A 55,228-nucleotide genomic window follows, 5' to 3' on the forward strand; every position below is an offset into this window, starting at 1 on the left:
CGTGTCCACGGGACTCGGTCCGATGATGGCGCTGGCCACCGACATGATCGTTGGTACGGCACCGCCCGAGCAGGCCGGCGCCGCCTCGGCGATCTCCTCGACCGCGCCCCAACTCGGCGGTGCACTCGGCATCGCGCTCCTCGGTAGCGCCATCACCGCGGTGTACAGAAGCGAGATGAGCTCCGCTGACGTGGCGGGCCTCCCCTCGGAGGCCGTGTCCGCCGCGAGGGAGAGCCTGGGCGGCGCTGTGACGGCGAGTCACACGCTTCCCGACCTGCCCGGGGCCATGCTGCTCAGCGCCGCTCGTGAAGCGTTCACCACAGGGTTTCAGGTGAGCGCCGTGGTCAGCGCCGTGAGCGTGGCAGGCATGGCCGTCACGGTCGCGGTCATGCTGAGGCGCGGGTAGATTCGCGCCCGGCGTGACCAGGTGGTTCGTCGTGCAAGCTGAGAGGTCGCGCGGACTCTTCGATGCCCTGCGCGGTGGGTGTCGCGGAAGACTCGGGTGGTGTCAGGCCGGTGGAGGAGTACGAGAATCGCGCCACCGGACATGGCGACGAGTCCCTGGAACGATGCGTCAAGAGACCCGAAGGGAAGACCGTCTTAGCCTCATCCGAAGGATCATCAAAGTGGTCACGACGCCGACAACAACCCCAGCCGCCACTCCGGCGAGGAAAGGCAGCCATGCCAGGAACTGTTCGGTGACGGTGGGCTCGTCCAGCGATTCGGCGTACGACTTGATGGGGAAGAACTCATCCGGGACGGGCGCCTTGAACAAATCGCCATTCTGTAACGCGCCAGGGGTCGGAGTCACGGTCCCCATGATGGCGTTGATCACATCTGCACGCCAGGAAACCTGAGTGGCTTGACCTCGGCTGTACGACGGGGATTTCACGCGCGTGGTGGCCGACGCTTCAAGCTGGTGATGCACGATCGGCCGACGCCACGTTCGTACAGGCATCTGAGTGGCTGACAGGGCGACCGCACATCAGAGGCCGGGCCGGCCATCGGCCAGGGCTCTCACCTGTCGGGCGATTTCCTCCACTGACTGCTCGTCCGTGTCGACGCAGAAGTCACCGATCCCGGAGTCGTCCAGGTCTCCGGCGTCGCGTGCGGCTTGTTCGGCGATCTGATGCAGGACCGTGGGTGGTTGTCCTCTCAGCTTGTCTCCCGGGAGCGTAGGGCCGCGTCCTTGTCCGCGTAGCAGGATGCGTGTGGTCAGGGTGTCGGAAGCGGCATGCAGCCGGCATACGGTCAGTGCCGTCCCTGGGAGCAGGTCGACGTACGTGCGGATGATGTCCGGGCGGCTGACGTGTCCTGAGATGACCAAGCATCGCGTACCGGCATCGCGGAATACCGTCCACAGGGCGGCGAGGTTCGCTGCTTTGATGTGGTGGTCGTCTTCAGTCGTGGGGTGGAGGAAGCCGATCTGTTGCAGGTCGACGTACGCGGCTCTGATACCGGAACGGACAATCTGTAGATAGATTTCGAAGCCGACCGTCGACTTGCCGACGCCGGTGGCGCCGCAGATCCAGAGAGCCGGAATCGGAGCGGAAGAAGGGGACGGAGGGTCTCCGGGCGGCGAGGGCTGTGCCGGAGAATCTCTCGGAGTTTCGCTGATGTGAGGAAGTGCTCCTGCCTGATCGAGTACGCGGCCGGCCACCTGTGAGGCTGTCAGCCCGCTTGTGTCGATGGACCTGCCGGTGAAGTCGGCGTGGTCCAGGGAGTCGGCTTCGGCTAGGGCGTCGTCCACCAGGTCCGGACGCCAGCCGCGGTTGATGAACCGTTGTCGGAGTTCGTCGCTCTCGACGCGTAGTCGATGCACGGTGATGTCGGCTTCCGGGACTGCGTCGGTATACAGCCGCACCTCTTCGAGGGTGTCCACGAACCCGGAAAGGACCAGGCACTCCATCCCCGCCGCCCTGAGGTTGGGCCAGATCGCACCCAGGCTCCGCGATCTGAGCTCATGAGTGTTCTCGGTGGGCGGGGGATGGCACAGGCTGATCTGATCGGTGTCGATGAAGGCGGCTCTGGTACCGGCTCGACTGAGTCGGGAGAAGATTTCGAAACCGACGGTGGATTTGCCGACGCCCGACGGACCGCAGAGCCAGAGAAGCGGAATGCCGCTGCTGTTCATCGGCGTGACGGTAGCCGGACGCGGCCTGAAATGGCGAGGGAATTATCTGATGCCAGATCACAAGGGCGATCGGTGCGTTTGTGGGGGAGAGCTGGAAGGCGAAGGGGACGGCCGCCGGCCGTCCCCGGCCTTTTGCTAGATCGCGGCCTTGTCCAGAATGGCGGCCACCTCATCGGCCCTGAACAGGAACCCCGCATGGGACGTGTCCAGGGTGTGCACGTCGTACGGGTTACCGGGTGTCAGGGCGTCCGCCTCGGCGATCAGCCTGTCCTGCATGGCCACCGGCAGGGATCGGTCGCCGGTCAGGCGGAGGTAGGTGCGGGCGATCGTGCCCCAGGTCGCGGCGTCGACGCGGGCGTCGGCCGTCATCACCGCGATCGATTCGTCCGGCTGCAGGATGTTGAGGAAGGCCCGAAACTGCTCGTCGCTGACGTCCGCCATGGTGGCGGCCTTGAGCGCGTCGAGCAGCGCCGCGTCCGCGGTGCGGTAGTTGGCCCGGCCGACGCCGAGTTGAGCGGGGTCGCCGACGTTGAACGCGGCCAGCGGGCCCATCAGGTTGTCGGCGAACTCGGGCTCCCGCATGTACTCGATCGGGTTGGCGCGCCGCACGCACGACCAGGCGGAGATGTAGACGAGCCGGCTCACCAGTTCGGGGACCGCGTTGCCCACCCCGCTGATGGTGAGGCCGCCGAGGCTGGCCGCCACCAGCACCACGGGCCCGTGCTCGGCCACGCGGCGCACGACGTCGACGACCGTGTCGATGTTGTGCTGCAGGGTGACCCCGGCCAGCGTCGACGGCTCGACCGCCCACGCGTCGAGGTCCTGGGGGGCCTGGTAGGCAAGCGGGTACTGCGCGTCGAGGCCGTGGCCCGGCAGATCGACGGCGTAGCTGCGGTGGCCGAGCAACGCCAGCTCGCGCTGGACGGGAGCCCACATGAAAGAGCTGCTGCCGGAGCCGTGGACCAGGACGAACGTGGGCGGCGACGAGTGGTTGGAGTTGGATCGCATGAAGAACAGTCCGTTTCGTTGGATGGCATGGCGAACATGCCTGCGTTGCCGGGTGAGAACGCGGCAGAACGAGCCGTGCGACGAAGCCGGCGGGCTGGCCGCTTCAGCTGTTACGAAGACGGATGAACTTCCGGTCACGTTGGTCTTGCGTTCGAGCGCGCTCGAAGGCATAGCGTCCTCGCCATGACGACACAGACCTGGATCATCACGGGCGCGTCCCGCGGGTTCGGACGCGCACTGGCGGAGTCGGCGCTCGCGGTGGGCGACCAGGTGGTGGCGGCGGTGCGCCGGCCCGAGAGTGTGGCCGATCTGGAGGCCGCGTACCCGGACACCTGCCTGATCGCGACGTTCGATGCCCGGGACATCGCCGCGGCCGCGGACCTCGTACGTGACACCCTCGACCGTTTCGGTCAGCTCGATGTGCTGGTCAACAACGCGGGCCGGGCCGTGGTCGGAGCGGTCGAGGAGGTCAGCGACGCGCAGTTGCGCGATTTGATGGATCTGCACCTGTTCGGCCCCGCCGCGCTCGTTCGGGCGGTGCTGCCCGCGATGCGTGAGCGGGGCACCGGGACGATCGTGCAGATGAGCAGCCAGGGTGGGCGGACGTCGTTCCCCGGCGTGTCGGCGTACTCCGCGTCGAAGTTCGCCCTCGAAGGCTGGTCCGAGGCCCTGGCGGGGGAGGTCGCGCCGTTCGGGATCCGGGTGATGCTCGTCGAGCCCAGCCGGTTCAGGACCGGCTTCAACGGGGGCGACGTGCTCGAGGTCGTCGAGCCGTCCGCGACCTACCGCGACGTGCTCGCCGACGTCCGTGCGGACATGGCCGGGGTCGACGGCCGCCAGGATGGTGACCCGGCGCGGGCGGCCGAGATCATCGTGTCCCTGGCGCACGGCGACGAGGTGCCGCTGCGGCTGCCGCTCGGGAGCGAGGCGGTCGGGCGTATCTCGCGTGCCTACCGGCGCGGCCTGGACGAGGTGGAGCGGTGCGCCGAGACCGCCCGCAGCGCCGACTTCGAGGGTGTGTCTCCATCGGTACGGCCCGTCTAGGCTCGTGGTCATGGCCACCGACGAGCTGATGACCAGGGCGCTCGAAGCGCTCGGGGACGACGGTCCGCTGTCGGTCGAGGCGATTCACCGTCTCGCCGACCTGGCCGATCTGCCCGAGACGATGACGATCGCCGAGGTCGCCGACCTCCTCGACATCTCGCCTCACACGCTGCGTTATTACGAACGGGCAGGGCTGGTCGAGGTGGCCCGCGACGGTCATGGTCATCGCGTCTACGACGCCCCAGCGGTTCGGCGCCTGGTGTTCCTCACCCGGATGCGGCTGTCCGGTATGCCGATGCGTGACCTGCAGCACTACATCACGCTCGTCGATGCCGGCGGGCACACGGTGCCGGAGCGGCTCGATGTGCTGGTCGAACATCGCGACACCATCCGCCGCCGGATCCGCGAGCTGACGCTGTCCCTCGCGGCGGTCGAATACAAGATCGCCACGTACGGGGGCTCGACCGGGCCGGACGTGCAGGACCTCGCCACCAAGGACGAGTTCCGCCAGACTCGCACCACCTGACTCCGACGTCCGGTATTTCCCGTCGAGTCCCGCTCCGTCAGGGGTGCTTGCTCGCATGGACGCCCTCGGTTCCCAGGACATTCAGAAGCGCCAGGGCCTCGGCGGCGGGGGAGCCCGGCGGTGCGCTGTAGAGCACGAGGTGCTGGTCGCGGTCCGTGAGCGTGAGCGAGTCGCAGTTGACGGTGATCTCCCCGACGACCGGATGACGGAACGTCTTGGTGAGGGTCGGCGCGGCCTGCACGTCGTGCCGCTCCCAGAGCCGGGCGAAGTCGGGGCTGGCGTCGAGCAGTTCGGCGACGAGGCCGGTCACCGCGGGGTCGGTCGGGTACCGGGCGAGGGTGGACCGGAGTTTCGTGACGACGTTCAGCCGGAACTCCGCGGTGCCGGACGTCCGGTACAGGGTCGCGTCGACGCCTGCCGGCCCGAGGAATGCCCGGCGCGCGAGATTGCGGTCCTGCGGGGCGAGCGCGGCGAAGTCCTCCATGAGCGCGGCCGCGAGGTCGTTCCACGCGAGCACCTCGAACACGGCGGACGTCACGAATGCGGCCGTCTGCGGCAGCCTCTCCAGGAGCGCGAGGATGCTCGGGCGGACGTCGCGCCGGTGGAGTCCGGTACGGCTCGGCGCCGTGCCCGCCAGGAGGTGGAGATGATCGGACTCGGCGTCCGTGAGCCGCAGCGCGCCGGCGATCCCGGCGAGGACCTCGCCCGACGGTCGCGGCGCCCTGCCCTGTTCGAGCCGGACGTAGTACTCCGTCGAGATGTGCGCGAGGACCGCCACCTCCTCGCGGCGAAGACCTGGTGTCCGGCGTCGCGGACCCGCGGGCAGGCCCACGTCCTCCGGTCGCAGCCGCTGGCGACGGCTGCGGAGGAACGCCCCGAGTTCGGCTTTGTCCATATCCCCAGTGTGCACGTCGTGCGACGACGGATCCTGGTACTGCCTGTGCCTGCATCCGCTGCGGAGGCCGGCCTGACACTGTCGCCATGACGCACAACACCGGCATCGCACCCATCGGTCTGCTCACCGGCAAGGTGGTGTTCATCACCGGCGCCAGCCGCGGCATCGGGGCGGCCGCGGCCCGGCTCTTCGCCTCCGAGGGGGCCGCCGTCGTGCTGGCCGCCCGCGGCGCCGACGCCCTGCGGCGGATCGTCGCGGAGATCCGTGCCGACGGCGGCACCGCCGACGCCGTCACCCTGGACCTCGCCGACCGTGCGAACGTCCGCGCGGCGGTCGACCGCGTCGAGGAACTGCACGGACGGCTCGACGGCGCCTTCAACAACGGCGCGGCGCTTCAGCAGCCCGGCATGCTCGACACCACGAGCGACGAAGACATCGACCAGCAGTTCACCGTGAACTTCCGCTCACAGTGGACCGCCATGACCGCCGAGGCCGCACTCATGCGACGGAACGGTGGCGGGGCGATCGTCAACACGTCGAGCATCGGCAGCCGCCGCGCGAACCCGGCCCTCCCCGCGTACGGGGCGATGAAGCGCGCGCTCAACAGCATCACCGAGACCGCCGCGGTGAGCTGGGCCCGTGACGGCATCCGGGTGAACGGCATCACCCCCGGCGGCACCGCCACGAAGATGATCGACGCATGGGAGGCGACGAGCCCCGGCATCATCGAGCGGCTCACGGCGGCCACCCCGCTCGGGCGGATGGCCGAGCCGCACGAAGTCGCCGAGGTGGCAGCGTGGCTGCTCAGCGACCGTGCGTCGATGGTGACCGGCGCGATCGTGCCGGTGGACGGCGGCGCGGGCGCCTAGAAGGCGCTGATGTCGCTGGTGTCGTCCCGCTCCGTGGCTGTGGAAGGAGACCCTGATCGATCTCCGCCTCGCTGCACCCGGATGAGGGCTTCAGCCGTGGCTGTTCGGTAATACAGCACCGACCGTCCGGCTCGCCGCCGTTCCGCCAGCCCCGCGTCGAGGAGGACCTTGAGATGGCGGCCCACGGAACCGAGTCCCTGCCCGGTCAGCGCGACGAGTTGCGTCGTGCTCTTCGGCGTGTCCAGCAACGTCAGCACCAGGGCCCGTCCGGTGCCGACCAGCCTGTCGAGCGACTGCGGCACGGGCGTCCGTCCGGTCTCGGCCAGCGTTCCCGAGCACGGGTAGATCACCGCGTACCGGTGCGGCTCGTCCGCGGTGACCCACCCCCGATAGGGAGTGACCGGCACGAACATCAGGCCCGTCCCCGAGATCCGCTTCGGCGGATAGTCGAAGGTGTTGATCTGCAACCGGCTCTCACCGAGCCAGCGCATCCCGGGCCGTAACTCTCCCAGGGCCGCTGCCCAGCCGCCCTGGGAGAGCCGGCGGGTGCGCGAGACCACATCCGATTCGAGGATCGTCCTGCGCCGCGGCCAGGTGGGCAGCACCGTCTCCCGCCACACCCATTCCAGTACGTCGGCCAGACGCTCGGGCAGGTCGGTGCGGTCCAGCACAGCGGGCAACGGGCCGCGCAGCGACACCCGCAGGTCGGCGCGAGCGGCCTCAGAGGGTACGCGTCTGATGGCGGCGACTTCCTGCCCGAAAGTGACTCCGTCCTCCCCGGACGGCGTCGGCGTCAGGAAGTCGGCGTGCCAGTTGTGCCTGCCGATGGCAGCCGGGACGAGCGTCGCCGTGACCTCGTCGCCGGCGAGGCGCCGCCGGTAGCCGGGCAGGTGAGCATCCAGCCACGTCTGCTCGCCCGGGTGGGCTCCCGTCCCCTTGTCGAGCAGCATCAGTGCGGCGATCGTCTCAGCCAGCGGGGATATGACGAAGCGGCCACTCGCGAGCGTGTCCACATCGATCTGCCACAGTCCCACTGTTTCGCCCCCTTGCGAAAGATTACCGACCGCCCGGCCGGGCGACACAGACTCCGATCATGCGCACCTACCGCGAACTTCTGCGCACGCCGGAGTTCACCCCGTTGTTCTTGACCGTCTCGCTTCAGGTAGCGGCCACGACCGTGAGCGGCCTCGCGCTCAGCACGCAGGTGTACGCGGCGACGGGGTCACCGCTGCTGTCGGCGCTCAGCATGTTCGGCCCGTCGCTGGCCCAGGTGGTCGGGGCGACCATGCTGATGTCCGCGGCCGATCGGCTGCCGCCGCGCGCCGCCATGACGGCGATGGCGCTCTTCTTCTGCGCGGGCACGGCAGCCCTGGCCATCCCGGGCCTCTCCCTGGCGGCCGTCTTTGCGATCATCTTCGGGCTCGGCCTGGCCGGCTCGGTAGGCGGTGGAGTGCGCCACGGGCTGCTCAACGAGATCCTTCCCCGCGAGGGCTTCGTGCTCGGTCGGTCATTGATGAACATGTCGGTCGGGGTGACGCAGATCTGCGGGTTCGCGGCCGGCGGTGTCCTGGTCTCCGTGCTGTCCCCCGCGGGCACCCTGCTCATAGCCGCGGCCCTGAATCTGACCGCCGCCGCCGTGGCCCGGCTGGGTCTGGGCGAGCGGGCGCCGCGCGCCGCCGGGAGGCCGTCCGTGGCGGCGACGTGGCGCTCGAACGCGCGCCTTCTGTCGTCGGCACCGCACCGGCGCCTGTACGTGGCGTTGTGGGTGCCCAACGGCCTGATCGTCGGCTGCGAGTCGTTGTTCGTGCCGTTCGCGCCGGCGCACGCGGGCACGTTGTTCGCCCTGGCGGCGGCCGGCATGCTGGCCGGTGACGTCGTCGTCGGCAGGTTCGTGCCCGAACGGCGGCGGCGGCGGCTCGGCTTTCCCTTGCTGCTCCTGCTGGCCGTACCGTACTTGATGTTCGTCCTGGAGCCACCGCTGCCGGTAGCGCTCGCGGCTGTGACGGTGTCGGCCATCGGGTACGCGGCCACCCTGGTGTTGCAACAGCGGCTGGTGGAGCTGACCCCGGCCGAGCTGAGCGGGCACGCGCTGGGACTGCACTCCTCCGGCATGCTCACCATGCAAGGCGTCGCCGCCGCCCTGGCCGGCACGCTCGCCCAGGCCACCTCGCCGGAGCTCGCGATCAGCGTCATGGCGGCCGCGTCCGTGACCGTCACGCTGGCGCTGGCGAAGGCCGGGGCGAACGCCGAACGCGGACCTGGACGGGGGCGTCCAGGTCTCCGTCCTGGCTGGGATCGCCTGCGGTCGCGGCTCCGGCCCTCGCGTGGATCTCGACGGGTCCCCGTACGTGAAATCTCATGACTTGCCCCCTGTTGTCGTGGCGGAGATCTAAGGTCTAAGGCGGCCCAGGGATGTCCGAAACAGCCCTCCGGGGGTTCAGGACAACGCGGCAGAGACTCCGGACAACGCGAGGTGAGAGCACATTGGGACGGCCCGAACAGCCGGTGGATCCGCTGGCCGGTCCCGTCGAGAGGCTCGCCTGGGAGTTGCGCCGGCTCAGGGACGAGGCCGGGCGGCCGAGCTACCGCGTACTCGCGGAGCGCGCGCATTTCTCGCGGAGCACCCTCGCCGAGGCGGCCACCGGGACGCGGCTGCCCACGCTTGAGGCGACCCTGGCGTACGCCGTCGCCTGCGGTGGCGACCCGGCCGCATGGGAGCGGAAGTGGCGGCTGGCCGAGGCCGAGCTCGAACGGTCGCAGCGCCGTTGCCCTTATCCCGGCCTGCTTCCGCTGGACGTGGACGCCGCCGACCTGTTCTTCGGCCGGGACGACCTTCTCGAGGTCCTGCTGAAGGGCGTGCGGCAGGGGCCGCTGACGGTGGTCCGCGGGGCCAGCGGCAGCGGCAAGTCCTCGTTGCTGCGGGCCGGGCTGGCCGCGCGGCTGACCGCCGACGGCACCGCTGTCACGCTGCTCACTCCGGGCGCGCACCCGATGGCCCGGTTGAGCGCCGCCGGCGCCGACGGCTCCGGCGTGCTGATCGTCGACCAGTTCGAGGAGACGTTCACGCTCTGCGCCGACGGGCGGGAACGCGCCGGCTTCCTCGACGCGCTGAGCGAGCTCGTCGGCGGTCAGGACGGCCCGGCGGTGGTGATCGGGATCCGCACCGACTTCTACGAGCGCTGCATGGCGCATCCCGGTCTGTCCGCGGCCCTCCTCGACAGTGTTCACCTGCCGGTCGGACCGATGTCCGAGCAGGAGCTGCGCGCCATCATCACCGAACCCGCCGCCCGGGCGGGGCTGAGCGTGGACCCGGATCTGGTGGTCACCGTGGTGGCCGAGGCCGCCGAGCAGACCGGGGCGCTTCCGATGGTCGCGCACGCGCTGCGCGAGACGTGGGGCAGGCAGCGGGGGGACACGCTGACGCTGGCGGACTACCGGGCCGTGGGCGGCGTGTCCGGCGCTATCGCGCGAACCGCCGAGCACCTGTACGGCGACCTGGACGTCGGCCAGCGGCAGTTGCTCCGCGCCGTGCTGCTGCGGCTCGTCGCCCTGGGCTCGGGCAGCTCCGACACCCGTCGCGGCCTCGACCGGGACGAGCTCGCCGGAATCGGACCCGCCGGCGAGCTGGACGCGGTCCTCGACCGGCTCGCCGCCGCCAGGCTCGTCGTCGTGGACCAGGATCTGGTCGACATCGCGCACGAAGCGCTCCTCACCGGCTGGCCCCGGCTGCGGGACTGGCTCACCGCCGACCGTGAGGCCCTGCTGCGGCATCAGAGGCTCACGTCCGACGCGGCCGAGTGGGACCGCACCGGGCGCGGCGAGGACTACCTGTACCGCGGCACCCGCCTGGCCCACTGGGACGACGAGGCGAGCATCGTCCCGCTGAACGAGCTGGAGCGAACCTTCCTGGAGGCCTGCCGGTCGAACGCGACCGCGCGCGGCCGGGCCCGCCGCCGGACCCGGCTCGCCTTCGGCGGGCTGTCGGCCGCCGCCGTCGCGGTCATCGTGCTGGCCGCGCTCGTCCTGGTCCAGGTAGGCAACAGGGCCGTCGAGCGCGACCGCGCCGCCTCCGTACGGCTGGCCGCCGAAGCACGCCGCCAGCTCCAGCAGGACCCGGAGCTGGCGTTGCTGCTGGCGATCGAGGCGTACGAGGCGGAACCCACGCCGGAGGCCGACCTCGTGCTCCGCCAGGCCACCGCCGACTCGCGGCTGCGCGGCTCCACCCCGGCCGGCCTGCGCAGGGTCACAGGTACGACGGCCACGCCGGACGGCCGGAAGATCGCGATTTGGGGCGCCGGGGCGGGCCCGGCGGGTCTGGAGATCTGGGACCTGGACGGCGCCGCGCCGCGCCGGGCCGACCATGCGCTCCAGGCGGATCGGACGGACGGCATCCAGAGCGCCGCGTTCAGCGCGGACGGCCGCCGGCTCGTCACCGGAGACGCCGGAGGCGACGTGGTGCTGTGGGACCTGGCGTCGAACGGTCCGCCCGTGGTTCTGGGGACCGTCGACGGCGGCGTGCACGGCGTCAGCGTCAGCCGGGACGGCAGGGTGGCGAGCGCGCACCGCGACGGCGTGCGCGTCTGGAAGCCGGGACGCGCCGAGCCCTTCAAGCTCAGCGTCCCCGGCCGTGCGGTCAGGAGCGTCTCGTTCAGCCCCACCGGCCGGCTGCTCGCCACGGGGGGCGACGGATCGCCGCTGCGCCTGTGGGACATGACCGGGGACCGGCCCGTACCGCAGCGCGCGGCCCCGCGCGGCGAACCGGAGCAGGTGGCCGTCAGCCCGCGCGGCCCATGGGTCGCGACCGTCGAAGGCGACGTCCCTCAAGTGTGGGACGCGACGGAGGAGCCGGCCGGCGACTGGACCCCGCAGATCGAGCTGGCCGGCCACGCCCCGAAGCTGAACGGCCTGGTGTTCACCGCGGCCGGTGATCGTCTGGCGACCTTCGGCGCCGACGGCGTGATCCGCGTCTGGACGACGGGCAGCGACGCCGACCCGCTGGTGTTGCGCAGCCCGAAGGGGAATCCGCGCGGTGCGGCGTTCACCCCGGACGGGAGGTCACTGGTCAGCGTCGACGCGGACGGCTCCTTGCGTACGTGGGACGTCACGGCGGGAGACCCGGCGCCGAGCGAGGGCAGGCCCCTGGCGCTCAGCGCCGACACGAGCACGGTGGCGGTCAACGCGGGGGCGGTTTCACTCCTCACCCCGGGGGACGTCCGCGTCAAGCTATGGCGCGGCACCACCTCGGCCGAGGTGCGGGGCCCGCGTGACGCCGGCTATCTCGTCGCGCTGAGCCCTGACGGCCGGCGGATGGCGGGCATCGGCCGGGCCGGGACCTTGAGTCTGTGGGACCTCACCACCGCCGGCGCGCCCGTCACCACGCCCGCGCCCCTCCGCGGCCTGCCGCGCGGCCTGGCGTTCAGCGCCGACGGGAAGCGGATCGCGGTGGGCGCCTTCGACACCGAACCGCGGGTGTGGCAGATCTCCCCGTCCGGCGGGCTGACGGCGCTCGACGGCTGGCAGGCCCGGCCCACCGGCCGCGCCGACGGCGACGTGGCACTGAGCGCGGACGGCACGCGGCTGGCCGACGCCCGTGACGACCACACCGTCGTCGTCTGGGACCTGACCGGCGAGAGCGAGCCGAAGATCCTGCGCGGCCATGTGGAGGACATCACTGGCCTCGCCTTCAGCCCGGACGGGCTGCGCCTGGCCGCCGCGGCCACGGACGGCGCCATCCGGATCTGGGACGTCGGTGGCCGGGGCGAGCCCGCTGGCGTGCTGCACGGCGCCGAAAGCACCGTCCGCAGGGTGCGGTTCAGCCCTGACGGCACCTGGCTGGTCACCGACGAACCCGCGGGCCACCTGCGGCTCTGGCGGGCGGCAGGCGGCGAACCGCTGGAGCTGACCGGCTGGGGCGCGACCGGCGGTCTCGCGGCGTTCAGCCCCGACGGTACGCGGATCGTCAGGGGACTGAGCCCGCAGATCTTCCTCGGTCGCTCGCTGACGACCGGTCTGGGCGTCAGTCTTGTACGGGCCCGCGTCTGCGAGGTGTGCGGCCCGGCCGCAACGGTGCTCGAACTGGCCAGATCGCGCCGTACCCGCGAGCTGACCGAGGAGGAACGCCGCAGCCATCTCGGCCCGGACCCGTGATCCGCGCCGATCCGATCAGCGCGCTCCCGCGCTCAGGTGCTTGACCGGGGCAGGAGGCCGGGGGAGGTCCTGGGCGAGCAGGGCCGCCAGCTCCTCCTCGGTGAGCAGATGGACGTCACGGAGGATCCGCGCTGACTGGTGCCAGCGCTTCCGCGCCTCGTCCGGACGTCCGAGATCGTGCAGGGTGTCGCCGAGCCCCCACAGGGTGACGGCCTCCAGAGCGCGGGCTCCGGCCTCGTGGTGGAGGCGGGCCGACCTCCGGTATCCGGCTTCGGCCTCGTCGAGCCTGCCGGCGCGCCGGTAGGCGTCGGCCAGCGTGTCGGTCGCCGTCGCCTCGCCGAGTGGGTTGTCGAACTCCGCCCAGATCTCCAGGCTTCGCCGGCTCGCGTCGATCGCGTCGTCCAGCCGGCCCATCCTGATCAGCACCGCGGCTCGGCCGTTGAGAATCATGGCTTCGTAGTCGCGCAGGCCGCCGGCCGTGGCCGTGGCCGCCGCCTCGTCCTGGGTGGCGAGCGCCTCGTCGAAGCGTCCCAGCTTGCCGTAGGTGGTGCCGAGGTTGTGCAGGGTGCCCGCCTTGCGCAGGGGCAGACCTGCTCGATCCCAGCACACGAGAGCACGCTCGAACTGCTCGACCGCGGGCTCCAGGCGGCCCTGGTTCTTGTGGATGGTGCCCAACTGGTTGTGCCCGCGGGCCTGGGCCGCCCAGTCACCGGTGCGGACGGCCACCTGCAGGGCCTGGTGATGGATCTCGGCCAGATCGGCTAACCAGCCTCTGTGGCTGAAGGGCCTGTTGAGAGTGGCGGCGAGTCCCTCCACGGTGCCGGGATCGCCGGTGCGGGTGGTGGCCTGCCGGGCGGCGGCGATGAGGTTGTCGCGCTCCAGCTCGATCCAGTCGATCGCCTCCTGCGGGGTGTCCAGGCGAAGGCCGGGCTGGTCGGCGCGGAGACCTTTGACGATGGGGGAGGTGGGATCGAGCAGGAGGCTGGCCGTCCTGGCCGTGGCGAGGTAGTGGTGCAACGCGCGGCGGGTGGCGGCCGCCCGCTCGCTCTCCTGGACGATGGCGTCGGCCTGTTCGTGGGCGTAGAGGCGGACGAGGTCGTGCATCCGATAGCGGCCCGGCCCCGCCGGTTCGAGCAGCCGGGCGTCCAGGAGGCGGTCCAGGGTGGCCTCCACCATGCGCTCGGGCCGGTCGGCGAGCGCGGCGGTGGCCGCCGGGGTGTGGGTGGGCGTGTCGAGGAGGCCGAGCAGGGCGAACAGGTGGGCGGCGTCCTGCCCGGAGGGCTCCTCCTTGAGGTGATGGAGGCTGACGGCGATGCCGGCGCGGACGGCCAGGTCGGCGTACTCCAGCGTGTCCAGGCGGCGGGTGGCGTCGGCGAGCCGGTCGGCGAGGTAGGACAGCGTCCAGTCGGGGCGGGCGGCCAGTCGCGCCGCCGCGATGCGGAGGGCGAGGGGCAGGCCGCCGCAGAGCCGGACGATCCGCCCGGCGGCCTCCGGCTCGGCGTGGACCCGGCCGGGACCGGCGATCCGGGCCAGCAGCGCGGTGGCGTCGGACGGATCGAGGCCGGGCAGGTTGAGCTGGCCCGCCCCGTCGAGCGAGGTGAGAACCTGCCGGCTGGTGATGACGACCGCACATCCCGGCCCGGCGGGGATGAGCGGGCGGACCTGGCGGGTGTCGAGGGCGTTGTCGAGGATGATCAGCACGTTCCGTGCCGAGGTGAGGGATCGGTAGCGGGCCGCCGCCTCGTCGACCGCGGTCGGCACGGCGGAGCCGTCCAGCCCGAGCGAGCGCAACAGCCGGCCGAGAGCTTCGAGCGGCGACAGCGGCCGGAGCCCGTCGGTGGAGCCGTGCAGGTCGATGTAGAGAACGCCGTCGGTGTAGCGGTCGGCGACGGCGTGCGCCAGGTGGACGGCCAGCGCGGATTTGCCGATCCCGCCGGGACCGCCGATGGCGACGATCGCCGGCGTGCCGGCCTCCGCCCCGGTGAGCGCCTTGTCGAGCCAGGCCAGCTCGACATCGCGGGCGGTGAAGGCGCGGGTGTCGGCGGGCAACTCGGCCGGGGCGGCGGCTGCGTCGCCGAGCACGGCGTCCTGCGCCGGGGCGGTCAGGTCCAGGACGGGATCGCGGGCGAGGATCGCCTGCTGGAGCCGGCGCAGCTCGGCGCCCGGCTCGATGCCGAGCTCCCGGACCATGACGCGGCGGGCGTCCTGGTAGACCCTGAGCGCTTCCGATGACCGTCCGGCGCGATACAGCGCCAGCATCAGCTGCGCATGCGGCCTCTCCCGCAGGGGGTGCGCCTCGATGTGGACTGGCAGATCCGGGATCACCGCGTGGTGGTCGCCCGCCGCCAGCCGCAGATCGACGTGGTCCTCCAGAGCGGTGAGACGTTCCTCCGCCAGGCGGGTGGCCTCGATGTGGGCCCACTCCGCCGACATGCCCGCCAGCGCCTCTCCCCGCCACAAGGCCAGGGCCTGCCGGAACGACCTGTCAGCCGTATGGATCTCTCCCCTGGCCCGGCCGGCCCGCGCCTCGCGCACCAGCCGCATGAACAGGTGAGCGTCGACGTGATCGGCAGGCACGTCCAGGCAGTATCCGCCCGGGGCGGTCACGATGACCTCGTCGAGCGCCCGCGGCGCGAGGAACTCGCGGAGCTTGGACACCACGATGTGGAGCTGTTTCGGCGCCGTCGCCACCCGGCTCTCGCCCCACACGTCGATGAGGAGCTGGTCGGTGGTGACCACGCGACCGGCGCTCAACGCCAGCCGGGTCAGCAGGCCGATCCGCCGGCTGCCGGTCAGCGGCAGCAAGTCGTCGCCCGCCGTCAGCTCCCACGGACCCAGGATGTTGATCCTCAGCGCCATCGCACAACCCCCCGTTGGCAGGACCAGCGTTCATCGGTCATGACCGTTACCTGTTGGAGGGCCCCCTCCGCGATCTCCTGAGCGGCAGGTGACGAACATACCGGAACATAACGCGTGCTGACACGGTCGTTGACTTCCTGGTCGCGTGAGCGAGGCAGCCTGGCCTCAGCGGTCGTCCGATCCAGCCGCCCGGACCTGCTTCCTCCGGCGCCATGCCGTGCCCGTCCACCAGTTCGCGGGTGAAGGATGCGACGGCGGCGGCGTTGTCGACGAGGATCGCGTGTCCGCCCAGAGTGATCGACGGGACCGGCCGGCCGAGCTCGTGGGCGAGCTCGCGTGGGCGTACCACCTTCTCGGCCAGGGCGGCTGCGCTGATCAGGGAGGGCCGAGCGTGACCTCGTCCTCGCCCACCATGGTCGCCTCACCACGGATGAGGCCGGGCAACGCCCGCAACGCTTCGTCGGCCCGGCGACCCCGACCCTGGAGCGGCGCTCCGACCGCACGCCAGAACGGCGAGCCGGGGAAGCCGCCGATCCCGACGCCGAGGGTGACGCGGTCGCCTGAGAGGTGCTGAAGGGTCTGGACCTGCGCGGCGATCCAAGCGGTGGGGCGCATCGGCAGCTGCCGACCACGCTAGGAGCTGAGGCAGAGTGGGGGCGTCAAGAGGAGAGCCACATGACGTCGATCGTTCCCGCCCGTGACGGAGAGCGGATGCCGGCGCACGCGAACGGCCAGGACTGGCAGGTGTCGTGGCATCCTGTCGACGACCCTCAGGAAGGCAGGCCGCACGGAGCCGCCGGCATCTGCGTGACGGCTGCCCATGAGCTGGTGCTGATCAGCCATGACGGCGAGCACTGGGGTTTCCCCGCCGGCCGGCCCGAAGGAACGGAGACCATCGAGGAGACCCTTCGCCGCGAGATGCGCGAGGAGGCGTGCGTCACGGTCGTGGCCAGCCGCCTGCTCGGATATTGCCGGAGCGCATGCGTGCGGGGGCACGAGCTCGGTCTGGTGCTCATTCGCTCCTACTGGCGTGCGGAGGTACGGCTCGAGGAATGGGCGCCGGAGTTCGAGATCCAGCATCGGCGGGTGGTCCCGGGGTCCGAGGCGAAGAGATACGTCCGCGATCCCGTTCCGGCCGCGACCCGGGTGTCTTTCCGTGCCTTGGAGGAGGCGGCGATAGGCGAAGGACACCCGTGAGCGTCGGTCACACCCTGCGTCCCCTGGGGCGGATCTTGATGTCGCGCATGTCGGTCACCGCGAGCCGCAGGATCTCATGCGGATGCCCGTGCGCCTCCAGCGCGGCCATCGCGCCGAGCGCCGCCTCGTCCTGGCCGTCGTCGGGACCCGCCGGCACCTGACAGCGGAAGGTGAAAGCCGTCACGCTCCGGTCGTGGGTGAACGTCCCGGCCTCGGTGTAGGCGGTGCCGCCTGTGGCGAGGACGGCGGCCCGCCCGGCGTCGTCGAGCCCGGTGAACTTCCCTCTGATCGTTACCCTGAACAACTGCTCATTCCTCTCGTACGGCATGGCCGAGCAGGCTGTGGGCTGTTTGGGCCGGCGCTTGCGCGCGCAACCCTCCGCGGATCAGTGGAGTCTATTCCAATTTTGGAGTCCAATGCATTTTTGGCGCTAGTTCCAGACGCCAGGAACCTGGTAGGGCACCTTGCCTTCGAGTCGCCCATGGTCGAGCACGTCGCTCTCCAGGGGCAGCGCGACGGTGACCGGCCGGTCCCAGGCGGAGTAGCGGGTGCTCGACTCGACGCGGAGCACGGAGCCCTTCCAGTGGTGCAGGACGCCCTTGGCCGTAACGCGCTCGACCAGTCCGGCCGAGTCGAGGCGGAGGGTGTAGGAGATGATGCTGACGGGCTTGCCGATCGAGTAGCCGCGATAGCGTGAGGCGAAGGAGTCGGACACCTTGACCAGCTTGTCGGCCTTGATCGTGCCCTTCACCACGCCGCCTCGCCAGGAGGTCCGGTGGGCCAGCAGTGTCTTGAGCGTGGCCGGCTCCAGGATCTCCAGCAGGGGGTTGCTGGTCGGCGGGTCGGTGTGGGAGTAGCGCACCCAGGTCGTGCCTCGCGGCAGCACGCCGGCGAATCGGGGGCCCGAGACGTAGTCGTCGGAGCCTGACGAGATGACCCTCAGGGGCAGCTCCTCCAGGGCGAAGTCCTCGTACATGCCGAGTTTCTTCAGAGCGTCCCTCACCGTCGCGCTGGATCGCAGGCGCTGGGACAGGTCAGAGGCGATCTCGCCGCCCGGCCCGAACCCGACCGTGCCGTCGATGTCCGCGGTGTAGTACACGCCACGACCGTGATCGACTTTCGTGGTGGACACGATGTTCACGCCCTTGCCGCGGGTCAACGCGGCTCGGAGCGCGTTCACCGGGTCGGTTCCGGACGCTGCCTGAACGGGGGCGGCGGCGAGTTGGACCAGGCCCGCGAGCAGGACCGCACCCACGACAGTCCGCTTCATCACGGGCTCCTGAGCTTGATCAGAGGGACGCACCAATCTCGGGCAATCTAGATCATCTGTCAAGCCGAACAGGCCGGAGGTGCGCGGTCATGATCGCTGAGGTCCCCGCATCGACTACGTTTTCCGGCCGCTGCCCGAGGTTCGCAGGACGTACGATTCGCGGGCGTCGAGGAGCTCGTCCCAGTGTTCGGCCGTCCAGGCGCAGGCCACCGCGATCGGCTCGAGCATGCTGCGGCCGAGCGGGGTCAGCGCGTACTCGACATGCGGCGTGGCCGCGGCGTGGACGGTGCGCTCGACCAGGCCGTCGCGTTCGAGGGAGCGCAGCGACTGGGTGAGGACCTTCGGGGTGACGCGGCGCAGCGGCACGCGGAGCTCGGAGAACCGGCGCGGCCCGGATTCGAGGCAGCGGATGATGAGCGGCGCCCATTTGTCGCCGAAGCGGATCGGGTTGAGCGAGGACGGGCACAACTCGTCGAACATGTCGGCGGGCAGGGGTTCCCTCATGACCTCACGATAACCGGTATCCCGGCGGTAACCGGGGTCCCCGATAGCGTCCGGGCAACGGCCGGGCGTCAGGGCTCCGGCCCTGGTGAAAGGGCGATCGGGATGCGCATCGTGGTCTTCGGCGCGGGTGGGCGCGCCGGCCGGCGGGCGGTCGAGGAGGCGCGGCGGCGCGGTCACGAGGTGACCGCGGTGGTGCGTGATCCGGCGCGCCATGGCGACCTGGGGGACGTGCGGGTGGTGGCGGGTGACGTCACCGACCCGGCGAGCGTGCGGCGGGCGGCCGCCGGGCACGACGCCGCCATCAGCGCCGCCGCGGACCTGACCATGTCGCCGCACGACTTCTTCACCGCCTCGGCCCGCGCGCTGGTGGAGGCGGCGGCGCCCCGGCTGGTGGTGGTCGGCCTGGCGTCGATCATGCCGGGGGCGTCCGGGGCTCCCCTGATGGACGAGCCCGGCTATCCCAGCGAGTATCGCGCCTTCTTCCTGGGGCACGCCGCGGGCCTCGCCGAGCTCAGGGCCTCCGACGTGGACTGGACGTACGTGGCGCCCGCGGGCGACTTCGACCATGGCGGCACGCGTACGGGCCGGTACGCGATCGCCGACCACGCCGACGCGACGAGCCGGATCTCGTACGCGGACTTCGCGATCGCGCTGGTCGACGAGGTCGAGGCGCCCCGGCACCCGTGCGCCGCCATCAGCGTCCGGGAGGCATGACGGCCGAGGCGCGATCCGGTCGTGATCCAGAGCTGCCAATCTTGCGCGATGGTTCGCGCATCTTTGACGGCAATCTGCTCAGTGCTCTGGCTCGCGGGGTGCGCGGGCGGCGCGGGGGGCGCGGGGGGCGCGGGGGGCGCGGGGGGCGCGGCGCCGGTCGAGTCCGGATCCGCCGCGTCCCCGGCGCGATCACAGCAGTTTCACGCCACCGAACTCCGGCCCGGCGACTGCATCGAGCCCCTGCCCACGACGTTCACGGTGACCGTCGTGCCGTGCGACGTGCCGCATGCGGCCGAGTTCGCCACCATTTACGTCCTTCCGGATGGGCCGTTCCCTGGCGCGGACATGGCGCGGCTCATGCAGGACGGATGCGGTCCCAGGATGCGCGTCGAGGGCGACGCGATCGGCCTGTGGGGGCTGGGGCCGGCCAAGGAGGACTGGCCCCGGCACAGGACCGTGTACTGCCTGGCCGTGCCTCTGGACGGGGGCAAGACGACGGGACGGGTGGTCAAGTGACGACGTACGGGTCAGGCCGGGGATGGTCCGAGCTGTTCCCGGCGGAGGGACCGAACGCCGGAGACCTGGAACGCGGTCTCCACCCACCGGCCGGCGAGCAGGACGTCAGGCGGCTGGAGGAGCGGCTCGGTGTGGGCCTGCCGCGGAGCTACCGGCAGTTTCTCCTGTTCGCGGACGGCTGGGGTGCCGACGACTACGCGGTGTGGCCGGCCGCGAAGGTCGGCTGGCTCCGTGACCTGGACCCTCATCTGATCGAGGTCTGCTCGCCGCCCGAGGAGGAAGGATCGTCGTGGAGCGTGCCCGACGACCTCTACTTCGTGTACGGGGAAGAGCAGGACTGCGTCAACCTGCGGCCCGAGTACCTTCCTGACACGCTTCTCGTCGGGCGCTGGGACGACGGGGAGTTCCTGCTCAACCCCCGCGTCACGACCCCTGACGGCGAGTGGGAGGCCTGGTACATCGCGCCGTGGCTGGCCGGCGCCATCCGTCACCGATCCTTCTGGGACTTGATGGAGGATCGGATGAGGTGAGGCGCCGCCGGGCGGCCGGGGTCAGCGGGGTGGGCGGCGGATCGCCCGGTCGATCGCCCAGGCGTCGGCCACCGGGCCCACGTGCCCGAGCTTGTCCGGGTTGATCACTGCGCGGATCGTCTGGATCCGCCCTTCGAGCACGTCGAGGACCACGGTGTGGAGCACCCTGCCGTCCCGGTCGCGGAAGATCGCCCCCGGCTGGCCGTTGATCTCGTGGGGTTCACCTGTCACGCCGACGCCGGCCATCCGGGGGAAGGCGGTGGCGAGCAGCCGGGCCACGGTCTCGGCGCCGTTCACGGCCTTGGCCAGTTGCGGGGCTCTGCCGCCGCCGTCGCCGACCATGGACACGTCGGCGGCCAGCAGGGCCCGCAGGGCGGCGACGTCGCCGTCGCGCAGGGCGTCGAGGAAACGGGACGTCAGCTCCGCCCGCTCCTTGCGGTCCGCCTCGAAGCGGGGCCGCCCGGAGGCCATGTGACGCCGCGCCCGCACCAGCAGTTGCCGGCACGCCGCCTCCGAGCGGTCCACGGCCGACGCGATCTCGGGGAAGCCGAAGTCGAACACCTCCCGCAGCACGAACACCGCCCGTTCGAGCGGGGACAGCCGCTCCAGCAGCAGCAGGGCCGCCATCGACACCGAGTCGGCCAGCTCCGCCGACCGCTCCGGATCCTCGTACGGGTCGTCGAGCAGCGGTTCGGGGAGCCACGGCCCGGCGTACTCCTCCCGCCGGACCCGGGCCGAACGCAGCACGTCGATCGAGATCCGGGTCACCGCGGCCGACAGGTACGCACGTACCGACCTGGGCGCGGCGGTGGAGGCCTCGAAGCGTACCCAGGTCTCCTGGACCGCGTCCTCGGCCTCGCTCACGCTGCCCAGGATCCGGTAGGCGATCGAGAACAGCAGCGGCCGTACCGCCTCGAACTCCTCAGCTCTGCTCATACCGGATCCTCCCGCGACGCTTCTCAAAAGGGGACCACCGCGAAGCGGCCCCACGCGATGAACGCCGCGACCGCGAGATAGACCACGTTGAGCCCCACGAGCACGAACTCGCCCCGCCGCCCGTGGGTGATCATCGCGCCGATCATCAGCAGGACCCAGCAGACCGCGGTCACCGGCACCATCACGGGCGCGATGCCGACCAGCGCGGGCAGGATCAAGCCCACCGCCGCCAGCAGTTCGAGGACGCCGAGCGTCTTGACGAAGCCGACGCCGGCGTCGTCGGTCCATCCTCCGCCCTGGGCCGCGGCCAGTTTGTGCTTGGGCACGAACGTCTTGGTGAGGCCGCCACCCAGGGACACCGCCGCCAGCAGGCCGGCGGCGATCCACAAAGCGAGGTTCATCGTTCACTCCTTGACCGATATCGCCGTTCACTCTCTAGACGAGACAGCGACCCCCGCCAGTGACATCACCCAGGGAATGTGGCGGCGTTGTGGAGGTATCGGGCGGGTAGCGTGCAAAACGTCGAACGCGCCGGGCATGACACCTAGCGTCCAGAACATGCAGACAGTGGACGTGCTCGTCGTGGGTGCGGGCCTGGCCGGTCTGAACACCGCCCGGCTGCTCGCGCTACGGGGGCTGAACGTGATGGCGGTCGACCGGCGCAGGTCGCTGTCGGCCGGCATCCGGACGACGGGAATCTTCGTACGGCGCACCCTCGACGACTTCGACCTGCCGGAGCGGCTGCTCGGGCCCGCCATCCGGGACGTGCTGCTGTATCCGCCGTCCCGGCGGTCCCCGATCCGGCTGACCAGTGAGCGCGACGAGTACCGGGTGGCCGACATGGCGGGCGTGTACGAGCACGCGCGGCACGCGGCGGAGTCGGCCGGGGCCCGGGTCGTCCTGGGCGTACGGTACGACGGCCTGTCGGCGGGACGGTCGGTGCGGTTCGTGGGGGCGGAGCCGGTGGGGGCCCGGTTCGTCGTCGGCGCGGACGGGGCCCGCTCCCGGGTGGCCCGGGATCTCGGTCTCGACGTCAACCGGCGCTTCCTGGTCGGGGCCGAGCTGGTCCACCCGATCGCGCCGGGCGCCGCCGCCCCGGCGTTCCACTGTGTGCTGGATCCTCGGGTCGCCCCCGGCTATCTGGGGTGGGTCGTGGACGACGGCCGGCACGCGCACGTCGGCGTCGCGGGCTATCCGGACGCGACGTGCCCCGGCATCCGCCACCTGCTGGACGCCTTCGCCGCGGACGCGCCCGGCCGCCCGGCCCCGGCGGGTCCGGTCGAGCGCCGGGGCGGGCCGATCCCGGTCGGCGGCGTGCTGCGCCGGCTCGTGTGCCCCGCCGGGCTGCTCGTCGGTGACGCGGCGGGCGCGGTGTCCCCGCTGACGGCCGGCGGGCTGGACCCCTGCCTGCGCATGTCGGAGCTGGCCGCCTCGGTGGCCGCCGACTATCCGCGTACGGGGGATCAGCGCGTGCTGGGCCGGTACGACGGAGGCGCGCTGCGCGGCCGGTTCCGCGGCCGCCTGCTGCTGCGCAGGGCGTTCGCCGGCATCCGGTCGCCGGCCGTGGCCGAGGCGGCGGTGGCCGCGCTGCGCGGCGGCGCCGGTCGCGCGCTGGCGGCCCGTGTCTTGTTCGGCGACGGTTCCTTCCCCGACGTCGGCCCACGACTCGACCGGGAGCAGCCCGTACGGTAGAGACGACCCGTCAGCAGTTGACGTCGGCGGTGGTCTTCGGGCGGCCCGAGGCGGGGTCCAGGGCGACGGGGAACGTCCGCCCGTCGTTCACTCGGATCTCGACCGCGTGCGGGCCGGTCCACGTGACCGTGTCGAACCCGTCGCCGGGGTCGTCGTCGTTGAAGCAGCCGAGATGCCACTCCCTGGTGAGCAGCCCGTCGTCCCTGCGGACGCTGAGCCACACCATCGCGTCCGGCCCGAGCCCGGCCGCCGACTGCTGCACGCGGATCCGGTACGGGGCCGGCCCGTCGACGAAGCCGAGCTGTTCGACGGAGCCGAACATCAAGGAGACCGATCCCCCGAGCAGCGCCAAACAGGTGCCCAGCCCGGCGAGGACCATGACCAGGACGCGTAACCACTTCCGCCGCAGTCCGACGGCGGCCCACGCCATCAGCAGGCAGGCCAGCACGCCGAGCGCGAACGGATGGTTCAACTGGTCGTTCAGGAGCACCAGGTCGGAGTCGTGGAACAGCACCAGGGCCGCGAGCCCGCCCACGCAGAGCGAGAGGATCAGCAACACGACGGAGCGGACAGGCATCACGGATCCTCTCGATGCGGCCCCGCGGCGATCGACCGCGGGATCACCGGGGCGTACGGCGGGCGAGATCTTCGACCGCGAGGACGACGGCGGTGACGAGACAGCCCAGGCCGATGCCGACCAGCCCGAGCACCAGCACCGTCGCGCCCGTGAGGACCGCGCAGCCGCCCACGAGAAGGAAGAACCATCCGAGGACGACGAGAGTCCGGGCTCCACTGCCACGTGTCCGGGTGTCGCGCTTCAACGGTCGTCCTCACGTCCGGCGTTCAGGGCATGGCACACGATAACGATCTCCGCCGGTGGTGGGCTATGCGGCCGAGGAGATTCCCAGGTGTTCGTCGAGGGCTGAGACGAGCGGCTGCGCGACCTCCGGAAGCGTGGCCTCGGCCCAGTCGCCGGCGAGGTCGAGGAACCCGGCGAGGTGCGCCTGGGCGGTGGTGAGCAGGCTGGAGAGCTCGCCGCGGGTGAGCTCGACGGGTGTGGCCTCGTCGTCCTGGCGGAGGTGGATGACGTCCCCCGTGTGCGTGATCTGAGGCGTGGGGTCGTGGCCGAGCCAGATCTCCTGCCCTCGGGTCGCGTCCCACCAGCTCCGCCACTCTTCCAGGCCGAAGCAGCAGCCGGGGGAGACGACGACGCCGGTGACGGTGTCGTGGAAGCGCAGCCCGCCCGGGGCGGTCAGGGCGCCGGCGTCGGCGAGATGCTGGTCGAGGGCGGCCGGGGTCAGGTAGGTCGGGAGGCCGTTGTAGCTGACGACGACGGCCATGGCCAGGGCGACCTCGGCGGGGGACATCCGGCCCGAGAGCGTGAGCAGGTGGTCGCCCGGCGGCTCCGCGATCGGCCAGGCGGTGAAGTCCACCGCGTCGTAGGTTTCCAGGACGGCGTCGACGATGACCATGCCCGCAAGTATCCAGCGGCCGTCACTCCTGGCGCGGCGGCTCCGCCCGTACGGCGTAGTTCAGGACCCGGTCGCCGAGCAGGCTCTCCACGACGTCCAGGAGGTTCAGGACGGCGTCGGCGATCGCGTCGGGGTCGTCGCCCGCCGCCGTCCGTCCGCCGATCTCGCTCATGATCAGCGCGTGCAGGCCGCCCAGCTGCCAGGCGACCGCGCGGGGGAGCGGGTCGTCCCGGTACGTGCCGGTCTCCTCGGCCAGCACGACCGCCAGCGCTTCCGTCATCCGGCGGCCGAGGTCCTCCAGGCGGGCGGTCAGCGTGGGCGCCGCGCGCATCATCTCCAGCACGCGGCCGAATCCGGGGGAGAGCCCGACCCGGCGTTCGCGGGTGCGCACCTCCTCGCGCAGGCGGGCGAGCACCGCGGCCGCCGCCGACTCGCCCGGCCCGCGCTGCCGGACGATCTCGGCCAGCCGGTCAGGGGACGCCTCCTCCGGCGGCAGGACCAGGTCTTCCTTGGCGTCGAAGTAGTTGTAGACCGTGTTGACCGACACCTCGGCCGCCGCCGCGACCTCGGCGATCGTCACCTGCTCGAACCCGCGTTCCACGAAGAGGGCCACGGCCGTGTCGGAGATGCGCTGCCGGGTCTGCCGTTTCTTGCGTTCCCGCAGTCCGTCCATGGGTGCAACCTACTGGGAAATTGGGGCTCACTCCACTTTTGGCCGCCGGGCGTGATGGTGACTTTTCACGACTTGTCACGAAATTTGTGGATCTCTGTGATATTGGAGCCGCGAGCTTCAGGACACCCGGAAGGGAAGTACTCCGTGCGACTGTTAACCCGCGTGATCGCGGTGGCCACGGCCATGACCGCGCTGTCGGCTGCCCCCGCCGCCGCGGCGCCCCAGCTGGTGGTCAACGGCACGTTCGCCGCCGGCACCGCGCCCTGGTGGAACTCGGCGAACACCTCGATGGCCGTCGACACGGGAAGGCTGCGCGTCGGCGTGACCGGCGGCACCGCCAACCCGTGGGACGCGATGGTGGCCCAGAACGACATCCCCCTGACCCAGGGCAGGTCGTACACCCTCTCGTTCGACGCCTCGGCCTCGGCGGCCGTCACCGCGGTCACCACCGTGCAGCTGGGCGACGCCCCGTACACCAACACGCTGACCAGGTCGATCGCGCTCTCCACGACGAGCAAGCGCTTCAGCTTCCCCTTCACCTCCGGCCTCGGCACCCCGACCGGGCAGGTGACGTTCCAGCTCGGCAGGAACGCCGGGTTCAGCTTCTTCCTCGACAACGTCTCGCTGACCGAGCAGGGCGGCGGCTCCGGGCCGGTCGAGCTGACGAACGGCTTCTACGTCGACCCGAACTCCAACCCGGCGACCTGGGTGCGCGACAACTCCGGCGACTCACGGGCGGCGCGCATCCAGTCGTCCATCGCGTCCAGGCCGATGGCCCGCTGGGTCGGCGGCTGGAGCGGTGACGTCGGCGCCGTCGTCTCCTCCTACGTGTCCGCGGCGGACGCGGCCGACAAGCTCCCGGTCCTGGTCGCGTACAACATCCCGGGCCGCGACGCGTGCGGCGGGCACTCCGGCGGCGGGGCGGGCAGCGAGGCCGAGTACCGGGCGTGGATCTCCGCGTTCGCGTCCGGCATCGGCGACCGGCCCGCGATCGTGATCATCGAGCCCGATTCCCTGGGCGACTTCGCCTGCATGGACGACGCCGCCGTCCAGGCGCGCAACCGGATGCTCACGTACGCGACGGAGCAGCTCCGCGACCGGGCCCCCAACACCTGGGCCTATCTCGACGCGGGCAACGCCGGCTGGGTGCCGGCCGGGACGATGGCGACGCGGCTCGGCAACGCGGGCGTCCGCAACATCCGCGGCTTCGCGGTGAACGTCTCGAACTACTACACGACGCCTCAGTCGGCCACGTACGCGTCCAACGTCAACAGCGCTCTGGGCGGCGGCGCGAAGTGGGTGATCGACACCAGCCGCAACGGCAAGGGCTCCAACGGCGAGTGGTGCAACCCGGTCGGCCGCCAGATCGGCACGCCGCCGCAGCTCGGCGGTGACGGCGGTACGGAGATGCTGCTGTGGGTGAAGATCCCCGGCGACTCCGACGGCAACTGCGGCATCGCCCCCGACTTCCCGGCCGGCCAGTTCAGCCCGGCCCTCGCCATCCGCCTCATCGACGGCACCTGATCCCGGAGAGGCCCGTCCGGCCGTCCGGGCGGGCCTCGGTACGGGGAAGCCGTGCCGGTTTCGAGCGCTGGACGAATCGATTCCGGATAATCTGCCGGACGTGCGGCGATTGATCACTTCTCGTGGGGTTTGGCTTGCGCTGTCGGCTGCCGTCGCGGCGGCGGTGGTCGTGCTGCTCGTGCGTTCCCGTACGAGGCCGGTCGAGACGACCGAAGCGGCTGTCGAGCCCCCGCCCCCGAAGGCCGAGGCGCCGTGGCCGCCCGCGCCGATCCTCGGCACCCCCACGGCGGAGGACCTGGAGCGTTACGCGCCCAGGCCGAGCGTCTTCGACCGCCCGGCGGTGGCCAGGTTCCTGGAGCCGCGCGAACCCAGGCCGCCGCTGGACCCGCCCACCCGGCGCACGCTGACCCGCTGGGCCGTCGCCGGGATCGCGCTGCTCGTGCTCGCCGGCGGCACCTATCTGATGGAGTCCGCGGTCTTCTCGAAGGAACCGGCCCAGCCGATCGTGGCTCCGCGCCTCGACTCGATGGCGGACGACGCCTTCCTCATGCTGTCCGAGGACCAGGGGGAAGGGCCCGAGACGCGTCCCGACGCCGACTGCCTGCCGGCGCCCGCGACCCCGCGCGTGCGTGCGGTCGACCCGAAGGTGACCCGGGCCGTGAACCGGCAGTGGCGGCGGATCGAGACGTGGCTGCGGGCCAACGCGCCCGAGAGCTACCGCGCGCTGGGCCGGCCCGCGAAGGCGCGGACCATCGCGGTGGCGGAGGCGCAGATGGGCCTGCGCTTCCCCGACGACCTGAGGGCCTCGCTGCTGCGGCACAACGGGGCCGGCGTGCTGGAGGGCACCCGGGGGTTCGGCTTCCTGGACACCGGGAGCATGAGCGTCAGGGAGATCCGCGACGCCTGGCGCGCCCTGTGCGGCACCGACGACGCCGACGGCACCGGGGACCCGCGGACGGAGTGGTGGGACGGGCGCATGATCCCCTTCGGCTCCGACGACCAGGGCGGCCACCTCGTGGTCGACTCGGTGCGGCGTGATGTCGGTCACACCGACGGCGCGGGCGGCCTGGACTTCCGGCCGGCGGACGTCGAAATCCGCTCGCACCACGCGCTGCTGCGGGCCACCGCCGACGCCCTTGAGACCGGCGGCGCCGTCGGCTACTTCAGGCCCAGGGCGGTCGACGGCCGGCTCACGTGGCAACCGATCCCGGCCTGACCAGGCGATCCGCGACTGACGCAAGGTGATGGAGTGCTAGTTGGGAGGGGGGCTTTGCATAGCCATGCGTCACAATGCATACTCTTCTCTTATGTCCAAGGTTCTCACCTCTCTGCCCATCGGCGAGCGTGTCGGCATCGCCTTCTCCGGTGGTCTCGACACCTCCGTCGCCGTCGCGTGGATGCGCGACAAGGGCGCCGTGCCGTGCGCCTACACGGCCGACATCGGCCAGTACGACGAGCCTGACATCGCCTCGGTGCCCGGCCGCGCGCTGGCGTACGGTGCCGAGCTCGCCCGGGTGGTCGACTGCCGTGCGGTGCTGGTGGAGGAGGGGCTGGCCGCGCTCGCCTGCGGTGCGTTTCACATCCGCTCCGGCGGGCGTGCCTACTTCAACACCACGCCGCTCGGCCGCGCCGTCACGGGGACCCTCCTCGTACGGGCGATGCTGGAGGACCAGGTGCAGATCTGGGGCGACGGGTCGACGTTCAAGGGCAACGACATCGAGCGGTTCTACCGCTACGGCCTGCTCGCCAACCCGCACCTGCGGGTCTACAAGCCCTGGCTCGACGCGGACTTCGTGTCGGAGCTCGGCGGGCGCAAGGAGATGTCGGAGTGGCTGCTCGCCCACGACCTGCCTTACCGTGACAGCACCGAGAAGGCGTACTCGACCGACGCCAACATCTGGGGCGCCACCCACGAAGCCAAGACGCTGGAGCACCTCGACACCGGCATCGAGACCGTCGAACCGATCATGGGCGTGCGGTTCTGGGACCCTGAGGTCGAGATCCCGGCCGAGGACGTGACCATCGCCTTCGAGCAGGGCCGCCCGGTGACGATCAACGGCAAGGAGTTCGCCACCGTGGTCGACCTGGTCATGGAGGCCAACGCCATCGGCGGCCGGCACGGCCTGGGCATGTCCGACCAGATCGAGAACCGGATCATCGAGGCCAAGAGCCGTGGCATCTACGAAGCGCCCGGCATGGCGTTGCTGCACGCGGCGTACGAGCGGCTGGTCAACGCGATTCACAACGAGGACACGCTGGCGTACTACCACACCGAGGGACGGCGGCTCGGCCGGCTCATGTACGAGGGCCGCTGGCTCGACCCCCAGTCGCTGATGCTGCGTGAGTCGCTGCAGCGCTGGGTCGGCACGGCGGTCACCGGCGAGGTCACGCTGCGGCTGCGGCGCGGCGAGGACTACTCCATCCTCGACACCTCGGGCCCGGCCTTCAGCTACCACCCCGACAAGCTGTCGATGGAGCGTACGGAGGACTCGGCGTTCGGCCCGGTCGACCGGATCGGCCAGCTCACCATGCGCAACCTCGACATCGCCGACTCGCGCACCCGGCTGGAGCAGTACGCGAGCCTCGGCATGGTCGGCACCTCGCACTCCGCGCTCATCGAGGCCCCGGCGGCCCCGACCGAGCTGATCGGCGACATGCCGGAGGGCGGCGCCGAGGCCATCGCCTCGCGCGGCGACGTCGCGGACGACGACGAGCTGCTCGACCGCGCCGCGATGGAGTTCGGCACCGACTGATCACGCCGTCGCGTCTCGAACAGCGGTGTGCGTACACTTCCGGACATGCACACCGTGGCACTCGCCCTGTACGAGGGGGCCATGCTGTTCGAGGCGGCCGCGGCCTGCGAGGTCTTCGGGATCGACCGGTCCGACCTGGCCGACCCGTGGTACGACTTCCGCGTGTGCGGGCCGAGCCGGGGCCGGGTGGGCGACTGGCTGCGGGTGGACACGCCGCACGGGCTGGACGACGTCGCGGGCGCGGACACGGTCGTGGTCGCCGCCTGCGACGTGGAGCAGGGGCCGCCGGCCGACGTGGTGGAGGCCGTACGGGCCGCCCACGAGCGCGGCGCCAGGATCGTGGCGCTGTGCACCGGCGCGTTCGTGCTCGCCGAGGCCGGGATCCTGGACGGGCGGCGGGCGACCACCCACTGGATGCACGCCGAGCTGCTCGCCACCCGTCATCCCCGCGTCCGCGTGGACCCCGACGTGCTCTACATCGACGAGGGGACCGTCCTGACCTCCGCGGGCAAGGGGGCGGGGATGGACCTGTGCCTGCACGTCGTCAGGAAGGACCACGGGGCGGCGGTGGCGAACGCGCTGGCCCGCCGCCTCGTCGTGCCGCCGCACCGGGCCGGCGGTCAGGCGCAGTACGTCGCCGCGCCGGTGCCGGACGACGCCGGACAGTACGAGCTCGCCGACGTGCTCCAGTGGGCGCTGGCCCGCCTGCACGAGCCGCTGACCGTGCGCGATCTCGCCCGCCGCGCCGGGATGAGCACCCGCAACCTCGCCCGCCACTTCAACCGCGCACTCGGCGTGACCCCGCTGCACTGGCTGCACGCCCAGCGCGTGCACCGGGCCCAGGAACTGCTGGAGACCACCGACGCCGGGATCGAGCAGATCGCGGCCCGCACCGGGATGGGCACGGCCACCACCCTGCGCAGGCACTTCACCCGGTCCGTCGGCGTGGCGCCGGACACCTACCGGCGGACCTTCCGCGCGCCCGCCTGACTCACTCCGAAACTGTCCGTGGCATAGGGCATGCTGTGGGCCTCTGCGGGCGGTGAAAGGGGAGTCATGGCCGAGGTGCTGGTGTTCCATCATGCTCAGGGGCTGACGTCCGGCGTGCGGGAGTTCGCGGCCGAGCTCAGACGGGCGGGCCACACCGTCCACGTGCCCGACCTGTACGAGGGGCGGGTGTTCGAGACGCTCGACGCGGGCATGGGCTACGCCCAGGAGGCCGGCATCGGCGCCATCATCGAGCGCGGCCGGTCGTTCGCCGGGTGGCTGCCGGGCGAGCTGGTCTACGCGGGGTTCTCGCTCGGGGTGCTGCCGGCGCAGCAGCTGGCCCAGACCAGGCCGGGGGCGCGGGGGGCGCTGCTGTTCCACTCGTGCGTGCCGGTCACCGAGTTCGGCGACGCGTGGCCTGAGGGGGTTCCGGTGCAGGTCCACGGCATGGAAGGCGACCCGTTCTTCGCCGGCGAGGGCGACCTGGAGGCGGCCCGCGCCCTCGTGGAGTCGGTCCCCGACGCGGAGCTGTTCCTCTACCCGGGCAAGGAGCACCTGTTCGCCGACCGCGGCCTGCCTTCCTACGACGAGCCGGCGGCCGAGCTGCTCCTGGAGCGCACCCTCGGGTTCCTCAGCCGCTGGTGAGCTCGTCGTAGCACAGGGCCCCCTGCATCGCGGACGGCCTTTTCGGATGATCATGGCAGTGCCAAGGTCGTCATGGCGCATGTACGGAGAAAACGCCTGGCGAGTCGCCAGGTGGCGGGCGTAGGTTCCTGAGCTGTGGCCACGTGAGATCGCCTGCGACGAGTCCGGCTCGGAGGGGGAGAAGCTCGTCGGCGGCAACACCGCCGTCTTCACGCACGCGGCCGTGCTGCTGAGCGCCGAGGTCGCCGCGGCGTGCGTCCGCGAGGCCCGCGCCCGCATCCGGTCCCCGGCCACCGAGTACAAGGCGGGCCACCTGTTGCGCGGCAAGCACCGCGCGGTCCTGGTCTGGCTCCTCGCCCCCGGCGGCCCGATCCACGGGCGGGCGCGGGTGTTCCTCGCCGACAAGGCCTTCTTCGCCGTACGGAAGGCCGCCGACCTCATCGCCGGGGACGTGGCGTCCGTGGGGGTGGGCGGGGACGACACGCTCGCCAAGGAGCTCTACCGGGAGGGCCCGGCGGTGCTCGGGCCGGGGCGGTTCACGGCGTTCCTGGAGTCGTTCAACGAGGTGATGCGCAGGCGGGCGCCCGCCGAGCCGTTCCTCGCCGCCGTCGGGGAGCTCGCGGAGGCCGGCGGCCGGGTGGGGGAGATCATGCGCCTGCTCGCCGGGGCCGGGGAGCCGCTGGCGGCGTTCCTGGCGCGGCCGGGCGCGATGCCGGTGCTCGACCCGCTGATCCCGGCCCTGGTCCGGGCGGTCGTCCACTGGGGGCGCGACGGGCGGCCGGTCTCGATCCTGCACGACGAGCACAACGGGCTGACCGAGGAGCGCGTCGCGCACCTCAAGCGGGTGGTGGACCTGGCCGGGCTGCGGCTGACCGACTCCTTCCACGAGCCCCGGGTGCAGGTCGCCGACTTCCTGGCGGGAGTGGGCCGGCGGATCGCCGAGGACGCGCTGGGCGGGCACGGCGACCCTGAGCTGGTCACGCTGCTGCGCCCGTACGTGGACCCGGCCTCGATCTGGGGCGACGAGCGGAGCTGGGCGCTGCTCGCCCCTCGCTAAATGCCTTGACGCCGCTCCTGGATAGTGTCACTATCTAAGTGATGGATAGCAGCACTATCTAAGGAGATGCTCATGGCACTCGTCCCGATACTCGCCACTCTGGTGTTCCGCCTGCTGGGCGCGTTCGGGGTCCGGCGCTTCGCGACCTGGCACGTCAGCGCCGCGCACGGGCTCGCGGTCTTCCTCGTCCTCACGGGCAGCGCCCACTTCGCGACCGAGAACAGCGGCTTCCCCACCACCCACGCCGACCTGGTGGCGATGGTGCCGCCGATCGTGCCGTTCCCGGCCTTCATGGTCTACGCGACAGGCGTGCTGGAGCTGCTGGGCGCGGCCGGGCTCGTCCTGGCCCGCACCCGCCGGGCCGCCGGGCTGTGGCTGGCGGTGATGTTCGTGCTGCTCCTGCCCGCCAACGTGTACGCCGCGCTGGCCGGGCAGGACGTCACCCCGCTGTGGCTGCGGGTGCCCGAGCAGGCGCTGTACATCGCGCTCGCGCTGTGGGCCGCGCTCGGGACGCGTACGGTGGATCATGCCGGAGACCGCGTGCACGCCTGAGCGGGCCACCGGCGGCCTTCCCCCGACACGACCTGGAGGCGTCGGCATCGTGGCTCCCGAAGCCCGTACCACGCACGCGAACACCACTCTGGCCTGGGGCATCGTCGCCAGCGCCGTGCTCACCGGGCTGGTCTGGCTGGCCGGGCAGCGGCTGGGCGGCACCGAGCTGCTCCCCGACCAGGGGGCGTCCTGGTACTACTGGAAGCTGCCCGAGCCGACCGTGTGGACCCGGCTGTCGGCCTGGGCAGGCTACGCGGCCCACCAGCTCGCGTTCTGGGGGCTGATCTACTACGCGCAGACCCGGGTCCGCCGCTACACCGGCGGCCTGCACCGGGTCAACGTCGTGGCCCTGGCGGTCAACTTCGGGTTCATCCTGCTGCACCAGGCGCAGACCCAGGTGTTCTACGACGGGCTCGCGCAGGACGTGTCCATCTTCAGCTCGCAGGCCTCGGTGGTGCTCCTGCTGATCGTGGTGCTGCTCATGGAGAACCGCCGCCGCGGCCTGTTCGCCGGCCGCCCGGCGCCGATCTCCGCCGAGGTCACCTCCTTCGCCCGGCGCTACCACGGCTACCTGTTCAGCTGGGCCGCCGTCTACACGTTCTGGTACCACCCGATGGAGACGACGAGCGGCCACCTGATCGGGTTCTTCTACATGTTCCTGATCCTCCTGCAAGGCAGCCTCTTCCTCACCCGTGCGCACACGAACCGCTGGTGGACCGTCACCCTGGAACTGCTGGTCGCCGCGCACGGCACGCTGGTCGCCTTCATGAACAGCGGCCCCGACGGGGCATGGCCGATGTTCCTCTTCGGCTTCCTCGGCGTGTTCGTCCTCACCCAGATGCACGGCCTCGGCCTCGTCGCCACCACCCGCTGGATCCTGGCCGCCTGTTACGTGGGCGCTGTGCTCGCGGTGTACGCGGTACGCGGCATCGGCGACGTGACCCAGGTGGTGCGCGTCCCCACCATCGAGTACCTGCTGGTGGGCGTGCTGGCCGTGCTGCTGTGGGCGGTGCTGCGCCTGCTGCGCCGCTCTACGCGGGAGGACGTCGGGCGACGAAGGCCGTCAGGTGGGGGAGTTCGTGGCGGGTGACGTCGGCGAACACCTCGCGCAGGGCCGTCGTCAGCCTGGCCAGTACCTCGTCCGGCAGGCGCAGGTTGCGGGCGAGGCGGGCCGGGGCCCGGCCGCCGTGCCAGGCGATCACGACGCGGCCGCCCGGTCTGGTGATCCGGTGCAGTTCGCGCAGGCCCGGTTCCAGCCGCGGCCAGATGGCGACGTTGTTGACCGACACCACGCAGTCGAACGCGGCGTCCGGCTGCCCGGTGCGGTCGGCGGAGCCCAGTGCGGGCTGGGTCCCGGGGGCCTTGCGGGCGGCGAGGGCGCGCATCTGGGGTGACGGGTCGACGCCGGCCACCCGCGCGGCGCCCGTACGGCTCAGCAGGCGCAGCAGGGCGCCGGGGCCGTAGCCGACCTCCAGGACGTGTTCGCCCGGGCGGATGTCGAGCAGGGGCAGCAGGTCCCGCTGGCGGTTGGTCCAGAGCATGACGCGGCCGGCCAGGCTTCCCTTGAGGCCGGTGGGGACGGCGAAGGACGAGTCGTGTTCGCGGCCGGTGACCCAGGATGTCGTGGTTCCCATGCACGACAGCAAAGCGGTTCAAGCCGACTTGAAGTCAAATGGTGGCATGGACGAATTCATCCCGATCGGTGAGGCGGCTCGGATGCTCGGCATGAACGCCTCCGCGCTGCGTTACTACGAGGAGCGCGGGCTGGCCCCGTCCGCCGGGCGCCGGCAGGGGAGGCGCGTGTACGGCAGGGAGGAGCTGCGGCGGCTGGTGTTCCTGCAGAGCGCGCAGCGGCTGGGCATCCCGCTGGACACCGCCGGCGCGGTGCTGGAGGCCCCGGGGGAGCAGTGGCGAGCCACCGTGGAGGAGCGGATCGGGGAGCTGGAGGAGCTGATCGAGCGGGCCAGGACGGCGCGGGAGTTCCTGCGTCACGCCCTCGAGTGCCCGGCCGAGCATCCGGTGCGCGAGTGCCCGTTCCTGCGGGAGATGCTGGACCGGATGCTGGCCGGGCTCACGCTGGAGCAGGTCGCGGCCGAGCACGGCCTCGTGGACGCCCCGCCCGCCGGCGCGGGCTCTAGAACCACGCCGACTTGACGTACTCGGAGAAGTCGCGCGGTTCGCGGCCCAGGACGCGCCGGACGCCGTCGGACAGGTGGGCGTTGGCTCCCGAGGCGATCGACGCGAACAGCCGGTTGACCAGCGCGATGTGGTCCGCGTCGTAGCCGCGCGCGGCGAGCCCGGCGGCGTGCTCCGACGCCGGGACCGGCACGTACGCGATCCGGCGGCCGGTCGCGGCGGCGATCTCGCCGACGGCGTCGCCGAACGACAGCAGCCGCGGCCCGGACAGCTCGTAGGTGCGCCCGGCGTGGCCGTCGCGGAGCAGCACCTCGGCCGCGACGTCGGCGATGTCGTCGGCGTGCACGAACGGCTCCAGGCCGTGGCCGGCGGAGAGCTCGACCAGGCCAGCGTCGACCGGGTCGCTCAGCATCGGGTCCTCGCTGAAGTTCTGGGCGAACCAGGTCGGCCGCAGGATCGTCCACGCCCCGCCGGACGCCTTGACCGCCCGCTCCGAGGCCAGCAGGCGGTCGTCGCCGAGCTTGGGCCAGTCGCGGGACGACAGCAGCACCAGCCGGCGCACCCCGCGGGCGACCGCCGCGCCGGCGAACGCGGCCAGCAGCCCCGCCGCCTCGGGCCCCTGCGAGTCCACCAGGTAGGCGGCCGAGACGCCGGCCAGGGCCGGCTCCCAGGTGTCGTGGTCGTACCAGTCGAAGGGGAACTCGCCGCGCCGGGAGGCCGCGCGCACCCCGGCGCCCCGCGCGCGGAGCCGGGCGGCGACGCGCCGGCCGGTCTTGCCGGTGCCGCCCAGCACCAGGATCGTCGGCATGCCTTCAGTCAACACGCCGGCCCACCCGGGAGGAACCCGATCAGGCGGCGTTGACGTATTTCCTCGGCCGCAGCGCGTGCGCGCGCAGCGCGGCCAGGGCGGCGAACTGGCCCGCCCAGGTCAGCCGCACCGCCAGCGGGTCGGCGAAGGCCAGGTCGAGCGCCGCGAGCTGGTCGACCAGGCGGGCCAGCGCGGCCGCCACGTCCTCCGGCCCCGAGGCGGCCTGCCAGCCTTCGCCGCCGACCACCTCCGCGACCTTCTCGCGGAGCTGCGCCGGGGACATGAGCACCCCGTCGGCCAGCAGCATGAGAGCCGCCTCCCGGACCGACAGCTCGAACTCGTCGCCCCTGGCCAGCAGCAGCCTGGTCACCGCGTCCCACATGCGCTCGGGCGAGGCGAGCAGCTTGCGGCCGTGGTCGGTCACGGTCAGCCGGGCGCCGTCGCGGCTCAGCGCGCCCAGCTCGTGCTCGGCCAGCTCGCGCAGCCGCAGCGCCGTGGGCGACGGCGCCAGCCGGAGCGGCAGCGTGCCCTCGGAGGCGGCCAGCGACAGCAGCCGGTGGAGCGTGGGGAGCGGCTGCGGCGTCACCGGCGCGTGCAGCCGCACCTCGAACGGCTGGGCCAGCTTCCGCCTGGCCGGGCCGCGGCCCAGCACCCAGCGGTTCAGCCGCTCGCCCTGGACCCGGTGGAGCCAGCTGTCGCCGCCCAGGTCGGCACGCGGCTCGGTGAGCCAGCGGCGGGTGAGCGCGACCCGGTCGACGGTCTCGCCGGCCAGGATGGCGAGCTCCAGGGCCGCCGAGCAGGCCACGTGGGCGCCCAGCTCCTCCGGCCCCATGATCATGCTCCACTGCAGCTCGGGCACATCGGGCGGGAGCACGCCCGTCTCCTCCAGCGCCTGGTGGTAGGCGCGGGTGCCGGCGTCCTCGCCGTCTCTCGCGTACGTGCGCAGGATCCGCGACGTGGTCTGCGACGTGCACAGCGCCGCGTAGCGTTCGAGGCCGCCGAGCTGCAGCAACCGCCCGAGCGAACGGGCCAGCCGCTCGTGGTCACCCCCCACCTTGAGCGGCAGGGTGTACCAGAGGAACTCGCAGACATCGAGCTGCGTCACCGTCTCCAGCGGCTCGCCGCCGGTCAGCCACTCGACCGCGGTCCTGGCCTCGTCGGCGAGGTCCGGCTCGGACCGCTCCAACTCCGCCAGCAGCGCGGCGACGTCCGGTGCACTCATGCCTCGAAGTTTGCCGTATGGACCCCAGCCCTGACGATGACCGAATCCCGTGCGTATTGGGTCTAGCACAGCGACTACCCTATGAAATCACTATGTAATGGACGGTGACCGGACTAGATCCATCGTTTGTCGAAGAGCATCCTGGCCTTCCACTCCGCGTAGGGGATCAGTTCGGCCGACAGTACAGGATGCAGCCACCAGAAGTTGATCAGTGCGAGCAACGCGAACCCGCCGACCGCCGCCGCCCCGTACGTGCGCCGGGCCGGCGGTCTGCCGTCGGCGTCCGGCGTGGCCGGTCCTATCAGCCATCCGGCACAGAGCGTGATCGCCAGGATCATGAACGGCACCATGGGGATCGCGTAGAACAGGAACATCGTTCGGTTGTTCGCGAACGCGAAGTAGAACCACGGCAGCCAGCCCATCGCGTAGGCCAGCAGCACCGCCCCGGCCCGCCAGTCGCGGCTGGCGACGTACCACGCGATCAGCGCCACCAGCGCGGCCAGCGCGCCGAACCAGATCACCGGCGTGCCGACCCCGAGCACCGCCTCCGAGCACGAGGAGGCCCCGCAGCCGGTGCCCTCGCCCTCGTAGTGGAAGGCCACCGGGCGCAGCAGCAGCGGCCACGTCCACGGCTCGGACATGTAGGGGTGGGACGTCTCCAGGCCCTCGTGGAAGGTGAAGACCTGCCACTGGTACTGCACCCAGGAGCGGGCCGAGTCGAGCAGGAAGTAGAACGGGCCGGAGGAGGTGGCCTGGTCCCAGTTGCGGCCGTAGCCGGTCGAGGTCGCGAACCAGCCGACCCAGGTGACCATGTAGGACACGAACGGCACCGCGGCCAGGCCCACCAGCGCGTTGGGCACGTCCTTCGCCAGCGCGCCGCCGTACGGCGAACGCAGCCCGACGGCCCGGCGCGCCCCGAAGTCCCACATCACCGACATGACGGCGAAGGCGACCGCGAACGCCAGCCCCGACCACTTCACCGACATGGCGAAGCCCAGGCACACCCCGGCGGCGATCCGCCACGGCCGCGCCCCGAGGTAGGGGCCCTGCGGTGACAGCGGCGAGGTCTCGTACCAGTCGACCAGCCGCTCGCGGGCCCGGTCGCGGTCGACGACCAGGCAGGCGAAGGCGGCCAGCACCCAGAACATGAGGAAGATGTCGAGCAGCGCCGTCCGCGACAGCACGAAGTGCAGCCCGTCGAGCGCCAGCAGCAGGCCGGCGAAGCAGCCGAGCAGCGTCGAGCGGGTCATCCGCCGCGCCACCCGGGCCAGGACCAGGATGGAGAGGGTGCCGATCACCGCCGCCGCGAACCGCCAGCCGAACGGGTTCATCCCGAACAGCCACTCGCCCGCGCCGATCATCCACTTGCCCAGCGGCGGGTGGACCACGTAGGAGGCGCACGGGTCGAGGTTGCCGTCGGCGCACTTCTGGAAGATGTCGGTGTTTCCGCCCAGGACCGCCTTGTCGGCGTCCTTGATCGTGGTGCGCTCGACGCCCCAGTTGATCAGCGAGAAGCCGTCCTTGGCGTAGTAGGTCTCGTCGAAGACCACCGCGTGCGGATACCCCAGGCCGACGAAGCGGAGCACACCGCCCAACAGGGTGACGAGCAGGGGGCCGATCCAGCCCCACAGCACGCTGCCGCGCAGCGGCGGGATCACCCGGTCACGCACGGAAAGCGCGCGGGGACTGCTCTCGTCAGACCCCGGCTCGCCGGAGGTCTGGTACGGGAAATCGGTCACCGCCATTCGGCCATCGTACGGGGCGCGAGCCGATGCCCACCAAGAAACACGGCTCAATCGGACCTTCCGCTACGGCTGCCACAATGGCCGGATGACGGGTGAGGGCAGGTTGGTGCTGGCGGGCGCGCCGATCGGGCAGGCGGGCGACGTGTCGCCGCGGCTGCGCGAGGCGCTGGCGGACGCCGACGTGGTGGCCGCGGAGGACACCAGGAGGCTGCGCAGGCTGGCCGGCGAGCTGGGGGTGGAGATCGGCGGCCGGGTGGTGTCCTACTACGACGCCAATGAGGCCGCCCGCGCCGGGGAGCTGCTGGAGAGCCTGCGGGAGGGGCGCACGGTCGTGGTCATCACCGACGCGGGCATGCCCGGCGTCTCCGATCCCGGCTACCGGCTGACCCGCCTGGCCGTCGAGGCCGGCATCACGGTCACCGCGCTGCCCGGCCCGAGCGCCGTCACGACCGCGCTGGCCGTCTCCGGCCTGCCCAGCGACCGGTTCTGCTTCGAGGGCTTCCCGCCGCGCAAGGCCGGCGACCGGGCCCGCCGCCTGGAGGCGCTGGCGGGTGAGGAGCGCACGATGGTGTTCTTCGAGGCGCCGCACCGGCTGGCCGACTCGCTGGCGGCGATGGCCGGCGCGTTCGGCGCCGACCGTCAGGCGGCCGTCTGCCGCGAGCTGACCAAGACGTACGAGGAGGTGCGCCGCGGCGGGCTGGGCGAGCTGGCCGCCTGGGCGGAGGCCGGCGTCAAGGGCGAGATCACCGTGGTGGTCGCCGGGCACACCGCCGTCGCCGGGGAGGCCGACCTGCCGGCGCTCGTGAGCGAGGTGGACCGGCGGGTGGCCGCGGGCGAGCAGCGCAAGACGGCCGTAGCCGACGTGGCCAAGGCGGCGGGCGTGCCCAAACGCGAGCTGTACGACGCGGTTCACAGGCGTTCCGCCACCCCATAGTGTGCCCATCGTGAGGAACTGGGGGGTTTCGCGCCACAGCATCATCCCGCCGATGCAGGAAGGCGCGCTCTGGGGGTGGTTGGGGCCGATCGCCGTCGCGGTCTTCGGCGGCATCCTCCGCTTCGCCGACCTCGGCCGGCCGCGCGCGGTGGTGTTCGACGAGACCTACTACGTCAAGGACGCGTACGCGCTGCTCCGGTACGGCGCCGAGCGCGCGATGCTCGGCGACTCCGACAACCCCGTCGCCGACCAGCGCCTCATCGCCGGCAACCTCGACATCTTCCGCCAGTGCGCCGACGCCGACCAGTGCGCCTCCTACGTGGCGCACCCGCCGCTGGGCAAGTGGATGATCGGCGCGGGCGAGTGGCTGTTCGGGATGAACCCGTTCGGCTGGCGGTTCGCCGCCGCGCTCGTCGGCACGCTGTCGATCCTCATGCTCGCCCGGGTGGCGCGGCGGATGACCCGTTCGACGCTGCTGGGCTGCTTCGCCGGGTTACTGCTGGCGCTGGACGGGCTGCACTTCGTGCTGTCGCGGACGGCGCTGCTCGACATCTTCCTCATGTTCTGGGTGCTGGCGGGCTTCGCCTGCCTGGTCGTCGACCGCGACAAGGCCCGCGAGCGGCTGGTCGACTGGTGGGAGAGCGCAGCGATCTCCACCACCGGGCCGCGGCTCGGGCTCCGGCCGTGGCGGCTGGCCGCCGGCGTCTGCCTCGGCGCGGCGTGCGCGGTCAAGTGGTCGGGCGTGTTCTTCCTGATCGCGTTCGCGGTCCTGAGCGTGGTGAGGGACCTCGGGGCCAGGCGTGCCATCGGGTTGCGGGAGCCGTACCGGGGGGCGTTCTCGTACGACCTGCCGCCCGCGGTGGCCGCGTTCGCGGCGGTGCCCGCCATCGCGTACGTGCTGTCGTGGACCGGCTGGTTCGTCACCGACTCCGGCTGGGGGCGCGGCTGGGACCAGGCCACCTCGTCGGGGCCCGTCTTCTTCGTCGTCGACTCCGTGCGGTCGTGGCTGAAGTACCACGTCCAGGTGCTCGGCTACCACAGCGGCCTGGACGACTACCACCCGTACATGTCGGAGCCGTGGACCTGGCCGGTGCTCTTCAGGCCCGTGTCGTTCCACTACCCGACCGGCCTGCCGCCGTCCGCCTGCGGCGCCGACGCCTGCTCACAGGCCGTGCTCGGGGTCGGCACCCCGGCCCTCTGGTACGGATCCGCGCTCGCCCTGCTGGGCTGCGTCGCGTGGTATGTCTCAAGCCGTGACTGGCGGGCCGGGACGGTGCTGCTGGCCTACGCGGCGGGCTGGCTGCCCTGGTTCTACTACGCGATCACGCAGAACCGGACCATGTACCTGTTCTACATGATCCCCTTGGTGCCGTTCATGGTGCTGGCCACCACGCTCATGGCCGGGCGCCTGCTCGGCAAGGCCGACGCGCCGCCGCCGCGCCGGGCCGCGGGGGCGGCGGCCGTGGGCGCGTTCGCGCTGATCGTGCTGATCAACTTCTGGTGGCTTCATCCGGTGCTGTCGGCTGAGACGGTGACGCAGTCGGAGTGGTGGGCTCGGATGCTGATGAGCTCGTGGGTGACACCCGCGCCCAAGTGATGCCGCGGCGCAGCGCGATGGCCGCGGCGACGCAGGCCAGCGGCACCGCGGGAAGCACGTAGCGGTAGTCGAACTCGGCCGTCGCGGCCGGGGCCAGCAGCAGCCCGAACGCCCCCAGCCAGGGCAGGACCACCGGCCCGCCCAGCTTGCGCCAGCGCACCGCGACCCCGTACAGGCCGATGAGCATGATGCCGCCCAGCATGATGCCCCGCAGGTAGAACACCTTCTGGTAGCCGCTCATGATCTCCGCCCAGGGCGAGACGATGCGCGTCTCCGGCGGCCCCTGCTCGTAGGCGAACGCGTCGGTGTCGGTGCGGCCCTGGTAGGACGGCCAGTTGGGCAGCCGCTTCGGGTTTCCGGTGCTGTCGAGCTCGTAGTAGGGCGTGAACTCGTACATGTTGTAGGTGGCGGCGTCGGGGAAGCGCGGCCGTCCCCAGTGGAAGCTGCGCAGGAAGTCGCGGAGCACCACCTGCAGGTAGTCGCCCGGCTGGGAGGTGATCGCGCGCATCGCGAACGCGCTCGCCGCCTCGTTGGTGATGTCGGTGAACTTCTTGCCGGTGCCCCAGCGGTGGAGCACCTCGCCGGTGCCCTCGCCGTCGCCGCTGCCCTGACCCCACAGGTACCACTGCGCGTAGTCCTTGCGCTCGCTGACCGGGTCGTTGATGCAGAGCAGGACCAGCTCGACCTCCTTGTAGGGGTCGATGTTCATCTTCTCGCAGTCGGCGAAGATCGCCGTGCGCATGTAGAGGATGAGCCCGTCGCTGTTGGTCATCGCGAACTTGCCGTGGGCGGAGGCGAACCAGCCCATGTAGGCCGCCACCGGGATCGCGCAGGTGGTCAGCACGGCCACGATCGCCTTCCAGCCGGTGCGCTTGATGAGCAGGTAGACCAGCACCAGCGCGAGGATCGGCAGGCCGATCGAGCGGGTCAGCCAGGTCAGCGCCAGCAGCAGGCCGACCACGGCGCCCACCTGCCATGACATCCGCCGGTGCCACAGCACCAGCGTGATCACGGCCACGACCAGCAGGGTGAACTGCGTGTCCGACATGATCAGCTGTTCGAGCTGGATCTGGTAGGCGTCGAACAGCACCGGCGCGGCGGCCAGCGTGGCCCCCCACTTCGGCAGCCCGAACCTCCGGTGCAGCAGCGCGTAGATCAGCACCGCCGTGGCCAGCCCCATGAGGTGCTGGGTGAAGGTCACCAGGGCGAAGCTGTCGAACGGCCTGAGCAGGAACAGCCAGAACCCGTAGCCGTCAGGCCTGATCGGGTGCGGCCTGGGGTGCAGCGCCACCGACACGTACTCGTAGGAGTCGTTGAACCACATCGCCGGGCCGTAGCCGAGCATGGTGACGACCCGCAGCAGCGCACCCCCGGCGAAAGCTGCGGCGAACACCCGATGACGGCCGAGGAACGCCAGCACGCGTGCCGTCCGGCCTGGGGCGGAGTTGTCCACAGCGGTGTCCTCCGCGACGCTCACCATGCTGTAAAGAATGCCAGTCGTTTGGGTGACATGCCGCGACCATTGCCGGGCACACGGCATGATGGTGTGCTGGAAGTGCCTTAACTGAAGGGTTGAGACGTGGAACTGACGGTGGTCATGCCCTGCCTCAACGAGGCCGAGACCGTGGAAGTCTGTGTGCGCAAGGCCCTGGCGTGCATGGAAGAGCACGGCATCGAGGGCGAGGTGCTGATCGCCGACAACGGCAGCACCGACGGGTCGCAGCAGCTCGCGCGCGACGCCGGGGCCCGGGTGGTCCACGTTGACGAGAAGGGCTACGGCAACGCGCTCATGGGCGGCATCCGCGCCGCCCGGGGCAAGTATGTGATCATGGGCGACGCCGACGACTCCTACGACTTCGGCTCGCTGCTGCCGTTCGTGGAGCAGCTGCGCGAGGGCGCCGACCTGGTGATGGGCAATCGCTTCAAGGGCGGCATCGCGCCGGGCGCCATGCCCCCGCTCCACCGCTATCTCGGCAACCCGGTGCTCTCGTTCGTCGGGCGGCTGTTCTTCCCGTCGCGGATCGGCGACTTCCACTGCGGGCTGCGCGGCTTCCGCCGTGACTCCATCATGACCCTCGGTCTGCAGACCGGTGGCATGGAGTTCGCCAGCGAGATGGTCGTGCGCGCCACGCTGGCCGGCTACGACGTGCGCGAGGTGCCCACCACGCTCTCGCCCGACGGCCGCTCCCGCCCGCCCCACCTGCGCTCCTGGCGCGACGGCTGGCGTCACCTGCGTTTCCTGCTCCTCTACAGCCCCAAGTGGCTCTTCTTCTACCCCGGCATCGCGCTGATGATCATCGGCCTGGTCGCCGGCACCGCGCTGACGTTCGGGCCGGTCAAGATCGGCCAGCTGGCGTTCGACGTCGACACGCTCGTCGGCGCGTCGGCCGCGGTGGTGATCGGCTTCCAGTCGGCGCTGTTCGCGCTGTTCACCAAGGTGTACGCGGCCGAGGAGGGCTTCCTGCCCGAGTCGCGGCGGGTGCGCAAGCTGATCAGCATGGTCACGTTGGAGCGCGGCCTGGTCGTGGGCGGCCTGCTGGCCCTGGCCGGTCTCGCCGGCCTGGTCATGTCGCTGGTCCACTGGCAGGTGCGCAGCTGGGGCGCGCTCGACCCGCGCGAGTCGCTGCGCATCGTGGTCCCGGCGGCCACCGCGCTCATCATGAGCTTCCAGACGATCTTCGCGTCGCTGTTCGTCAGCATCCTCGGCATCCGCCGCACCCGCGAGTCGTCCGTCGACGTGGCGGCCCGCGCCGCCGAGGAGGCGGCCGAGGCCCTCACCCGCGAGGAGAGGTCCGCGGGCACGCACTAGCGATCGCGCGGCCACGCGCGAGCGATCGCGGGCGCGCACGAGCGATTCGGTTCGAGACGCGCGGCGGCGGCCCGTAGGCTTGGACTCATGTCCCAGCACATTCTGACCGCCGTCGCGTGGCCGTACGCTAACGGCCCCCGCCACATCGGGCACGTCTCCGGTTTCGGCGTGCCGTCCGACATCTTCAGCCGCTACCAGCGGATGGCGGGCAACAAGGTGCTGATGGTCTCCGGCACCGACGAGCACGGCACACCCATCCAGGTGCAGGCCGACAAGGAAGGCGTCACGGCCAGGGAGCTGGCCGACCGCTACAACCGGGTGATCGCCGAAGACCTCACCGGGCTGGGGCTCTCCTATGACCTGTTCACGCGTACGACCACGCGCAACCACTACGCCGTCACCCAGGAGATCTTCAAGGGCCTCCACGCCAACGGCTACATCTTCCCGAAGACCACGATGGGTGCCATCTCCCCGTCGACGGGGCGCACCCTCCCCGACCGCTACATCGAGGGCACCTGCCCCATCTGCGACTATGACGGCGCGCGCGGCGACCAGTGCGACAACTGCGGCAACCAGCTCGACCCGATCCAGCTGATCAACCCGGTGAGCCGCATCAACGGCGAGACCCCGGTCTTCGTCGAGACCGAGCACTTCATGCTCGACCTGCCCGCGTTCGCCGAGGTGCTCGGCACCTACCTGCGCTCCAAGCAGGGCGAGTGGCGGCCCAACGTGCTCAAGTTCGCCCTCAACCTGCTCGGCGACCTGCAGCCGCGGGCCATCAGCCGCGACCTCGACTGGGGCGTGCCGATCCCGCTCGACGGCTGGCGAGACCAGCCCAACAAGCGGCTGTACGTGTGGTTCGACGCGGTCATCGGCTACCTGTCGGCGTCCATCGAGTGGGCCAGGCGCTCCGGCGACCCCGACGCCTGGCGTCAGTGGTGGCAGAATCCCGACGCCCGCGGCTACTACTTCATGGGCAAGGACAACATCGTCTTCCACGCCGAGATCTGGCCGGCGATGCTGTTCGGCTACAGCGGGCAGGGCGACCGGGGCGGGAAGCCGGGCTCGCTCGGCGCGCTGGACGTGCCCTCCGAGGTGGTCTCCAGCGAGTTCCTGACGATGGAGGGCAGGAAGTTCTCCTCCTCCCGGCAGGTCGTCATCTACGTGCGCGACTTCCTGGCCCGCTACGACGCCGACGCGCTGCGCTACTACATCGCCGTGGCCGGCCCGGAGAACCAGGACACCGACTTCACCTGGCAGGAGTTCGTCAACCGCAACAACGGCGAACTGGTGGCCGCCTGGGGCAACCTGGTCAACCGGTCCATCTCCATGGCGGCCAAGAACTTCGGCGCCATCCCGGAGGCCGGTGACCTCACCGACGCCGACCGGGCGCTGCTGGAGCGCTCGCGCAACACGTTCGGCCCCGTCGGCGCCGAGCTGGGCCGCTCGCGGTTCAAGAACGCCATCACCGAGGCGTTCGACGTGGTCCGCGACGCCAACCGCTATCTCGCCGAGCAGGAGCCGTGGAAGCTCAAGGGTGACCCGGAGCGGCAGAAGTCCATCCTGCACGTCGCGCTCCAGGTGGTCGACGACGCCAAGACGATGCTGACGCCGTTCCTGCCGGGCTCGTCCAACAAGGTCCACGAGATGCTCGGCGGCGAGGGCGTCTGGTCCGGCATGCCGGAGATCCGCGAGGTCGACGAAGACGGCGGCGTCGCCTACCCCGTCATCACCGGCGAGTACGACGGCGCGGCCCGCTGGGAGCACCGGCCGATCAAGCCCGGCACCCCGCTGGCGCCGCCCGTGCCGCTGTTCAAGAAGCTCGACCCGAAGGTCGTCGACGAGGAGCTGGCCCGGCTGGAAGGCTGATCCCGTGACCAAGCTCCCCGCCCCGCCCGAGCCGCTGTCCACGCCGGTGTTCGACAGCCACTGCCATCTCGACGTCATGGTGGGCGACCGGCAGGCGTCCTCGGGCGACCCGGTGGCCCAGGCCGCGCAGGCGGCCTCGGCCAGTGTGAGCGGCATCCTCGACGACGCCCGCGCGGTGGGCGTCACCCGGCTGGTGACGATCGGCTACGACCTGCCGTCCTCGCGGTGGAACGCCAAGGTGGCGGTCGCACATGCCGACGTGTACGCCGGTGTGGCGATCCATCCCAACGAGTCGCACGCCTCGACCCCGGAGGCGCTGGCCGAGATCGAGGAGCTGGCCGGGCGGCCGGAGGTGCGCGCGGTCGGCGAGACCGGGCTCGACTACTTCCGCGACTGGGCCTCCAGGGACGACCAGCACGCCAGCTTCCGCGCGCACATCGAGATCGCCAAGCGCACCGGCAAGGCGCTGGTCATCCATGACCGTGACGCGCATGACGACGTGCTCAAGGTGCTGGCGGCGGAGGGGGCGCCGCCGGTGGTGGTGTTCCACAGCTTCTCCGGTGACGCGGATCTGGCCAAGAAATGCACCGACGCCGGATATTTCATGTCATTTTCCGGGCCTGTCACGTACAAGAAGAACGACGCGCTCCGGGAGGCCGCCCGCGTCGCGCCCGCCGAGCTGCTGCTCGTCGAGACCGACGCGCCCTACCTCCCGCCGGTGCCGCACCGCGGCAAGCCCAACGCGCCCTATCTCGTCCCGATCACGCTGCGTTGCATAGCCGAGGTCAAGGGCGTCCATCCGGACGAGCTGTGCGCGGCCGTCAACGCCAACGGAGTCACGGTTTTCGGCGAGTGGTGACCAGGTTTTCGTGAAGTGGTGATGGCGGTCCCGCCGCTCTCATTACTGTCGGGCGCCTCAGGAGACGTACCGGAGGTCGCCCGTGCGTGGAAAGAGGCGTGCCCCGCGCCCCCGCATCCCGTGGCGCTCGCCGTGGACGCCGCTGGCGTGCCTGGCGAGCGTGCTGGCCACCGGCGCCATCGCCGTCCTCGGCGGGATGGCCAAGGACGTGGTGCTGATCGTGGACGGCCGCCGGCAGGAGGTGCGCAGCTTCGCCGCGTCCGTCCGCGAGCTCCTCGCCGACCAGGGCGTGCCGTTCGGCGACGGCGACCTGGTACGGCCCGGAGCCCAGGCGCCGCTGGCCGACGGCGTGCGGATCGAGGTCCGGCACGCCCGGCCCCTCACGCTGACCGTCGACGGCCGCACCAGCCACCGTCTGGTCACCGCCACGACCGTGCACGACGCGCTGGCCGAGCTGGACCTGGCCGCACTGGAAGGCAGGCTGTCCGCGCCCCGGTACGAGCCGGTGCCGCTGTCGGGCATGGCGCTGACCATCTACACCCGGCGCAAGGTGGTCATCGTGGCCGACGGCTCGCGCCGCGAGGTGAAGACCACCGGCAGGACCGTCCGGCAGGTGCTCAGGCGGGCCGGCGTCGCGTACGCGCCCGGTTCGCAGATCCGGCCGCCGCTGTCCGCCTTCCCCGCGGGAGGCACGGTCATCACCGTGCTGCCGCCCCGTACCGAGCCCGTCCAACCGGCCGTCATGGCCCTCCACTGGGACGCGCTCGCCCGCTGCGAGTCGGGCGGCGACCCCACCGCCTACAACTCCAGCGGGCCCTATTACGGGCTCTACCAGTTCAGCCTGCCGATGTGGCAGCTCGTCGGCGGCGCCGGCATGCCGCACGCCTGGCCGGCGGAGGAGCAGACCTACCGGGCGCAGCTCCTCTACCAGCGGTTCGCCGGCGAGTGGCAGAGCCAGTGGCCGAACTGCGGTGCGCACCTGTTCGGCTGACGGCGACCTACGACGTCATCGCCGGCCGGCCCGGCTAACCGAGCGAGACGCCGAAGTCGGCCCCCTTCGGCGGCTGCACCGGCCGCAGCCCGTCGGAGTTGCGCGCCGCCACCATGACCTTCCCGTACGGAACCGCGTCCGGCTGCCCCACGAACAGCTTGTTGCCGCCGAACACCAACGAATACCCGAACAACCCCGCCGCGGGCGGCATCCGCCGGTCGTCCTTGCCGTCCTTGGCCGTGACCACCCGGACGCCGCCGCCGTACGGGGCGCCGATGGCCAGCCTGCCGTCGGCCGAGGCGGCCAGCGAGAACCCGAACGCCTCCTTGCCCTCCTGCCGCACCCGCACCGTGGGGGCCAGCTTCGCGTCGTAGAGCTGCACGTAACCGACCCCCGGCACGCCCACGGCCGGACCGGCGCCGTCGACCCAGGCCACCGCGTACCCGTACTTGTCGCCCGACTTGGCCGTCGGCGAGTCCAGCTTCGTACTGACGATCTTCTCCGCCAGCACGTCCTGGACGACCACCACCGAACCCGAGTCGACCTTGCCCGAGTCCACCTGCTGACCCAGCCCGTCGTCGTTCTCGTACGGCACCCCGACCACCACGCCGTTGCCCGGCCCCATGGCCAGCGAGTAGCCGAACTGGTCGCCCACCTCGCTGTTGCCCCGCACCTCTTCCGTGGACTGGGTGACCCGGCGCAGGCCGCCCCGGTCGCCCTTCCGCACGTAGATCGCCCCGGCGTCCGCCAGGTCGCCGTCGTCCTCGTACGGCGCCCCGATCACCACGAGATCGCCGCGCGCCGCCACCGACCAGCCCAGCCGGGCGCCGCGCTGCGGCTGCTCCGCCACCAGCCGCTCGGGCTTCGCCGCGCCGCCACCGTAGATCACGTACGCGGCGCCCGCGTCCGCGCTGCCGTCCACGTCCGTGTACGGCGCGCCCACGATCAGGTCGGCGCACTCGTCGGCGTTCACCTTCGCCAGCCGCACCGACCAGCCGAACGCGTCACCCTCCGCCAACCCCTGCACCGTCACCGGGATCGCCTTGTCCCCGGAGATGACGTGCACCGCGCCCTTCTGGCCCTCCGCGAACGGGTCGCCCGCCGCGACGTCGTCCACGCCGTCGCCGTCGAAGTCGCTCACCCCGGAACACGCCGCCGCGGCCGCGTGCGGGACCCCCAGCCCGGCCGCGCACACCAGGAGCACCAGGACCATCGAACGGATCTTCACAACTGGACCTCGATCTGCTCGCCGTCCTTCAGCATCGTCGCCGACAGCTCCACCGGCTTGCGGTACGGCGGCAGGTCGAAGACGAACACCCCGTCGATCCGGTCGCCCGGCGCGATGGCCGCGACGTTCAGGCCGCCGTCGATCGGGTCGTGCCGGCCGCCCCGGTCGTCACGCAGGCTCACCACCGGATCGCCGATCTCCCGCAACCGGCCGCCCGGGTTCAGCATCACCCAGCGCAGCACGCACAACTGGCCCTGCGCCTGCGTCCTGTCCTCGTACTGCTGCAACCCGCACTGCGGCGCCTCCGGCACGATCACCACCGGATCGTCGAACGCCGGCCCGACCGCGAACCGCCGGCCGACGTCGTTCGGCTGCGCGGAGGCGGTGGGGGAACCGGTCGCGGCGGTGCGGGACGCGCTGTCGCGGCCCGAGGTCACGATGAGCACCGCCCCGGTCACCGTGATCGCCAGCAGCGCCGCGGCGGCCGCGATCAGCCACCTGGTGCTGCGCGGACGCTGGTAGACCGGGTCGGTCGGCGGGTTGTCCGGAGGCGGGATGGTCGGGGCGGGCCGCTCCTGGACGTAGTTGGCGGGCTGCCAGCGGGCCAGCTCCTCCCGCACCGCCAGCTCCTCCCGCCTGGCCAGCTCCGTCACGGACACCGGCTCCTCGGCGGCGTCGGCGTACCGGGGATCGGTCTGTGTGGCGTGCGGGGGGCCCTGCCTGAGCGTGGCGCCCGGCCTTTGACCGGGTGGGGTGCTGTTGCCGCGGCCGTCCACCGAGGTGGCCGCCTCGGCCGCCGGGTCCGGCTCGTTCACCGTCGCCGCGCGGTCGTGCTCGTCCCGGGCGGGCGCGTCGGCCTGGTCCCGCGGCGGGGCGCTGGCGTGATGCTGCGCCTGCCCGGCGAACTCCCCGCCCGATAGGGAACCGCCCGGTACGGAGCCGCTTGGTAGCGAGACGCCCGGTACGGAGCCGCTTGGTACGGAACCACCTGGTACGGAACCACCTGGTACGGAACCACCTGGTACGGAGACGCCCGGTACGGACCCTCCCTGTACGGGAGGACCGCTCGGAACGCGGCCTGGACCCGGGCCGCTCTGAGAGCTGCCCGGCGGCGTGGACTCGTGCGAAGGGGGACCCTCCTGGCGGCGGGGCGGGATCGACCCCGCGCGCCCCTTCCCCGAAGGGTCCCTGTCCACCATCGTGTCACTGGGCGGCGGCGTGGTGAAGGTCGCCGTGATGTCCGGCTCGTCCACCACGTTCCTGGGCGGCTCCCATTCCGCCATCAGGCCGGGCGCCACCAGCGTCGGCGGGTTCACCGACGCCGCGGGCGCGGGCGCGCTCCCGCCGACCAGCGCGATGAGCAACTCCTGGGCCGTGGGCCGCTGCTCGGGCTCCATCGCCGTCGCCCGCCGGGCCAGCTCGTTCAGCGGCGCGGGCAGCGCACCCAGGTCAGGCTGGGTGTGCAGGACACGGGTGGCGAGTGTGATGGGGTCGCCCCGGCCGAACGGATGCCGCCCGTTGCCCGCGTAGGCCACCAGGCATCCCCACGCGAAGATGTCCGCCGCCGGAGTGACCACGTACCCCTTGACCTGCTCGGGAGCCCACCATCCCGGGCTGCCCAACAGCTCCCCGGACATGGTGAAGCCCGTCTCCCTGTCGAGCGCCCTGGCGATGCCGAAGTCGATCACCCGCGGCCCCGACAGCGAGAGGATCACGTTGGCCGGCTTGAGATCGCGGTGGACCAGCCCGGCCACGTGAATGGCCGCCAGCGCCGCCGCCACCCCCAGCGCCACACCGTGCAGCGGCCCCGGGTCCAGGGCGCCGAAGCTGGATATCTGATCGGACAGCGGCGTGCCCGCGATGTACTCGGTGACCATGTAGGGCCGGCCGTCGCCGGTGTTGCCGTTGTCGAGCACCTGCGCCGTACAGAAGGACGCCACCCGCCGGGCGTTCTCCACCTCGGCGTGGAAACGGGCCGCGAACCCGTCCTGGTTGGCGAACTCCGCCTTCACGACCTTGACCGCGACGAACCGCCCCGTGGGCGCGCGGGCGAGGAAGACGGTCCCCATGCCGCCCTCGCCCAGCCGCCCGAGCAGCCGATATGGCCCGATCTCCCGTAAGTCCGTCGGGCGAAGCGGGGCGGCGCCCGTTGGCTCCATGAGGGATGTCCCTTCCTGTTCCACCCATCCTCCCCTCACCCGGCCCCCACGCGCCATCGCAGGTTCTTCGATGCGCGACACTTATTGGATGATGAGGCTCCTGGGCCCAGCAGAAATACGTATTTTGGCGAACAAGCTAGATCTGCGCCCCACAAAAAAGCTAGGCCAGAACTTCGTGATCGACGCTGGCACCGTCCGCCGCATCGTCCGGGTGGCCGAGCTGACCGCCGACGACGTGGTCATCGAAGTGGGCCCCGGCCTCGGCTCTCTCACCCTGGCGCTGCTGCCGGAGGCGAGCCACGTGGTGGCCGTCGAGATCGACCCGGTGCTGGCGACGCAGCTGCCGGAGACGGTCGCGGGGCGCGGCCTCGCGGACAAGCTCACGGTGATCCAGGCCGACGCGATGAAGGTGACGCCCGCCGAGCTGTCCGGCCACACCCCCACGGCGCTCGTGGCCAACCTGCCCTACAACGTGGCGGTGCCGGTGGTCCTCCACCTGCTGGAGGTGCTGCCCTCGCTGCGCAAGGGCCTCGTCATGGTGCAGTCCGAGGTGGCCGACCGGCTCGCCGCCGCACCGGGCTCCAAGGTGTACGGGATCCCGTCGGTCAAGGCCGCCTGGTACGCCGACGTCCGCAGAGCCGGCCCCGTCGGACGCTCGGTCTTCTGGCCGGTGCCGAACGTCGACTCCGGCCTGGTCTCCCTGATCCGCCGCGACCCGCCGCCGACGACCGCCTCCCGCGAGGAGGTGTTCGCCGTCATCGACGCCGCCTTCGCCCAGCGCCGCAAAACCCTCCGCGCCGCCCTCGCCGGCTGGGCGGGCACCGCGGCGGCGGCCGAGCAGGCCCTGCGCGCGGCAGGAGTGGACCCGTCGGAACGCGGCGAACAACTGGACATCCACGCCTTCGCCCGCATCGCCGAACACAAACCCGACCCGGCGTAGTCGTTGGTGTTGGTGTTGGTGTTGGTGTTGGTGTCGGTGTTGGTGTTGGTGTCGGTGTCGGTGTTGGCGTCGGCGTCGGCGTAGCGACGCCTGCGTCGGATCTTGAGGGCCGCTTGCGGCGGGCCGCCGATAGAAATTCTTTTGGGGAACCCCCTCGGGTTGCGCGCCGTTATGCGTGCCTGTGGCCCGCTGGACTCGCCGTAATCAGGGTGAAGACCGGCCGGTGGGACGCGGAAAGGGTCCTGGCCCGGGGGAAGCGGAAAAGGGTCCTGGCCTGGGGGAATGGGAAGGGGTCCTGGCCTGGGGAAGCGGGGAAGGGTCCGGGCCTGCGGCAAAGCGGGAGAGGGGCCTGGCCTGCGGGACGGGGGAATGGGTCCTGGCCTGTGGACAACCGTGGTTTTCCCCAGAACCCAGTTCGGCGCCTTGGCGGCTGCTCCGCTCGGATGATCCTGGCCTCCCCGATCACGAGGAGGCCGACCTTGAAGTCACGTACCTGCCTGCTGGGGCTCGCGCTCGCCGGCGGGCTCGTCTGCGTCACCGCCCCCGCCCGGGCCGCCACCCCCTGCCCCGTCATCCTCGGCGGCGGCTTCTTCGATCACCCGTCCCTGTGCCGTCTCGTCGTCAAGACGCCGAGCCTTCCCGAGATCAGTCCTGTCACGAAGGTGGGGCGGGTGATCGAGCCGAGACCCGGCGCGCGGCCGAAACGCCGCGCCAAGGGCGAGGTCGCGGCGACCGCCGCCCTGGCGCGGATCGGCACCCCGTTCGCGTGGGGCGGCGGCTCCCGATCGGGGCCCACCCGGGGCATCGGCAGAGGAGCCGGCACCGTCGGCTTCGACTGCAGCGGCCTGACCCTCTACGCATGGGGAAAGGCCGGGGTCCAGCTAGGTCACTACACCGGCGCCCAGTTCCGCCAAGGCCGCCGCGTGCCCAGGTCCGGGCTCCGCAAGGGTGACCTGGTCTTCTTCGGCGGCGGCACCGGCGACCCCACCCACGTCGGCCTCTACCTCCAGGCCGGCCTCATGGTGCACGCACCCAAGACAGGCGACGTGGTCAGGGTCGTCCAGTTCCTCCGCTCGCCCTACTTCCGCTCGGTCTACCGCGGCGCGGTCCGCCCGGGATGACGCCGGGTGACGTGCGTCCCGGTGGAGAGTGCGGCCTGCTCTCCACCGGGTACGTCCTTGCTCGTCGACGCCGTCAGGCTCCGGTGCACATCCGCCAGTCGATGTCGCCGTCCCCGTTCTCGTCGATGTCCTCCCAGTCGATGTTGTCGTCGTTCATCCACCCGTACACCGAGGTGCCGGCCACGCGCACCCACCACCACCGGTTCCCGTAGGCGTTGTAGTGGGCGCAGCCGAAGTAGACCCTCGTCCCAGTGGTCAGGCGGCGCACGTTGCCGCAGTGGGCGTACGGCGCGACCTTGAGGTTGAAGTTGCCGTTCATCCGGCCGCCGCCTTCACCGTTGTACGGACGGGCGGGGCTGACGCACGCCGGCGCGGTGGCGGCGTGGGCCGCCGGTGCGGGCACGGTGGGCAGGGCGGTGAGGGTGAACGCGGCCGTCATGACGGCGGCGGAGAGGGCCGTGGTCCGTTTGCTTCGCACAGGTTTCCCTTCGACGGTGTTCATGGTGCTCCGGGGACCCGGAGACCGGCGGCCAGCCTCGGCACATCAAAGCCCGGGCACCGTCGGACGAACCAGGACGTTAAGCAGGATGTTTCATCTGACGCGGCCCTCGCCGTCGTGCGGGAACCGGCGGGAGCAGGGCCGATACGATGGAGTGTCCTCGACCCCGCAGCGACGGAAGTGGCAGAAGATCGATGAGCTCCGTGACCGTACGGGTGCCTGCGAAGGTGAACGTGCAGCTGTCCGTCGGCCCGCTGCGGGAGGACGGGTTCCACGACCTGGTCAACGTCTTCCACGCGGTCTCCATCTTCGACGAGGTGGTGGCGAGCCGAGACGAGGGGGCGGCTCGCTCGGTCACGGTCTCGGTGAGCGGGGGCTGGGCGGCCGAGGTGCCGCTGCACGACGGCAACCTGGCGGTGCGGGCGGCTCGTGCGCTGGCCGCGCGGACAGGCTGCGATCAGGGCGTTCATCTCGCCATCCACAAGACGATCCCGGTGGCGGGTGGCATGGCGGGCGGCAGCGCCGACGCGGCGGCGGCGCTGGTCGCGTGCAACGAGCTGTGGGGGCTCGGCCTGGCCCGCGAGGAGCTGATGGACATCGGCGCCGAGCTGGGCAGCGACGTTCCGTTCTCGCTCATGGGCGGCACCGCGCTCGGCACGGGGCGTGGTGAGCTGCTCGAGCCGCTGCCTGTCGGCGGCCCCTTCCACTGGGTGTTCGCGGTCGCCGACACCGGGCTCAGCACGCCCGAGGTCTACAAGGAGTGCGATCGCCTCCGGGGCGACGGGCCCGTCGCCGAGCCGCGGGCCGACGAGGGATTGCTGGCCGCGCTCCGCGACGGTGACGCCGCCCGGCTGGGCCGCCTGCTGGCCAACGACCTGCAGGAGGCGGCCCTCTCCCTGCATCCGCCGCTGGCGGGCACGCTCCGCGCGGGCCTGGACGCGGGCGCGCTCGGCGCCATCGTCTCCGGCTCCGGTCCCACCTGCGCCTTCCTGGCCGGGGACGCCACCCACGCCGCCGAACTGGCCGACGCGCTCGCCACGACCCCCGGCACCCGCGCCGCCCTCTCCACCGAAGGCCCCGCCCCCGGCGCCACCCTCATCTGACCACCGCCCGACGCGCCGCCGCCTGGCAGGGCTCCAGCTGACTGTCTGACCTGGTGGTCGCGGTGTCCCTGGCTGCCTCAGAGCCCGGGAGCGTCCCCGCCTGGCCGACATTCGGCGGCGCCTCTGTTGGGCGGCCTGACCTGGCGCCGCTTCCGTCTACCCCACAGTCCGGTGCCGCTGCGTCCGAGCCGACGGCGTCTCCTTGAGCCGACGTTGGGCGGCGCCTCGCTTGCCCTGCGTATTACGGCGCCTCTGTCGGCCTAGAGCCTGGCGGCGTTCCCGCCTGAGCCAACGTCTTGGCGGCGTGCCGCCTCAGCCGACGTCCCGCTACGTGCGGACTCAGCCGAAGCCTGAGCCCCAGCCCGATGTCCAACACACCTGGCGACGCACTGCCGACGAATGACGCTTCACGTATCGCCCCAGGCTTGGCGCATCACCCAAGGCCCGCCGACGCCCCAGCAACGCCGGGTCCCAGATGACCAGGCCCCACGCCCGCCCGACGCCGGACCTGACACCCGCCCGATGCCTGGCCCCGATGCCCGGGGCTGATGCCTAGGCCCGACGCCCGGCCCCGATGCCCAGGCCCGGCCCGGATCCAACACCCGGATCCAACACCCGGATCTAACACCCGGACCCAACACTCGGTCCGACGCCCGACCAGCACCCAGCCCGGCCCGGGCCGATGTCTGGAGGTTCCCGGGGCC

Annotated in this window: 53 protein-coding genes (1 of these 53 running past the window's edge); 29 read left to right on the plus strand and 24 right to left on the minus strand. The window is 71.6% G+C overall.

Annotated elements, in window-relative coordinates; translation table 11 throughout:
* A protein-coding gene (locus ACGFI7_RS33045) for an MFS transporter (RefSeq protein ID WP_393411510.1) crosses the window boundary here: on the plus strand, positions 1–406 show its 3' portion. Its footprint begins 1,133 nt before the window's first position; only the last 406 of its 1,539 coding nucleotides appear in the window; its start codon lies off the left edge, out of view; its stop codon occupies positions 404–406.
* A 168-nt stretch (positions 407–574) separates the two neighbouring features.
* Here the strand turns inward: ACGFI7_RS33045 and ACGFI7_RS33050 are convergent, their stop codons facing one another.
* The 3 genes from ACGFI7_RS33050 to ACGFI7_RS33060 form a co-directional block, all read right to left on the minus strand.
* Positions 575–835: a hypothetical protein gene (locus ACGFI7_RS33050; protein ID WP_393411512.1), complete on the minus strand. Its 261-nt coding sequence runs from the start codon at positions 833–835 to the stop codon at positions 575–577.
* A 150-nt stretch (positions 836–985) separates the two neighbouring features.
* Positions 986–2,134, minus strand: a complete 1,149-nt coding sequence (locus ACGFI7_RS33055) for a hypothetical protein (protein ID WP_393411514.1) — start codon at positions 2,132–2,134, stop codon at positions 986–988.
* Between the two features lie 135 nt (positions 2,135–2,269).
* Positions 2,270–3,142 carry an alpha/beta fold hydrolase gene (locus tag ACGFI7_RS33060; RefSeq protein ID WP_393411516.1) on the minus strand — a complete coding sequence of 291 codons (873 nt, stop codon included), beginning with the start codon at positions 3,140–3,142 and terminating at the stop codon, positions 2,270–2,272.
* Positions 3,143–3,325: 183 nt separating this feature from the next.
* Here ACGFI7_RS33060 and ACGFI7_RS33065 point away from each other — a divergent pair, with 183 nt between their 5' ends.
* Complete coding sequence (locus ACGFI7_RS33065; protein WP_393411519.1) at positions 3,326–4,186, plus strand: SDR family NAD(P)-dependent oxidoreductase; 861 nt, start codon at positions 3,326–3,328, stop codon at positions 4,184–4,186.
* Between the two features lie 10 nt (positions 4,187–4,196).
* Positions 4,197–4,712, plus strand: a complete 516-nt coding sequence (locus ACGFI7_RS33070) for a MerR family transcriptional regulator (protein WP_393411521.1) — start codon at positions 4,197–4,199, stop codon at positions 4,710–4,712.
* 37 nt (positions 4,713–4,749) lie between these two features.
* Here the strand turns inward: ACGFI7_RS33070 and ACGFI7_RS33075 are convergent, their stop codons facing one another.
* Positions 4,750–5,607, minus strand: coding sequence for a helix-turn-helix transcriptional regulator (locus ACGFI7_RS33075; RefSeq protein WP_393411523.1), 858 nt, complete (start codon positions 5,605–5,607; stop codon positions 4,750–4,752).
* Between the two features lie 86 nt (positions 5,608–5,693).
* Here ACGFI7_RS33075 and ACGFI7_RS33080 point away from each other — a divergent pair, with 86 nt between their 5' ends.
* Positions 5,694–6,476 (plus strand): SDR family NAD(P)-dependent oxidoreductase, encoded by a 783-nt coding sequence (locus tag ACGFI7_RS33080; protein ID WP_393411525.1) that lies wholly within the window; start codon positions 5,694–5,696, stop codon positions 6,474–6,476.
* Here ACGFI7_RS33080 and ACGFI7_RS33085 read toward each other — a convergent pair.
* Entirely contained in the window at positions 6,473–7,558 is a 1,086-nt protein-coding gene (locus ACGFI7_RS33085) for a transcriptional regulator (protein ID WP_393411527.1), read from the minus strand. The two genes, ACGFI7_RS33080 and ACGFI7_RS33085, sit on opposite strands and share 4 nt — an antisense overlap.
* 11 nt (positions 7,559–7,569) lie before the next feature.
* Here ACGFI7_RS33085 and ACGFI7_RS33090 point away from each other — a divergent pair, with 11 nt between their 5' ends.
* Together ACGFI7_RS33090 and ACGFI7_RS33095 are read left to right on the plus strand one after the other, a co-directional pair.
* Positions 7,570–8,838 (plus strand): MFS transporter, encoded by a 1,269-nt coding sequence (locus ACGFI7_RS33090; protein ID WP_393411528.1) that lies wholly within the window; start codon positions 7,570–7,572, stop codon positions 8,836–8,838.
* A gap of 122 nt (positions 8,839–8,960) precedes the next feature.
* Entirely contained in the window at positions 8,961–12,623 is a 3,663-nt protein-coding gene (locus tag ACGFI7_RS33095) for a hypothetical protein (RefSeq protein WP_393411530.1), read from the plus strand.
* A 15-nt stretch (positions 12,624–12,638) separates the two neighbouring features.
* Here ACGFI7_RS33095 and ACGFI7_RS33100 read toward each other — a convergent pair whose 3' ends face one another.
* On the minus strand, positions 12,639–15,482 hold the full coding sequence (locus tag ACGFI7_RS33100; RefSeq protein WP_393411532.1) for a BTAD domain-containing putative transcriptional regulator: 2,844 nt from the start codon (positions 15,480–15,482) through the stop codon (positions 12,639–12,641).
* A gap of 375 nt (positions 15,483–15,857) precedes the next feature.
* The gene (locus tag ACGFI7_RS33105; RefSeq protein ID WP_393411534.1) at positions 15,858–16,097 is read right to left on the minus strand and encodes an LLM class flavin-dependent oxidoreductase; all 240 of its coding nucleotides are present in this window, start codon (positions 16,095–16,097) and stop codon (positions 15,858–15,860) included.
* A 60-nt stretch (positions 16,098–16,157) separates the two neighbouring features.
* Between ACGFI7_RS33105 and ACGFI7_RS33110 the strand changes: the two genes are divergently transcribed.
* Positions 16,158–16,679, plus strand: coding sequence for an NUDIX hydrolase (locus ACGFI7_RS33110; protein ID WP_393411536.1), 522 nt, complete (start codon positions 16,158–16,160; stop codon positions 16,677–16,679).
* A 7-nt stretch (positions 16,680–16,686) separates the two neighbouring features.
* Here the strand turns inward: ACGFI7_RS33110 and ACGFI7_RS33115 are convergent, their stop codons facing one another.
* The 3 genes from ACGFI7_RS33115 to ACGFI7_RS33125 form a co-directional block, all read right to left on the minus strand.
* Positions 16,687–17,007, minus strand: a complete 321-nt coding sequence (locus ACGFI7_RS33115; RefSeq protein ID WP_393411538.1) for a DUF6204 family protein — start codon at positions 17,005–17,007, stop codon at positions 16,687–16,689.
* A 102-nt stretch (positions 17,008–17,109) separates the two neighbouring features.
* On the minus strand, positions 17,110–17,949 hold the full coding sequence (locus ACGFI7_RS33120; RefSeq protein WP_393411540.1) for a hypothetical protein: 840 nt from the start codon (positions 17,947–17,949) through the stop codon (positions 17,110–17,112).
* Between the two features lie 114 nt (positions 17,950–18,063).
* A complete protein-coding gene (locus tag ACGFI7_RS33125; RefSeq protein WP_393411542.1) occupies positions 18,064–18,453 on the minus strand; it encodes a winged helix-turn-helix transcriptional regulator in 390 nt (129 codons plus the stop codon).
* Positions 18,454–18,555: 102 nt separating this feature from the next.
* On the opposite strand from ACGFI7_RS33125, the gene ACGFI7_RS33130 reads away from it, so the two are divergent.
* The 3 genes from ACGFI7_RS33130 to ACGFI7_RS33140 all read left to right on the plus strand — a co-directional run bounded on the left by ACGFI7_RS33130 (position 18,556) and on the right by ACGFI7_RS33140 (position 20,213).
* Positions 18,556–19,167, plus strand: coding sequence for an NAD(P)-dependent oxidoreductase (locus ACGFI7_RS33130; RefSeq protein WP_393411544.1), 612 nt, complete (start codon positions 18,556–18,558; stop codon positions 19,165–19,167).
* 81 nt (positions 19,168–19,248) lie between these two features.
* Positions 19,249–19,683, plus strand: a complete 435-nt coding sequence (locus tag ACGFI7_RS33135) for a hypothetical protein (RefSeq protein WP_393411546.1) — start codon at positions 19,249–19,251, stop codon at positions 19,681–19,683.
* Positions 19,680–20,213: an SMI1/KNR4 family protein gene (locus ACGFI7_RS33140; protein WP_393411549.1), complete on the plus strand. Its 534-nt coding sequence runs from the start codon at positions 19,680–19,682 to the stop codon at positions 20,211–20,213. Before ACGFI7_RS33135 ends, ACGFI7_RS33140 begins: the two co-directional genes overlap by 4 nt.
* Positions 20,214–20,234: 21 nt before the next feature.
* Here ACGFI7_RS33140 and ACGFI7_RS33145 read toward each other — a convergent pair whose 3' ends face one another.
* Together ACGFI7_RS33145 and ACGFI7_RS33150 are read right to left on the minus strand one after the other, a co-directional pair.
* Positions 20,235–21,149: an RNA polymerase sigma-70 factor gene (locus ACGFI7_RS33145; protein ID WP_393411551.1), complete on the minus strand. Its 915-nt coding sequence runs from the start codon at positions 21,147–21,149 to the stop codon at positions 20,235–20,237.
* Positions 21,150–21,172: 23 nt separating this feature from the next.
* Entirely contained in the window at positions 21,173–21,550 is a 378-nt protein-coding gene (locus ACGFI7_RS33150) for a DoxX family protein (protein WP_393411553.1), read from the minus strand.
* A gap of 157 nt (positions 21,551–21,707) precedes the next feature.
* Here ACGFI7_RS33150 and ACGFI7_RS33155 point away from each other — a divergent pair, with 157 nt between their 5' ends.
* On the plus strand, positions 21,708–22,841 hold the full coding sequence (locus tag ACGFI7_RS33155) for an FAD-dependent monooxygenase (protein WP_393411555.1): 1,134 nt from the start codon (positions 21,708–21,710) through the stop codon (positions 22,839–22,841).
* A 10-nt stretch (positions 22,842–22,851) separates the two neighbouring features.
* Here ACGFI7_RS33155 and ACGFI7_RS33160 read toward each other — a convergent pair whose 3' ends face one another.
* From ACGFI7_RS33160 to ACGFI7_RS33175, 4 genes are all read right to left on the minus strand, one after another.
* The gene (locus ACGFI7_RS33160) at positions 22,852–23,418 is read right to left on the minus strand and encodes a hypothetical protein (RefSeq protein WP_393411557.1); all 567 of its coding nucleotides are present in this window, start codon (positions 23,416–23,418) and stop codon (positions 22,852–22,854) included.
* 43 nt (positions 23,419–23,461) lie between these two features.
* On the minus strand, positions 23,462–23,662 hold the full coding sequence (locus ACGFI7_RS33165) for a hypothetical protein (RefSeq protein WP_393411560.1): 201 nt from the start codon (positions 23,660–23,662) through the stop codon (positions 23,462–23,464).
* A 63-nt stretch (positions 23,663–23,725) separates the two neighbouring features.
* Positions 23,726–24,313 carry a hypothetical protein gene (locus ACGFI7_RS33170; RefSeq protein WP_393411562.1) on the minus strand — a complete coding sequence of 196 codons (588 nt, stop codon included), beginning with the start codon at positions 24,311–24,313 and terminating at the stop codon, positions 23,726–23,728.
* A 22-nt stretch (positions 24,314–24,335) separates the two neighbouring features.
* Positions 24,336–24,986, minus strand: coding sequence for a TetR/AcrR family transcriptional regulator (locus ACGFI7_RS33175; protein WP_393411564.1), 651 nt, complete (start codon positions 24,984–24,986; stop codon positions 24,336–24,338).
* Between the two features lie 144 nt (positions 24,987–25,130).
* Between ACGFI7_RS33175 and ACGFI7_RS33180 the strand changes: the two genes are divergently transcribed.
* From ACGFI7_RS33180 to ACGFI7_RS33215, 8 genes are all read left to right on the plus strand, one after another.
* A complete protein-coding gene (locus ACGFI7_RS33180) occupies positions 25,131–26,510 on the plus strand; it encodes a glycoside hydrolase family 6 protein (protein ID WP_393411566.1) in 1,380 nt (459 codons plus the stop codon).
* A 100-nt stretch (positions 26,511–26,610) separates the two neighbouring features.
* Positions 26,611–27,726 carry an SMI1/KNR4 family protein gene (locus ACGFI7_RS33185; RefSeq protein ID WP_393411568.1) on the plus strand — a complete coding sequence of 372 codons (1,116 nt, stop codon included), beginning with the start codon at positions 26,611–26,613 and terminating at the stop codon, positions 27,724–27,726.
* Positions 27,727–27,817: 91 nt separating this feature from the next.
* Positions 27,818–29,263, plus strand: a complete 1,446-nt coding sequence (gene argG, locus ACGFI7_RS33190) for an argininosuccinate synthase (protein ID WP_393411570.1) — start codon at positions 27,818–27,820, stop codon at positions 29,261–29,263.
* Positions 29,264–29,308: 45 nt separating this feature from the next.
* Positions 29,309–30,253, plus strand: coding sequence for a GlxA family transcriptional regulator (locus tag ACGFI7_RS33195; protein ID WP_393411572.1), 945 nt, complete (start codon positions 29,309–29,311; stop codon positions 30,251–30,253).
* A 66-nt stretch (positions 30,254–30,319) separates the two neighbouring features.
* Complete coding sequence (locus ACGFI7_RS33200; protein ID WP_393411574.1) at positions 30,320–30,895, plus strand: dienelactone hydrolase family protein; 576 nt, start codon at positions 30,320–30,322, stop codon at positions 30,893–30,895.
* 223 nt (positions 30,896–31,118) lie between these two features.
* Complete coding sequence (locus ACGFI7_RS33205; protein WP_393411577.1) at positions 31,119–31,952, plus strand: hypothetical protein; 834 nt, start codon at positions 31,119–31,121, stop codon at positions 31,950–31,952.
* Positions 31,953–32,024: 72 nt separating this feature from the next.
* The gene (locus ACGFI7_RS33210; protein WP_393411579.1) at positions 32,025–32,504 is read left to right on the plus strand and encodes a hypothetical protein; all 480 of its coding nucleotides are present in this window, start codon (positions 32,025–32,027) and stop codon (positions 32,502–32,504) included.
* The gene (locus ACGFI7_RS33215) at positions 32,479–33,594 is read left to right on the plus strand and encodes a hypothetical protein (RefSeq protein ID WP_393411581.1); all 1,116 of its coding nucleotides are present in this window, start codon (positions 32,479–32,481) and stop codon (positions 33,592–33,594) included. The genes ACGFI7_RS33210 and ACGFI7_RS33215 overlap by 26 nt, the downstream gene beginning before the upstream one ends.
* Here ACGFI7_RS33215 and ACGFI7_RS33220 read toward each other — a convergent pair.
* A complete protein-coding gene (locus ACGFI7_RS33220; RefSeq protein WP_393411583.1) occupies positions 33,536–34,138 on the minus strand; it encodes a methyltransferase domain-containing protein in 603 nt (200 codons plus the stop codon). The two genes, ACGFI7_RS33215 and ACGFI7_RS33220, sit on opposite strands and share 59 nt — an antisense overlap.
* Before the next feature lie 46 nt (positions 34,139–34,184).
* Here ACGFI7_RS33220 and ACGFI7_RS33225 point away from each other — a divergent pair, with 46 nt between their 5' ends.
* On the plus strand, positions 34,185–34,658 hold the full coding sequence (locus tag ACGFI7_RS33225) for a MerR family transcriptional regulator (protein WP_393411586.1): 474 nt from the start codon (positions 34,185–34,187) through the stop codon (positions 34,656–34,658).
* Here the strand turns inward: ACGFI7_RS33225 and ACGFI7_RS33230 are convergent.
* The 3 genes from ACGFI7_RS33230 to ACGFI7_RS33240 all read right to left on the minus strand — a co-directional run bounded on the left by ACGFI7_RS33230 (position 34,639) and on the right by ACGFI7_RS33240 (position 38,415).
* Positions 34,639–35,448, minus strand: a complete 810-nt coding sequence (locus tag ACGFI7_RS33230; protein WP_393411588.1) for an NAD(P)H-binding protein — start codon at positions 35,446–35,448, stop codon at positions 34,639–34,641. The two genes, ACGFI7_RS33225 and ACGFI7_RS33230, sit on opposite strands and share 20 nt — an antisense overlap.
* A gap of 40 nt (positions 35,449–35,488) precedes the next feature.
* Positions 35,489–36,670, minus strand: coding sequence for a hypothetical protein (locus ACGFI7_RS33235; RefSeq protein WP_393411591.1), 1,182 nt, complete (start codon positions 36,668–36,670; stop codon positions 35,489–35,491).
* Positions 36,671–36,783: 113 nt separating this feature from the next.
* On the minus strand, positions 36,784–38,415 hold the full coding sequence (locus ACGFI7_RS33240; RefSeq protein ID WP_393411593.1) for a dolichyl-phosphate-mannose--protein mannosyltransferase: 1,632 nt from the start codon (positions 38,413–38,415) through the stop codon (positions 36,784–36,786).
* Between the two features lie 85 nt (positions 38,416–38,500).
* On the opposite strand from ACGFI7_RS33240, the gene rsmI reads away from it, so the two are divergent.
* Positions 38,501–39,349 carry a 16S rRNA (cytidine(1402)-2'-O)-methyltransferase gene (gene rsmI / locus ACGFI7_RS33245; protein ID WP_393411596.1) on the plus strand — a complete coding sequence of 283 codons (849 nt, stop codon included), beginning with the start codon at positions 38,501–38,503 and terminating at the stop codon, positions 39,347–39,349.
* Positions 39,350–39,359: 10 nt separating this feature from the next.
* A complete protein-coding gene (locus ACGFI7_RS33250) occupies positions 39,360–40,946 on the plus strand; it encodes a dolichyl-phosphate-mannose--protein mannosyltransferase (RefSeq protein ID WP_393411599.1) in 1,587 nt (528 codons plus the stop codon).
* Here the strand turns inward: ACGFI7_RS33250 and ACGFI7_RS33255 are convergent.
* Positions 40,840–42,426: a hypothetical protein gene (locus tag ACGFI7_RS33255; RefSeq protein WP_393411602.1), complete on the minus strand. Its 1,587-nt coding sequence runs from the start codon at positions 42,424–42,426 to the stop codon at positions 40,840–40,842. The genes ACGFI7_RS33250 and ACGFI7_RS33255 overlap by 107 nt on opposite strands.
* Before the next feature lie 99 nt (positions 42,427–42,525).
* Between ACGFI7_RS33255 and ACGFI7_RS33260 the strand changes: the two genes are divergently transcribed.
* From ACGFI7_RS33260 to ACGFI7_RS33275, 4 genes are all read left to right on the plus strand, one after another.
* On the plus strand, positions 42,526–43,755 hold the full coding sequence (locus ACGFI7_RS33260; protein WP_393411605.1) for a glycosyltransferase family 2 protein: 1,230 nt from the start codon (positions 42,526–42,528) through the stop codon (positions 43,753–43,755).
* Between the two features lie 87 nt (positions 43,756–43,842).
* Complete coding sequence (gene metG / locus ACGFI7_RS33265; protein WP_393411608.1) at positions 43,843–45,624, plus strand: methionine--tRNA ligase; 1,782 nt, start codon at positions 43,843–43,845, stop codon at positions 45,622–45,624.
* A gap of 4 nt (positions 45,625–45,628) precedes the next feature.
* A complete protein-coding gene (locus tag ACGFI7_RS33270; protein WP_393411611.1) occupies positions 45,629–46,483 on the plus strand; it encodes a TatD family hydrolase in 855 nt (284 codons plus the stop codon).
* 82 nt (positions 46,484–46,565) lie between these two features.
* A complete protein-coding gene (locus ACGFI7_RS33275; RefSeq protein WP_393411614.1) occupies positions 46,566–47,474 on the plus strand; it encodes a ubiquitin-like domain-containing protein in 909 nt (302 codons plus the stop codon).
* 34 nt (positions 47,475–47,508) lie between these two features.
* Here ACGFI7_RS33275 and ACGFI7_RS33280 read toward each other — a convergent pair whose 3' ends face one another.
* Complete coding sequence (locus ACGFI7_RS33280) at positions 47,509–48,702, minus strand: FG-GAP repeat protein (RefSeq protein WP_393411617.1); 1,194 nt, start codon at positions 48,700–48,702, stop codon at positions 47,509–47,511.
* The gene (locus ACGFI7_RS33285; RefSeq protein ID WP_393411620.1) at positions 48,699–50,861 is read right to left on the minus strand and encodes a protein kinase; all 2,163 of its coding nucleotides are present in this window, start codon (positions 50,859–50,861) and stop codon (positions 48,699–48,701) included. The genes ACGFI7_RS33280 and ACGFI7_RS33285 overlap by 4 nt, the downstream gene beginning before the upstream one ends.
* Positions 50,862–50,952: 91 nt before the next feature.
* On the opposite strand from ACGFI7_RS33285, the gene rsmA reads away from it, so the two are divergent.
* Both rsmA and ACGFI7_RS33295 read left to right on the plus strand, forming a co-directional pair.
* A complete protein-coding gene (rsmA, locus tag ACGFI7_RS33290) occupies positions 50,953–51,801 on the plus strand; it encodes a 16S rRNA (adenine(1518)-N(6)/adenine(1519)-N(6))-dimethyltransferase RsmA (protein WP_393412159.1) in 849 nt (282 codons plus the stop codon).
* Positions 51,802–52,280: 479 nt separating this feature from the next.
* The gene (locus ACGFI7_RS33295) at positions 52,281–52,922 is read left to right on the plus strand and encodes an NlpC/P60 family protein (protein ID WP_393411623.1); all 642 of its coding nucleotides are present in this window, start codon (positions 52,281–52,283) and stop codon (positions 52,920–52,922) included.
* A 73-nt stretch (positions 52,923–52,995) separates the two neighbouring features.
* Here the strand turns inward: ACGFI7_RS33295 and ACGFI7_RS33300 are convergent, their stop codons facing one another.
* Entirely contained in the window at positions 52,996–53,400 is a 405-nt protein-coding gene (locus ACGFI7_RS33300) for a hypothetical protein (RefSeq protein ID WP_393411626.1), read from the minus strand.
* 215 nt (positions 53,401–53,615) lie between these two features.
* Here ACGFI7_RS33300 and ACGFI7_RS33305 point away from each other — a divergent pair, with 215 nt between their 5' ends.
* On the plus strand, positions 53,616–54,524 hold the full coding sequence (locus tag ACGFI7_RS33305) for a 4-(cytidine 5'-diphospho)-2-C-methyl-D-erythritol kinase (RefSeq protein ID WP_393411629.1): 909 nt from the start codon (positions 53,616–53,618) through the stop codon (positions 54,522–54,524).
* Positions 54,525–55,228: the final 704 nt, after the last annotated feature.

The sequence above is a fragment of the Nonomuraea sp. NPDC048826 genome, assembly GCF_043198225.1.
Lineage (GTDB): Bacteria > Actinomycetota > Actinomycetes > Streptosporangiales > Streptosporangiaceae > Nonomuraea.

What these genes read in the sequence shown, in the direction of transcription:
- ACGFI7_RS33055 (WP_393411514.1), bottom strand. Translation starts at nt 2,134, where the DNA reads ATGAACAGCAGCGGCATTCCGCTTCTCTGGCTCTGCGGTCCGTCGGGC.
- ACGFI7_RS33060 (WP_393411516.1), bottom strand. Translation starts at nt 3,142, where the DNA reads ATGCGATCCAACTCCAACCACTCGTCGCCGCCCACGTTCGTCCTGGTC.
- ACGFI7_RS33065 (WP_393411519.1), top strand. Translation starts at nt 3,326, where the DNA reads ATGACGACACAGACCTGGATCATCACGGGCGCGTCCCGCGGGTTCGGA.
- ACGFI7_RS33070 (WP_393411521.1), top strand. Translation starts at nt 4,197, where the DNA reads ATGGCCACCGACGAGCTGATGACCAGGGCGCTCGAAGCGCTCGGGGAC.
- ACGFI7_RS33075 (WP_393411523.1), bottom strand. Translation starts at nt 5,607, where the DNA reads ATGGACAAAGCCGAACTCGGGGCGTTCCTCCGCAGCCGTCGCCAGCGG.
- ACGFI7_RS33080 (WP_393411525.1), top strand. Translation starts at nt 5,694, where the DNA reads ATGACGCACAACACCGGCATCGCACCCATCGGTCTGCTCACCGGCAAG.
- ACGFI7_RS33090 (WP_393411528.1), top strand. Translation starts at nt 7,570, where the DNA reads ATGCGCACCTACCGCGAACTTCTGCGCACGCCGGAGTTCACCCCGTTG.
- ACGFI7_RS33100 (WP_393411532.1), bottom strand. Translation starts at nt 15,482, where the DNA reads ATGGCGCTGAGGATCAACATCCTGGGTCCGTGGGAGCTGACGGCGGGC.
- ACGFI7_RS33105 (WP_393411534.1), bottom strand. Translation starts at nt 16,097, where the DNA reads ATGCGCCCCACCGCTTGGATCGCCGCGCAGGTCCAGACCCTTCAGCAC.
- ACGFI7_RS33110 (WP_393411536.1), top strand. Translation starts at nt 16,158, where the DNA reads ATGACGTCGATCGTTCCCGCCCGTGACGGAGAGCGGATGCCGGCGCAC.
- ACGFI7_RS33115 (WP_393411538.1), bottom strand. Translation starts at nt 17,007, where the DNA reads ATGCCGTACGAGAGGAATGAGCAGTTGTTCAGGGTAACGATCAGAGGG.
- ACGFI7_RS33120 (WP_393411540.1), bottom strand. Translation starts at nt 17,949, where the DNA reads ATGAAGCGGACTGTCGTGGGTGCGGTCCTGCTCGCGGGCCTGGTCCAA.
- ACGFI7_RS33125 (WP_393411542.1), bottom strand. Translation starts at nt 18,453, where the DNA reads ATGAGGGAACCCCTGCCCGCCGACATGTTCGACGAGTTGTGCCCGTCC.
- ACGFI7_RS33130 (WP_393411544.1), top strand. Translation starts at nt 18,556, where the DNA reads ATGCGCATCGTGGTCTTCGGCGCGGGTGGGCGCGCCGGCCGGCGGGCG.
- ACGFI7_RS33145 (WP_393411551.1), bottom strand. Translation starts at nt 21,149, where the DNA reads ATGAGCAGAGCTGAGGAGTTCGAGGCGGTACGGCCGCTGCTGTTCTCG.
- ACGFI7_RS33150 (WP_393411553.1), bottom strand. Translation starts at nt 21,550, where the DNA reads ATGAACCTCGCTTTGTGGATCGCCGCCGGCCTGCTGGCGGCGGTGTCC.
- ACGFI7_RS33155 (WP_393411555.1), top strand. Translation starts at nt 21,708, where the DNA reads ATGCAGACAGTGGACGTGCTCGTCGTGGGTGCGGGCCTGGCCGGTCTG.
- ACGFI7_RS33160 (WP_393411557.1), bottom strand. Translation starts at nt 23,418, where the DNA reads ATGCCTGTCCGCTCCGTCGTGTTGCTGATCCTCTCGCTCTGCGTGGGC.
- ACGFI7_RS33170 (WP_393411562.1), bottom strand. Translation starts at nt 24,313, where the DNA reads ATGGTCATCGTCGACGCCGTCCTGGAAACCTACGACGCGGTGGACTTC.
- ACGFI7_RS33175 (WP_393411564.1), bottom strand. Translation starts at nt 24,986, where the DNA reads ATGGACGGACTGCGGGAACGCAAGAAACGGCAGACCCGGCAGCGCATC.
- argG (WP_393411570.1), top strand. Translation starts at nt 27,818, where the DNA reads ATGTCCAAGGTTCTCACCTCTCTGCCCATCGGCGAGCGTGTCGGCATC.
- ACGFI7_RS33195 (WP_393411572.1), top strand. Translation starts at nt 29,309, where the DNA reads ATGCACACCGTGGCACTCGCCCTGTACGAGGGGGCCATGCTGTTCGAG.
- ACGFI7_RS33200 (WP_393411574.1), top strand. Translation starts at nt 30,320, where the DNA reads ATGGCCGAGGTGCTGGTGTTCCATCATGCTCAGGGGCTGACGTCCGGC.
- ACGFI7_RS33210 (WP_393411579.1), top strand. Translation starts at nt 32,025, where the DNA reads ATGGCACTCGTCCCGATACTCGCCACTCTGGTGTTCCGCCTGCTGGGC.
- ACGFI7_RS33215 (WP_393411581.1), top strand. Translation starts at nt 32,479, where the DNA reads ATGCCGGAGACCGCGTGCACGCCTGAGCGGGCCACCGGCGGCCTTCCC.
- ACGFI7_RS33220 (WP_393411583.1), bottom strand. Translation starts at nt 34,138, where the DNA reads ATGGGAACCACGACATCCTGGGTCACCGGCCGCGAACACGACTCGTCC.
- ACGFI7_RS33225 (WP_393411586.1), top strand. Translation starts at nt 34,185, where the DNA reads ATGGACGAATTCATCCCGATCGGTGAGGCGGCTCGGATGCTCGGCATG.
- ACGFI7_RS33230 (WP_393411588.1), bottom strand. Translation starts at nt 35,448, where the DNA reads ATGCCGACGATCCTGGTGCTGGGCGGCACCGGCAAGACCGGCCGGCGC.
- ACGFI7_RS33235 (WP_393411591.1), bottom strand. Translation starts at nt 36,670, where the DNA reads ATGAGTGCACCGGACGTCGCCGCGCTGCTGGCGGAGTTGGAGCGGTCC.
- ACGFI7_RS33240 (WP_393411593.1), bottom strand. Translation starts at nt 38,415, where the DNA reads ATGGCGGTGACCGATTTCCCGTACCAGACCTCCGGCGAGCCGGGGTCT.
- rsmI (WP_393411596.1), top strand. Translation starts at nt 38,501, where the DNA reads ATGACGGGTGAGGGCAGGTTGGTGCTGGCGGGCGCGCCGATCGGGCAG.
- ACGFI7_RS33255 (WP_393411602.1), bottom strand. Translation starts at nt 42,426, where the DNA reads ATGGTGAGCGTCGCGGAGGACACCGCTGTGGACAACTCCGCCCCAGGC.
- metG (WP_393411608.1), top strand. Translation starts at nt 43,843, where the DNA reads ATGTCCCAGCACATTCTGACCGCCGTCGCGTGGCCGTACGCTAACGGC.
- ACGFI7_RS33285 (WP_393411620.1), bottom strand. Translation starts at nt 50,861, where the DNA reads ATGGAGCCAACGGGCGCCGCCCCGCTTCGCCCGACGGACTTACGGGAG.
- rsmA (WP_393412159.1), top strand. Translation starts at nt 50,953, where the DNA reads ATGAGGCTCCTGGGCCCAGCAGAAATACGTATTTTGGCGAACAAGCTA.
- ACGFI7_RS33305 (WP_393411629.1), top strand. Translation starts at nt 53,616, where the DNA reads ATGAGCTCCGTGACCGTACGGGTGCCTGCGAAGGTGAACGTGCAGCTG.